The following is a 57,671-nucleotide window of genomic DNA, read 5'->3' as shown; positions in this document are numbered from 1 at the left end:
GATGTCAGTCGCCGCCCGAAGATCAATGATGTCGTCGTTTGCCGAGGTGACGATCGCCAACTCGCGCAGGTGCGGGCTTTTCGGATCGGTCGTGAAGTTGCCGACGATACGCAGGTACTGCGACATCGCCGCGGACGACAAACCTTCGCCGTCGACCCGGTCGGGGCCAAAACCGAATCCGAAGAGGACGGTGAATGGCTTGACGGCGAGGTCAGGCACCCGGGCGGGGTTGGGTTTGTAGAGGGGTGACAGGAGAAGAGCACGATGCACGACGTCGGGACGGTGGCCGACCAGCCAGGTGGCCAACACGCCTCCACCGGAGATGCCCACGACGCCGACCGTGTCGCCCAGGCCGGCCGCCACGTTCAACGCGTCGTTCGCCGAGCTGACCAACTCGTCAGCCTTGAGCTTCGCGTGGGCCGACCGGTCGGCGACACCGTGTCGTGGCGCGCGGGGCACCCACACGTTGTAGCCCCGGTCGAAGAACAGCTTCGCTAGGCCGCGGTACTGCTGGGGGCAGTCAGTGTCGCCGTGGAGCAGGAGAACGGCCTTCGCGCTCACACGCTGGTGGGAGAGGAATTGACTCCGGCACTCCGGAAGCACCTCGGTGTCGGCCGCCTCCGCGGTGACGGCCTGCGCGGCCCGCGCGCTCGCCGACTCGAAGCTCAGGGTCTCCGGCGTTGCGCGCTGAAGCGCGTCGCTGCGCAGGGGCCACACGTACACCGTGCCGGCGCCCACCGCGACGAGGGCGACGAGGGCCGTCAGCACGAGGGCCAGCCGGGTGAGGCGGCCGCGACCTGTACGGGCGAGACCGTTCCGGGGATCGTCGGGCAGGGTCTGGCCTACGCTCAGGGCGCCCAGCAGAACCCGGTTGTCCACCGCGTCCCTCCTTCCGAGTGCGTCGCGTCCCGGTGAATGCGGCCGCCATTCTGCCCACCTCCACTGGGCAAACTGTGAAGAAAGTGCGTACCGCCGATCTCATGAGGTCCGGCCGGGGTGCCTGAGCGGGCCTGACCGATGCCGAACTGATCCACGCCGCAGTCGGTCCAGTCGCTGTCAAGAGATCCTTCAGTGAGCGTGACTAAAGTCATCCGAGGCTTTGGATCGTGTCAGGGCTCTGGGGTGCGGTGACAGGGGGTTCCCGCGAACCAGAAACGCGACGCGGGGGGAAATTCATGCAGGAATCCGGGGGCGAGGGTCGTCTGACTCGCCAAGGCGCGGCTGGTGCGTCGGCGCTAGGGACGAGTGCATGACCCCAGCTGATCACCGTCCGTTCAAGAGCAGCACACGGGGGGTGAGCCCAGCGGTCGGTCACGCCTGCGACGGCGAAGCAGGCCCGCTCCGCCTGCAGATCATGGGCCCGTTACGGGTATGGCGGGGCGCCACCGAACTCGACGCCGGCCCACGGCAGCAACGCTGCCTGCTCGCGCTCCTGCTGGCTCGCGTGGGCCACCCGATCAGCACGACTGATCTGATCGCGCTGATCTGGGGGCCGGAGTCACCGGCCAGCGCGGTCAACGTGATCCACAAGTACATCGGTGTGTTGCGTCGTCTTCTCGAGCCCAACCTGCCGCCGAGAGCCTCCGGGTCGTACCTGTTGCGCAGCGGCAACGGGTACCGCTTCACCGCGGGCCCGGAGATGCTCGACCTGGTCGCGTTTCGCTGGCACGTCGCCTCCGCGAAGGCGAGCGTGGGCAAGGATCGTCTTGACGAGGCGCTGGACCACTACACCGAGGCATTGCAGCTCTGCCGTGGCTTCGCGGGAGACTCCCTGGCGGACAGCAATCGGGCCGCGGCGACCTTCGCGGGCATCATGGGCGAGTTTTTCGACGCGGTAGTCGACGCAGCCAGGGTCGCCGTCCAGGTGCGCCAGCCGTCGCGGGTTCTGGTACCACTGCGGCTCGCGGCCGAGATGGACGCGCTACACGAACTCGTTCACGCGAGCCTGGTGACGACACTCGCCGCAGCCGGCCAGCAGGCAGAGGCGTTGGCGGTGTATCGGAGGATTCGGGAGCGCCTCGTCGGGGACCTGGGCATAGACCCGGGACGCGCTCTCCAGGACGCTCACCGCCAGGTGTTGACCCAGACCGCCCTGCCACAGGCCGAGCCGGTGGACTCCGTCGAACCCGCTGCCTGGTCCGACGGCGTGCCCGTCGTGCCACTGGTCCGCCCGGCGCAGCTGCCTCCGGACCTCTCGCAGTTCGTCGGACGCTCGACCGAACTCGCACTCCTGGGCGACCTGGTGGCCGGCATGCGCGACGACGGGAGAACCACCCGGTTGGTGGTGGCGATCGACGGCATGGGCGGCGTGGGTAAGTCGACCCTGGCCGCTCACTTTGCACGTCTCGTCGCCGACGAGTTCACCGACGGTCAGCTCTACCTCGACCTCCAGGGCGAGCAGGACGACGACGAGGCTGTCCGCGCCGGCGACGCCCTGCACTCCGTCCTGTACGCGCTCGGTGTTCCCGCGTCACGGGTACCCGACACGTTCGACGCGCGCGTCGGAACCTACCGCAGTTTGACGGCGGGGAAACGCATTCTGCTGCTGGTGGACAACGTGCAGGATCCCGCGCAGGTTCGTCCGCTGCTGCCGAACTCCGCCGAGAGCCTGGTGCTGCTCACCAGCCGCCGTCCGCTGCTCGGACTCGCCGCCCTCGACGGTGCCTATCTGCTGCGCCTCGACGTACCGGACCTCGAGTCGGCTCGGGAACTGCTGGTGCACCGGCTTACTCGCTGGACGAAACGCAGGATCGGTCAGGCGGACGCCGTCGTCGTGGACGAGATCATCGAGCTGTGCGGACGGTTGCCGCTGGCGCTGGCGATCCTGGCCGCTCGCCTCACCGCGCGTCCCACACTGTCACTGGAATCCGTTCTCGCCGACCTCCGCAACGGCGCGCACCGCCTGGAGGCGTTCCCGCACGGCGCGGGCGCGCACGATCCACGTACGGCCTTCTCCTGGTCATACCGACAGCTCAGTCCCGGCGCGGCGCGACTCTTCCGACTGCTGGCCGTCGCACTGAGCCCTGGAATCACGGCCCAGGCATGCGTCAGCCTTTCAGGCCAGGATTCGGCCACGACGCACGCCGAACTCGAGGAGCTGACCGAGGCGGCGTTGGTGACCGAGCACGACGACGGACGCTTCACGTCGCACGTGCTGGTCAAGGCGTACGCGCAGGAGTGCCTGCACGATGTCGAGCCGCCGGAGGAACGCCGGGACGCTGTCAGCCGCCTGCTCCAGTACTACCTGCACAGCAGTTTCAACGCCCAGGTGCTGCTGGCGCCACACCGAGTTCCCATCGAGCCGTCGCCGGCGCTGCCCGGTGTCGTGCCCGAACAGCTGGCGACGTACGAGGAGGCCATCGCCTGGTTCGCCGCCCAGCGCGAGGTACTCAAGGAGGCTGTCCGGCTCGCGGAGACCCTCGGGTACGGCATCGTGCCGTGGCAACTCGCCATCACGATGCAGCAGTACCTGCAGTGGGCCGGGTACTTCCAGGACTGGGAGGACGTCATGCGCTCGGCCCTGCACGCCGCCCAGGAGAGCGGCGACGAGGTCGGCGAAGCGCACACCCTGCGCAGCCTGGCCGGCGCCCGGTGGTCGTTCGGGGCCAACCAGGACGCGCTCGACCTGCTGGCGGCAGCCCTGCGGATCTTCGAGCAGAGAGCCATGCCTCTGGAGCAGGCCATGGCACACGCCAACCTGCAGTGGGTGTACGAGGCGCTGGACCGGCACGAGCAGGCGCTCGTACACGGCGAGAGGGCAGTGGCCCGCTACCGCGAGATCGGCTATCGCCGTCCCGTGACCCTGAGCCTCTTGTCGATGGGTAGGTCTCTTGCCCGTCTCGGGCGGCTCGAAGAGTCGGGCCACATGCTCGAGCGGGCGCTCGAACTCCACGAGCAGCTCCGGAGCGAACTCAAGGCCGGCTTGGACGCAACGCTGACCGCGGTGGAGGGTGAGACGCGCATGGCCATCGCCTCCAACCTCGAGCAGACGGGCCGCGTCCGGGAGGCGGTGGAGCAGCTCGAACTGTCGGCCAACACCTCACGACTTGTGCGTCACCGGGCGAACGAGTTCGAGGCCCTGCACCAGCTCGCCGAACTGTTGATGTCCGTCGGTGACATCGCGGAGGCAGTTGAGGCGTTCACGCGAGCCGGACTCGTGCTCGACAGCTTCCCGGACGGCGGGCCGGAACGACTGCGGGATCGGTTTGCCCAGCTGGCACAGAAGATGCCGGCCGAACAGGAGGGGAACGGCGATGGGCAGCACCGCTGATCGGATGACGGCAGCTTATCTTGACGCCTTCGAGTCACTCGTGGATGTGACTCCGAAGGGCTGGTACGCCGAGGGAGGCACCGCCCGCGCGGCGGTGACCCGCAGTGATGTGCCGCTGTTGAATGTGGCCTACGACATGACGCCGGAACCCGATCTCGGTTCGCTCGACGAGATGGCGACCGAGGTCGGCAGTCAGGGCGTGCGATGGTCAATCATGGTCCGGCGTGCTGCGGGTGACGACATCGTCGATCTCGCGGCCCGGCACGGGCTGGTCGAGCGCAGCGATGTGCCGTTGCTGGCCTGTGCCGCGGGCGACCTCGTGTTCCGGTCGAGCGCGGCGCAGCGCCAACTGGTGCGCCAGGTCGGCGCGGTGAAGAGCGACATCTACACGGAGGTCCTCGCCCAGGGCTTCGAAGCTCCCGAGAGTATCTTCGGTCCACTCATGGGCGGAGGCGTCCTCGATGCGGCCTCCATGGCCGGCTACCTGGCCGAGGAGTCCGGACGGCCGGTCGGTACCGGCTTCGGCATCCGGACGCCCGACGCCATCGGCGTCTACAACATCGCCGTCGTACCGTCCTCGCGGGGTCGGGGCCTGGGCCGGGCGATCACCGAGGCTGTGCTGCACGACGGCGTCGCCGCCGGCGCCGAGTGGGCCTACCTGCTGCCCAGCGTGATGGGCCGGCCGCTCTACGAGTCGATGGGCTTTCGTCTGGTGACCAGCTGGACCATGTTCACGGCACGGTGACCGTCGATTCCGGCCGGTGACGCCGGAAGGCTACCGCTGGGTGTCCTGGGATCGCGGGTAGAACTCGGTGACATGTTGCAACCTGTCGCCCATGTCGCAGACCTTGTCCCGCATGGTCCGGGTTCCGCCGTTCTGCATCGAGTGCATGGCGTCGCAGGCGTTCCGCCATTCCTGGCAGGCGCCCGGCACGTCGTCGAGATCTAGCCTCGCTCCACAGAGCAGGATCGACGCCTGGAAGACGCCGATTCGGTTCTGCGCCTCGACGGCCGCCTCGACCGCCTGCGCAAGCTGCTCCGCGGCCTGGCGCGGACGGCCCATCTCACCAAGACACTCGGCGATGCAGATGCGGATGTCGGCCTCGTCTGTCTTCGACTCGGCGTTGGCGTTGCGAGCGAGCGCGTCTGCCAGGCAGGACATGCCCTCGTCGAGCGCGCCGAGCCGGACGAGCGAGCGTCCCCGGGCCGCCGAGGACCAGATCTCACCCTGCTCGACGCCGGCCGTCCGGTACAGAACCAGCGCCTTGTCGGTCTCCGCGAGCGCACGTTCGTGCCGGCCGAGCTCACTGTGGATCCGGTGCAAGCTCGTATGGACCATTGCCTGTTCCGCGAACATGCCGTGCTCCGCGAAGATCTCCTGAGCCCGCGAGAGCAGGTCGAGGGCCTCCTCGTTGGCGGCGAAGTAGTAGCAGGAGTCGGCCAGGCTCCGCATGGCCCGTGCCGCGCCGATCCGATCCCCCCGGTCGCGGGCGGACGTCAGTGCCAGCCGCATGACGTCCTGCCAGTCGTGGAATCGCCCGCTGCGCTGCAACCACGGCTGCATGGCGAGGGCCAGCTGCCACGGGACGACGCCGAAGGCGCCGTCGGTGGCGAGCCGTACCGCTTCGGATAACACGTCGCAGTGGTTCTCGAACCATCGCATCGCGTCGCCGTAGCTGGTGGGCCGCTCCACAACGACACCGGCCGGCGCCGGCGACGGGGCGACAATCGATCCCTGCGGCGCCAGCACGATCGCCGCGTGGTAACTGCTGTGCAAATAATGCTGCAGCAGCCGGCTGGTCGCCGCATCCCGGTCCGACGCGGACTCCTCCTGCAGGAACAGCTCCTGCGCGTACGCCTTGACCAGAACGTGCGACGTGAACCGGCCCTTGTCGTCCTCGTCCAGCAACGCCGCGTCGGCGAGTTCCCGCAATGCGGCGTGCGCGACCCGCGGCGGATTTTCCGACAGGCTGGCGAACGCCTCGGCCGAGATGCCCGGCGCCATGGCCGCGGAGGAGAGCCGGAAGAGACGGGCGGCCTCCGGGTTGAGCTGGCGGTACGACCAGGCGAACGCGGTTCGGGGGTCGCGCACGCCCTGGCTGCCGGAGAAGGCCGTCAGCCGCTGTGTGCCGTCGCGGAGCTCCGCAGCCACGGTCGCGAGGGAAAGCCGTGGCCGAGCGCTCAGTCGCCCAGCCAGGATCGCCAACGCCAGCGGCAGGCGACCGCACAACTCGATGATCTCGTCCAGGATGCCGGCCGGCGCGGCAGTTTCCGGAGCGGGACGGTTCGGCGCACGGTCGAGCCGGCGCCGGACCAGCCTGCGGGCGGTCTCCATGTCCGGAGGGTCGAGGTGCAGCAGGTGGGCTCCGTCGAGGGCGGCAAGCTCGACGAGCGGATTGCGGCTCGTCACGAGGACCAGGCTCTCCGTCGAGTTCGGCAGCAGCGGGCGTACCTGCGCCGAGTCCCGTGCGTTGTCAAGGAGCACCAGGACACGCTTGCCGGCGGTGAGGCTGCGGTAGATGCCGACGCGCGCGGCGAGCGTCTCCGGAACGCTGGACACGTGGACACCCTGAGAGGACAACAGCGACCCCAGGGCATCTGCGGCGGACGCGCTCCCGACCTCGGCCTGGTCACCGCGCAGGTCCAGGTACAGCTGGCCGTCGGTGAATTCGCCGGCAACCAGGTGGGCGAAGTGCGCGGCCAGCGTGGACTTGCCGACCCCGCCCATTCCGTCAAGAGCGACGATCAGCGGACCGGTCCGTCGGGTGTCGCCCAGGTCGTCGCGCAGACCGGCGAGAGCCGCGAGTTCGTCGGTGCGGCCGACAAAGGTGGGTAGGTCGGGTGGTAGTTGCGCCGGCCGCACCAGCGGCATCGGTGGGAACCGATCGAATGCCTGCGTCTCGTCGCCGCCGGCCCCGTTCACCACCGCCGACGTCGGCGTCTGGCTCAGCACCTGGCGGTGCGCGGCCCGAAGGGCCTCGCCGGGATCGATGCCCAGGTCCTCGACGAGGCGGAGGCGCACCGTCCGGAACACCTCCAGTGCCTCGGCCTGGTGGCCGGCCGCGCCCAGGGCGGAGATCAGGCTCGCCTGGATGGGTTCGTGCAGCGGCGCCATTGAGGCGGCCAGCCGCAGGGGTTGCAGCACCAACGCCGGACGGCCCAGCGATACCGCCAGCTCGGCGGCGGCCACGCACACGTCGAAGAACTCCCGGTCGAGCCCAGAGAAGATCGACGTCGCGGAGGTCCCGGAGGCGTACGTGTCGCCCGCCGGCCCGCGCCAGAGCCCCAGCGCCTCGACGTAACGGTCCAGCGCCTCGTCCCGGTGCCGCAGGGCGAGACCAGCCCTGGCGGCGCTGGCGAGCTCACGGAAACTGACCAGGTCCAGCATGCCCGGGGCGGGAGCGAACAGGTAACCGTCGCCGTGGCGCCGTAGGTACGAGCCGGTCGCCCGCAGCGGGAGCGCGGGTTCCATCAGTCGCCGCAGCGCGCCGACGTACTTGTGGATGACGTTGGGGGCGCTGGACGGAGCGTCCTCGCCCCAGACGAGTTCGATCAGCTCGCTCGTGCTGATCGGCCGCCCTGCCCGAGCCAGCAGCAGGGCCAGCAGGTAGCACTGCTGCCGCGGCCCGGCGTCAACCTCGACGCCGTCGCGCCAGAGCCGCAAGGGCCCCAGGATCTCCACGCGCAGCGTGCCGCCGGCGGGACCTGGTCCGTCGTTGGCGCGGACGGCTAGGGCACCCGCTGGGTTCGACAATTCAATCTCCTGCTGTTGTTCCGGGTGACCCGTAAGGGGGGGCGGACTGCGGTTAACGGATCACGAAAATCTCGTCGCCGGCGGTGCCGCCAAGTCTACGTCCGCCTCGCTGACCAGCCCTTTCGTCGCCGACGAAACAGACAGTCGTCGGCTTGGGGGCGGGCCGGGGCGGAAACCTCGCGAATGTGATGAGGCGACAACGACGAGGCCCATGTCGCCCGAGGCGCTTGGCCCACTGGACGCTCGGTGGACCGGAACCCAGAGGCCGTCAAGAGGCCGTCGCCAGTATTGCCCGGAAATGTAACTCCCAGTAAGGACGGGCACCATGACTGCGTCAGGTAGCAGAAGCCTGCTCGCCCCGGCTCAAGCCGGATTGCACAACAAGGCGTACGAATCCCAGTGCGCCGCCGAGGAGAGCCGGCACACCGTGGCGTCGGGTCGCGGCCGCGGACTGACCCTGTTCGCATTGACTCTGGGCACCTTCGCCATCGGCACCGGCGAGTTCGGCAGCAACGGAATTATCCAACTCTTCGCCTCCGACATGGGCGCGTCCATCCCGGTCGCGACGTACGCGATCAGCGCCTACGCGTTCGGCGTCATGATCGGCTCACCGGCGATCACCCTCCTCGCGGCCCGCGCCAACCGCCGCACCCTTCTGCTCGGCCTGATCGCGCTCTTCCTGGTCGGCAATGTGCTCTCGGCACTGGCCCCCACCATCGCGACCCTCGTCGTCGTCCGGTTCATCACGGGAAGCGTGCAGGGTGCGTTCTTCGGCGCCGGGGCGGTCGTGGCCGCCTACGTCTACGGTCCCGGAAAGGGCGGGAAGGCCTTCGCCACAGTGATGGGCGGTCTGACCGTGGCCACCATCATCGGGTCACCGCTCGGCACCTTCGTGGGCCAGCACTTCGGATGGCGCACGACCTACTGGACCGTGGTCGGCGTGGGTCTGCTGGCCGGCGCGGCGCTGCTGGCGTGGCTGCCCCGCACCGACGACCTGCGCGGCAGCTCCGTGGCCCGCGAACTCGGCGCCCTGCGGCGGCTCAACGTCTGGCTCATGGTCGCGGTCGCGGCGCTCGGAATCTCGAGCATCTTCGCCGTCTACACGTTCATCGGGCCGTTCGTCACCGACGCGGCGCGCGAGCGCCCGTCGCTCATCCCCGTCGCCCTCGCCGTTTTCGGCCTCGGCATGGCCGTCGGTAACTACTACGGGGGCCGGGCCGCCGACCGACACGGCAGCCGCCCGCTGATCTACGGCTTCAGCTACGTGCTGGTGGTGCTCGTGGCGATCGGACTCGCCGGCAGCAACATCCTGATCCTCCTGCCGGCACTGTTCGGCGTCGGAGCGACCATGATGTTCGCCATCCCCACGATCCAGGTGCGCCTGACCGGGTTCGCGCCCGACGCGCCCGCCCTCATGGGCGCCCTCAACCTGGCCGCCCTCAACCTCGCCAACTCGCTCGGCGCGATCGGTGGCGCCGTCACCATCGGCCTCGGGTGGGGGACCCTTTCCACCGTGTGGGCGGGATTCGCCCTCACCACCGCGGGCCTGATCCTCTACCTCACCACCGTGGGGCGGAGCAGGTCAGCTGTCACGTCCGCCTGACGGTCGTGCCCGGTGGGCGGCACCGAGGCCGACCGTCCACTGGCACCGTCCACGTGGCGATCACGGCTGTGGATCACCAGCAGAGAGGGCGCACCGGCATGATCCCCGGCTCACGGTGACCACGACGGCCTCGCGGTGTGGGTGCACCGGAAGGCGGAGTGGACCACGACGTCGACGCCCGGCGCGTGAACTCCCGCATGATGTGGGCGAACCGCTCCGCCTCTTCCAGGTGGGCGACGTGGCCGCTGTTCTCGAACACCGCGAGTGCGGCGTCGGGGATGCCCGATCGCAGGATCGAGGCGCACTCCGGTCCGGAGCTGACGTCGTGCGCCCCGGCGATGATCATGGGGGGCACCGCGATCAGGGACAGCCTGTCGCGCACGTCGAAGACCTCGTCGAATTCCACCGCCGGGCGCGGCCAGCATCGGAGCATGTCGCGCACCCTTTGGGCCAGCTGGGACGATCCGTCGATATCGCGACGAGGCCAAATTCCCGAGTCCTAGACTGCGAACAGACGTGGCGGCGCCGCTCGCCGCCGGCGGGGAGGGGATGGGTGCCATGCAGTCTCGGTCGACACCCTCCGGACCCCGGCCTGAGAACCGACGCGACACGACGACCGCCGGTGGGGCCAACCGCGAGATGCCGCCCGAATTGGGGTCGGACGCGGTCGGCGTATTCGAAGGCCGAACCTTTATGTTGTCCAATTCGGGCGGTGACGTACGGGCGGACTCCATCGGTGGTCTGGTGCACGACGACACCCGCTACCTCAGCCGGTGGGAGTTGACCATCGACGGGGCCGCTCCACTGGTGCTCAGCGCGAGCACCGTCGATGCGTACTCGGCGGCGTTCTTTCTCGCTAACGCGGAGATTCCGGGCCTGAAGGCGAACCGGGTCGGTGTGCGGCGGGAACGGTTCGTCGGAGACGGCATGTGCGAGCGAATCACGGTGCAGTACTTCGGCGTCGAACCGGTCTTCATATGCCTGCGGCTGGACGTCGGCGCCGACTTCGCCGATCTCTTCGAGATCAAGAGGTCGGGTCCGAGCAGGCTGCCCGACATCCGACGTACCCATCGGCCGGACGGCTCCGCCCTGCGCTTCTCGTACCAGAAAGCGCGGTGGTCGGCGGTCTCCAGCGTCGAGGCCGAGCCGCATGCAGACCGGGTCGAGGGGGACTCCCTGGTCTGGAACCTGGACCTGACGCGTGGCCAGACCTGGAGTTGCGAGCTGCGGGTGCTGCTGAACTGCCAGGGTTCGGACTACCGGCCGGTTAACCGCACCTTCGGCGAAGCCCACGATCCCGGCGCGGACGACCCGGCATGGCGATGGAGGGCGAACAAGCCGCACCTCAGTGCGGACTCGGAGTTGTTGAGCAACGTGTACCACAAGTCGGCCACCGACCTGGTGTCGATGCGAATAGCGAAGGACATCCGCGGTGAGCGGGTCGTCCTGCTCGCGGCCGGCATGCCCTGGTTCCTGACAATATTCGGGCGGGACACGCTGATCACCGCGTACCAGAGCATCACGTGCGGCCCGGATGTCGCCCGCGGCGCGCTCGTCACCCTGGCCGCGCATCAGGGCACCACCGTCGACAACTTCAGCGACGAGGAACCTGGAAAGATATTCCACGAGTTCCGGTCGGGCGAGCTGACCCAGCTCGGCATCAAGCCGTACGGCCCCTGTTTCGGGTCCGCCGACACCACCCAGCTGTGGCTTATCCTGCTCTCCGAGTACTGGCGGTGGACGGGCGACGACGCGTTGGTCCAGCGGTTGCGGCCCAACGCCGAGGCGGCTCTGCGGTGGATCGACGACTTCGGGGACCGCGACGGCGACGGTTACGTCGAGTACGGCACGAGCTCCCCCGAGGGCATGCGTAACCAGTGCTGGCGAGATTCGCCGGACGGCGTGCAGTTCGCCGACAGCACGCTGCCGACACTGCCGGTCGCGACCTGCGAGATCCAGGGCTACACCTACGACGCCAAAATTCGCACCGCGGAACTTGCCGATGGGCCATTGGCCGACCCCGCGTTGGCCCGACGGCTGCGTGCCGAAGCAGCCGATCTGCGAGAGCGGTTCAACCGTGACTACTGGCTGCCGACGCGGGGCGGTTACTACGCGATTGGCCTCGACGCCGAGAAGCGTCCGATCGACTCGATCACCTCGAATATGGGCCACCTGCTCTGGAGCGGAATCGTCCCGCCCGACCGCGCCGAGGCGGTGGCCCGGCAGTTGATGTCCGACGAGATGTTCTCCGGCTGGGGTGTCCGGACCCTGTCCACCGAGGACGTGGGGTACAACCCCATCGGTTACCACCTCGGGACCGTGTGGCCGCACGACAACTCGATCATCGCCGCTGGGCTCGCCCGCTACGGCTACCGCGATGAGGCGAACCGCATCGCGATGGCGATGCTGGAGGCGGCCGCCCACTTCGAATACCGCCTACCCGAGGCGTTCTCCGGCTACGACCGCTCGCTCGGCCGGCGACCCGTGCCGTACCCGACCGCCTGCAATCCCCAGGCCTGGGCCAGTGGGGCGCCCCTGCTGTTCCTGCGCACGATGCTCGGGCTCGACGTCAGCGACGGGACCGCCGCCACCGATCCGCGCATCCCCGAAGGGCTGGGGAGTATCCGGCTGACCGGTGTCACCGTGCACGACGCGCGACATACCGTCGAGGCCACCGGCTCGCGCTCCACCGGATGAACCACCGGGTGCGCCAGCGCCGCCGTACCCGGACGCTGCCGGTCATGATGTCGGGAGACTCGCCCGCAGGGTGGACAGTGCGTGGCGGTGCCAGGACTTGACCGTGCGGACCGGAACCCCGAGTACGCGGGCTGTCTAGTGTGTCGTCCGTCCCGCCAGGTAGGTGTGCAGGAGTACCGCGCGATGTTCCTCGGACAGTTGACGCAGCAACGCGACCGCCTCGGCCGTGGCGACGGCGGCGTCCACGTGATCCGGCTGGTGGACGTCGAACACCGGATCGATGCTCTCCCGCTGCACGGCGGCCTGCCGCTGCGATGTGACCGCCAGGTCATGGGCCATGGCTCTCGACCAGTCCCGAACCAGGCGCCCACCGTGGGTGTGCCGCCACGCGCAGCCCTGCTCGAACACGGCGGCGGCTTGCTCGACACAGGACCCGCTCGCGGAGACCGTGCCAGGCGGTGAGCCGACCGCCGGCGAGCATCGTCACGGCGAGCGCGGCGAGCGATCCCCGAAACCGGAGGCGGCCTGCGCACGATGCGTGGGACGGGTGGATCACGCGGAGTGTCCTCGATCGGGAACTGTCCTGCCTGATGGACCCTGCGGTCAGGGGTGCTCCTCGTCGAGCGCCGTACGCGCATCGAGGTGCGTACCCCGTGCGCGCTCTAGGGCGAATGCGTTCACGCCGAGCGCCTTCACGCCATCGGTACGCACGGCGGTGAGGTCGGCAGCGTCGTCGGGGTCCGGTGTCTGGCCGAGCGCCGCGAACGCGGCCTCCGCGGCACCGCTCAGGCGAGCCGCGCGGGTATGGTCGCCCTCGGCGGAGGCGAGCGCGGCACCCGCCACGCAGACGTACGGCACGAAGTCCGCCCAGCCGTTCCGAAAGACCCGCTCGCGGCTTTCGGCCATCAGCCTCTTCGCCACGTCGAGGTTGCCCAGCCCCAACTCGCAGAGGGCGAGATTGTGCGTTTCCGAGGTGACCATCCTGGGCTGGTTCAGAGCCTCGTTGAGGGCAATGCTGTCCTGGTAGAGCATCCGGGCACGGCTGAGGTCGCCGGACATGCGGGCCACGGCGGCCAACACGTGCCTCGGTCGTTCCTCGAGGCTTCGGTCGCCGGAGCGCAGCGCGACGTCCAGGGCCTCGCGGGCGCGGGCCTCTCCGCCGCGCAGGTCACCGCCGCGGAGGGCGACCCTGGCGAGGCTGTACCGGGCCTCCACCTCGCCGGCCGGGTCGCCAGCCGCCTGGGCGCGCTCGACCTCGGCCCCGCTCATGCGTACCACGGCATCGGTCTCACCGCGCCGGAAGGCCGAACGGACATTCTCACTGAAACTCACGGACGTTTCCTCATATTCGTCAATCGGCGTTCGGCAGGTTACCGCAGCCGTAAACGGCTCCTACCGATATGCGCGGTACCGACGTAGCATCGATTCCGGCGAGCGCTTCGGACCTGTCTGCGCTGAATGGTGCCCCACCGGCCCACGCACATCCCAAAAACGGTAGTCCGGCCGAGTTGACAGGCTCTTACTCGCACGCACCGGTGCTGCTCCGCGCACATTCGACCTCTTTCCGGAATCGGTGTGGCCGTCGTTTCCGGGTGCAGTAGGCCGTGCGGTGCCGGCCGCCCGGGGCAGGCGAAATACCAGCACGCCGCACCGGCCTCGGTCGCATGCCGGCAGCACACGTTCGAGCAATCAGGGATAGAGGCTCTGATGGACGCGATGCGTTCCCCTGCACGATCTGGAGCCGCAACTCGCGGCGAACCGCCGCTACTGGACAGGTTGGGCCGGCGCCGCCTCAGACACCGACCCCAGCGCCAACCTGACCGTCTTTCGCACCGATATCGAGCACGTCCTGCTCAACGGGATACTCCGGCTGCGTGACGTGGCGCTCGACGCGGCGATTGAGGAGGCGAAGCGGCAACTGGCGGGTACGCGCTGGGCCTGGCGGGTAGGTGCCGACAGCGACGAGGGCACGGCTCAGGGCCTGTTCGCACGCGGTGCCCAGCAGATCGGCGAGATGCCGGTCATGGCGATCGACGTCACGACCGTCGCCGACCTGGACACGCCCGCCGATTTAAAGATCAGCACGGTGGCCGAACCAGCGGAGATGCGGGAGTACGCCGAACCGTTGGGGTTCGAGGACGGCAGCGTCGACTCCGTGGTCGACCGGGAGCTGGGTTTGGCGTACCCCGACGTGGTCCGGCTTGCCGGCATCGTCGACGGCAGGACGGTCGCCACGCTTCAGGCCAGCAGCGACGGGGAGCCGGTGCACCGGCGCATGGGCTTCGAGGTCGTGTCCCGTTGCCTGTTCGCCCTTGCGCAGTAGCGGTCGGACGGTCAGCGAGCCGGTCCGCGCTGCTGGGTGACCTGGTCCAGCAGGCGGTGGTGCAGGGCCGCCGACGCCGTTCGACGCGCGCTGGGCGTCGGCACGGGTCATGCCGGTCAGCCCGACGGGCCGAGCCACGCGATGTATTCGGGACTCAGTCCGCAGCAGCCTGCGCTTCGCGCTCCTGCGCCGCGTCATGCGCCGCGTCATGTGTGGGCCCGGAGCGCTCGGATACCTGGCGCCGGGGCCTCGACGAGCGCGGTCAACCAGGGCCCTGGCGGCGGCTTCGGTAGAAATAAAGTTATTGTCCAGACGTTCAGCCTAGGATTTGTCCGAATCATGCCCGAGTATCATCGGAGGGATGCCCTGTGCGAATCGCGAGCAAATTCGGAATAGCGTTTTCAACGTTTGCGCTGACGCTTTCTGGTATGACGGTGGCGGCCACGAGTGCCCAGGCCGACCCGGGTCAGTGCGGATCGCGCCAGTTGTGCATCTTCGAGAATGCCAACTACTCAGGCGGTGTTTTTCACGTACAGGACCGGCTGTACGTCGGTAATAAATCCATTCTCTGCGACAAGCTCTTGAGCGACAACTTCTACAACAACGGGAAGTCGGTGAATGACAGCGGCTCGTCCGTGATCAACAACACCGGTAACCCCGCGTTTCTTTACACCGGATCTTGGAATTCCGGTGCCTACGTAGCCGTACCGGCGGGCCGAAGGCTCTCGAGTCTCCAAAGCGTCACGGCTTACGACGGCGGCGTAGAGAAGCAGAATTTCAACATGGATAACAAGGGATCAGCTTTCTGCTGATCGCAGGATCTGTGGTCGAGCCGACCACTTGTCGCCAGGGTCCGGCCGGCTCGGCCGCTTGCGGTGGCCGCGGCCACCGCAATATTCGACGGTGCGTCCACAACATACAGACGATCACGCGGTGGCCGCTCTGTGTCCACAGCAACGGCGAAACCAAGATTGCCCGCGCTACCAGACGCGCCAACCGCCGCCCCCGCCGATCTGATCGAAGCTCTGACCAGGAGCATCCCGATTAGGCAACAGCCCTGGGCGCTCGCTGGCGAGGCAGACGAAGCGGGCGCGTAGTCGGTCGGGGCCGCCGCCTGGGCAGCTGGCCAGCACCGCCGCTGCTCGCTCGAGCGCCTCGTATGCCCCAGCGGTAGCCGATCTCGCGGAAGAGGATCAGCGCCTTCTCGCCGTGCACGAGCACCTGGCCGTCCCGGCCGAGTGTGCAATAGGCCGGTCGACGACGATCGCTCTGTTCACCGATTGGCTCCAGCGGTGGGCGGAATCGAACGTATGCCAGCCTGCCAACCCGGACTTTCGTCCGGCTTGACAGACAGTGACCAGGGCGGACGCACACGGAATTGTCCGTCAACGGCGTGCAACCCACGGAGTTGCGGAACTGATCGGTGAGTCGGGGGCCATCTGCCCGCCCAGACGCCGCGCCAACGATCTGCCGCACTCAGCGACCACGCGGAACAGCCGGAACCGTCCGGGCCGCAGCCTGAACGATCTACCGGGCTTGACGCGCACACTTTCGTCACGACCAGGCCGGACGACAGAAGGCGGGAGTTATAGGAATGTGGATAGAGGCCGTGTGCGCGTCAAGTGGTGATCCATAGCCCCCCGATACCGTCGAGTCGAAAACCGAGAGCATCGGGAATGCCGGAGTCCTGCCGTCGTCGAATTGGAGTCGGGATGAGACCTTCGGATCCTGGCCAGTATCGAGGGGGAGTGCATGCAGGGGGATCTGGTAAGTCTTGCTCAGCTTTTGGGGCGGAACGCGAACGAGCATGGTGACCGGCCGGCCGTACGCGTCGGGGGGCACATGCTCACCTGGGCCGAGGTGGACCAGCGGGCGCGCGCCGTGGCCGGACTGCTCGGTAGATCCGTCGCCCCGGGGGATCGCGTCGTGCTGTCGTTCCCGACCGATGTGGATTTCCTGCCGGCTCTGTTCGGCTGCTGGTACGCCGGTGCGGTGGCGGTGCCGGTGCCTCCCGGCCGGGCGGGTGAACGCGCTGCGGCACATGCGCAGGCGGCGATGATCGTCACCGTCGAGGAACTCGCCGAAGCGTTCCCGGGCCGATGCGTCACGGTCGGCCAGGCGATGGAGGCCGGCCTCGCACCGGAACCGGCTGCCCACGAGGTGGCGGTGCTCCAGTACACGTCGGGTTCCACCGGTTCACCCAAGGGTGTGCTGGTGAGTCACCGCAACTACTTCGAAAATCTGCGCATGCTCGACGAGTTCACCCGGTCGATTGCGCCGCCGATCCGTGATCTGCAAATGGTCTGCTGGTTGCCGCACTTCCACGACATGGGCTTGGCGCTGCTGATGTTCACCGTGCTACGGGCCGGGACGGCAACCCTGATCCCGCCGATGAGCTTCGTGAAGGATCCCGGCGTGTGGCTGCGCACGATCGGTGAGGTCGGCGGCAACCTCACGGGTGCGCCCAACTTTGCCTTCGACCTTTGTGTGCAGCGGGTGCCCGCCAGCGAGACGGCCGGGCTCGACCTCAGCTCGATGCGAGTCGTGCTCAACGCTGCCGAGCCGGTGCGGCCGGACACCGTGGAACGGTTCGCCGAGCACTTCGGCCCGGCCGGTTTCCGCAGGGAGGCGATGGCGCCGTGTTTCGGACTGGCCGAGGGCACGGTGTTTGTCAGCGGGGTGCGGGACGGCGACACGCCGCGGACGGTCCGCTTCGACCGTGAGTCCCTGCAGAACGGGGTCGCCGTCGAGGAACCCGTGGCGGGCTGGCCGATGGTCGGCTGCGGTCAGCGGCCCGAGGGACTCACGGTGCGTATTGTCGACCCGGAGACACTTGTCGATTGCGGGCCGGGCGTGCTCGGGGAGATCTGGGTACACGGCCCCAGCGTCGCCTGCGGCTACTGGCAACGTGACGACAATTCCGCCGTTTTCGAGGCTCGGGTGGCTGGCTTCGACGAGCAGCCGTACCTGCGCACCGGCGATCGCGGCTTCCTCTGGAAGGGTGAACTGTTCGTCACCGGCCGGCTCGCCGACTTGATCAAGATCGACGGCTGGCTGCTGCACCCCGAGGACGTCGAGCACACCGTCGAACGCAGCACCCCGACGCTGCACGGGCGGCGGTGCGCCGTGTTGCCGTACGGGAAGAGCGGCGACCGCCTTGTCGTCGCCGCGGAGGTCCGGCTCCCGCTTCCGCTCGCCGTGCAGCGGCGGGTGGAGCTCGAGTCCGTAATCCGCGAAGCGGTGAAAGCCGAGCACGGCGTCGACGTCGCTGCGATCGTGCTGATGCGCACCGGTGGACTTCCGGTGACCACGAGCGGCAAGGTGCAGCGGGTGAAGGCCCGCGCCCTAATCGCCGAACAGATGCCCGAAACCGGCACCGAGGACGCCGCCGGCCAGGTAAAAGGGCCGATCAGTTGAACTCCGCCCTCGATCCGGCCGCCATGGAACAGGTCCCGCTCTCCTCGCGGGATCTGCCGACGAGTACGTACGCCGTGCTGGAGCAGGCCACCAAGGGCTACGGCGACCGTGACGCGCTGGTCATGCTCAGCGAGATCGGCACCGCGCCGGAAACGTTCACCTACCAGCAGCTGCTACGCCGGACAACCAGGGTAGCCAATGCGCTGTCCCGGCTCGGGATAGGTCGCGGTGGCGCGGTTGCCCTGCTGAGCCCGAACAACGGTGATCTGCTCACCGCGATCCTCGCCGCCGAGGCGGTGGGCATCGCGCTGCCGATCAACCCGCTCCTGACCCCGGACGCCGTTGCGGCAGCGCTCCAGCTCGCCCGGACCAGGGTGCTGGTCGCCGCCGGTCCGGAAATCAGCGCACCGCTGTGGGGGCTCGCCGTGCACCTCGGCGAGCGGCTCGGCCTGGACGCCGTGCTGGCGCTGCGCCCGGACGGCCCACGCGGTGATCGGCCCGAACTCGGTCAGGCCGCCGTACCGGTCGGCTACCTCGAGGACCGGGCCGCCGACGAGAGCGCCGATTCCCTCGCGGCGCTGCCGCCGGCACCCGAGGACATCGCGGCCTATTTCCTCACCGGCGGCACCACCGGAGCGCCGAAGCTGGCCGCGCACACCCACGCGGGTCAGGTATTCACCGCCTGGGCCGGCGCGGCGAGCATCGACGGCCTCGACGCGACCGTCCTCGGTGGTCTGCCGATGTTCCACGTGAACGCGATCATGGTAACGGTGCTGGCGCCCATGTTCACCGGAGCCCGGGTTGTCTGGCCCGGGCCGCTGGGCTACCGCAACGCGGCGCTCTTCCCGGCACTCTGGCAGCTCGTCGAGCAGTATCGGATCACCACGATGCCGGCCGTGCCGACCGTCTACGCACGGCTGGCCCAGGTACCGGTTGAGGGTGCGGACATATCGTCGCTGAGATTCGTGGTCAGCGGCGCCGCCGCGATGCCGCCGACGGTTCGGCACGCGTTCGAGGCACGCACCGGGGTGCCGATCTGTGACGGGTACGGGCTGACCGAGGCCACCTGCGCGTCGGCGCGCATATTGCCCGGGTACCCGCGGTCTGGGTCGGTCGGGCTGCGGATGCCGTACCAGCAGATCCGGGCGGTGAGTCCGGCCGACGGCAGACGACTGCCGCCCGGTGAGACGGGCGTCATCACGATCAGCGGTCCGGCCGTTTTCCCCGGCTACGTCACCGCCGGTACCGACGGCGGCATCGTGATCGATCCGCTGGGCAAGATCACGGACGGCTGGCTGAACACCGGAGACCTTGGTCATGTCGACGCCGACGGCTATGTGTTCGTCACCGGCCGGCTCAAGGACGTGATCATCCGGGGCGGGCACAACATCGACCCAGCCGTGGTCGAGGAGGCCATGCTGAGCCATCCGGCGGTCGCGAGCGCCTCGGCGGTGGGCCAACCGGACCACCACGCCGGTGAGGTGCCGGTCTGCTACGTCACGCTGCAGCCCGGTGCCGAGACGACCGGGGAGGAGTTGACGAAGTGGGCGATCGGACGCGTCACCGAACCCGCCATGGCGCCGAAAGCCGTCTATGTCGTCAACGAATTGCCGGTCACCGCGGTCGGTAAGGACTTCAAACCGGCATTGCGGGCCGACGCGGTCCGTCGGGTGCTCGTGGCCGAGATCCCCGGCATCGAGGTGGTGGTCAGGGTCGAGGACGGGACTCCCGTGGCGGAGGTCACGGCCGGGACCGAACAGGCAGACCAGATCCGGGAGTCGCTCGGGCGTTATTCGTTCCGCTGGACATTACGTATCGTCTGACAAAGTCACCTGGACTGGTGCGGGTGGCTTCCGCCTCCCCACAGCTGCGGACCGAACCGCTCATGAAGCAATCCAGATCTCCGCGGCCGGTGCCCGTGCTCTCGTTCCTGACTCGCTGGGTCTCTGGTTGTGGTACACCGCCGCCGGGAAGATTCCTGTCCTGTCCCGTTCCAGTCGAGCGACACCCGATGGGGCGCAACCTGGTCGTCAGTCATTCCCACCCCTTGGGCAAGCCCTGGGGAACGGATCCCAGCTGGGGTTTGGAGCGCCCGGTGCCGTGAGAGTGGCACGCTGGGTGCGGAAAGCGGCCCGAAAAAACGGACCGGTCGAAAGACCAGCACCGCGCTTCGGGCCGACTTTCACACCCACGTCAGTCGCCACACACACGCCTTGATCGCCGCTCGGACCCGGCTGACTGTGATCCAGCTACCCGCCTACGCCCCCGACCTCAATCCCGCCGAGGAGGGAACGTGCTTCCCCTAACGCGATCGACTGCCCGCCTCAACCGCTCGGTGCGATAGCGCGGCAACCGCTGCCGCCTTGATCGAATGCTCATCATCGCGAATCGCCAAGGAAAGGTAGCTGGGGCCCGTGATTAACAGCGAAGTTGACGCTCAGGGCCACGCCGGCGGATCCAGTGGCAAGGTCGGTTGACAAACGCAGCAGTCGCCGCCCAGGAAAGATCAGCTCGCCTCGATGGTACATAGCGTGCCGAGCGAGCTTGTTCAACTGCATGCGGACCGTGGAGGTGTCCGGTGCTGGATTGTCATGCGCCCTGACTCCGAGGTAGTAGATCATACTGGAGCGTCCTTCGAACAGACCCGGGGCATAGACGAAGTCGATCATACTGATCTTGTCGGCTGAATCCAAGATCCGCCGCAGGTCGGAATCTTCACGGTATTTCAAATATTGGCGGACCACCAAGGCGAGACCCACGGTGCCCTGCCCGAGGTATGGAAGGAGTCTTCCGTTACCGTCTGGGAGTTGAAGCAGGCCATCTTCTTCCTTCGCCATGTCGAGATCCTGGCGTAAGGCGATTCCTGCCACGTCGAGCCACTCTGGGTCAGCGGTAGCCTCGAACATGCGGACGAATAGGAGCGCCGCCCCGGCGGCCCCAGATGTAAGGCCCGGCATTTTCGGAAGGAAAATGCCCGTCTGGCTACCTTTCCCTCCGACTTTAAATGCATCCCGAAGGCGCAGCGATATTTGCTCTGCCCGCGCGAGGAGCTGAAGGTCTTCGTAGGCATTCCCAAGGAACAGCAGATTCAGCGCTATGCCACTCAGGCCGATTGAAAGATCGGCGGTAGCCACGTTGTTCTCAAGTCCTGAAGCTCTTTCCAGGACTGCCCGGGCGCGGTCTTGGTACCCCAAGGCATGCAGAGACCATGCGATCCCGTGGAGCCCATCGTAGAAACCGCACAACGGTGACCTGAACTCGGCCACACGGTCGACCAACCATTGGACATGACGTGGATCGACCTCCTGCCCAATGGCCGACATTGCAAATAGCGTGCCTGCGGCGCCGTGAGAGAGGTCCAGGCCTCCCATACCCTTGAACTGCGCCGCATCGCCCGGGAAGAGTCGATCTCGCCGCTCCGGTGTGGCCGCGGCGAGTACGCCCCTGGCAAGGGAATCCAGCACCTCGCGCCAGTTCGTTTCTGGGCGATCTCGTTCAGGCCAATGAACTGTCGACAGGCCGGATGGCTCGGCACCGCCAAGGGTGAGGCTTCCGCCCGAAGCGCGCTCAAGCAGCGCCAATGTTTCCTTGGTATAACTCGCCGGAGTTGGGAAAATTGAGTCGATGGACCTCGAAATGAGCTCTGCCTTGGTGTTGTCCATCGATATGAGGACTTGAAGGGGGAGGAATATATGAAGCCGGAGGCATGCCAAAGCGTATAGATCGACTGCGACGCCTTTACGGGCGGCAGGAGAGATGAAGCCCGCCGCACCTAATGGAGGCGGCGACTCATCATCCACGGAGAAGGACAATTCAAAGTCGACCAAAGTAATAACACCATCGGGTCGGACCATGATATTCGCGGGATGAAGGTCTGCAAAAACAATGCCGAGCAAATGCAGATGTTCAATGATCGCTGTAACCTGGGCGATGACATCCAGTGCCCAGGTTGTGTATTCCTCGATGTACGCATCGGATGGACCAACGCGGGCGAGAGGGTAACGCCGAGTGATCTCCCGATCCAGATTCTGGCCCTCGATGTACTCTTCGACCAAGAAGTGGTGCTCCCAGCCGAGTCGGTGCTCGTACAACTCCGGCGCCCAGTTCACGCCGGCGATCCGCTGTAAAGTGTCGCGTTCATGCAAAAGCCGCGTTACTGCATCTTGTCCACGCGCGTCCAACCCGGCGTATGGTCGAGCCTCTCGGAGCAGTACTCGCCGACCGTTTCGTTCATCCGTTGCCAGGTAAAGTCCGCCGGCATTGGAGATGTGCAGAGCATCCTCTATCTGAAATGGAAAGTCATCCTCGCTATTCGCTTCTCGGAGTTCTGCGTCGCTAATCTCCCGCAATACGATATCGGGGGGGTTGACCCAGGAGGGTGTCGTAAAAAGGAGATCCCTCCGGTCCGGTACGAGCACGCCATCCGGTCGACGCATCGCGGGCACCCGGGCTCCGTCTTCGTCATTACAATAAAGCTCGGTGAAGGCGCCATACCTGATGTAGAGCGGTCCGTTTCCCCAGCGTAGGTCATTTAGAACATAAGGCCCTGGAATCCCCTCCAGTTCTTTCCCAAGCGTTTCCAGTGCACGCTCCAGTACTGAAGCATCCTTGGGGTATATTGTTATGAACTTACCGCTCGAAGAGCGGGCCGCATATTTTGAGTTTATCAGTCTTGAGACTCTTGCAGATCTTAAGAACTTGAACGGGATAGATTCTTTTTCGCAGTAACTCCATACGACGTCAAGCGCTGCAATGGCTTGGGACTCCGCAGCGGAAACGTGAATCTTCCAACCCTGTTCAGGGAGGACCTCTCCCTTTGGGGTCAACACGATCCAGGGCCCGTTAGAAGCGCGCTCCCACCCATATGGGGTAGACCTTAGCGTGGCAGGAAACAGGTCATCTTCCTCTTGCTCAGAAAAAGGGTCGTCATAGAACAGCGTTCCCTTTCTCATGTATACCTCGTGTCGATTTTCCATTTCTTCCTGTTCCAGGCGTTGAGGTAACATCAAGGGCGTACTGCAAGAAAGGTCAGAGGGTGGTTTTGAGGGGGGTGCAAGGAAATGTCTTTGTGCGGAAAAGGCGTGGTGGTGATATCGACGATAATATCGATATCACCACCACTGCCCAGCTGCTAATCAGCCTTCGGGCGAATCCTGATTGAAATCAACCTCGCCGTCGAGGAATAGCGGCAATGGGATTTTGACGCGCCGCTCACGTCACCGCGGCGATATTGCAGCGTTACCTAGTGCAGGTGCGTGATGCTGCTGATCATGCTGCCAACTTCTGCGCGGATGATCGGCTTCTTGGCCTGCAGAGCGAGGATCTTGGACATCGGACTTCCTTCCGGTTTAGACTTTGGTCTTCTGCTGTGGGACAACGAGCTCCGCACTGTCCACACAGGAGGATGACCCTTGCCGACAAGATTAGATAGACGTACTTGATTTCTACTGAATAGACCTGAAGGACTACTGGATAAATGTGAGGGATTCAGGGCAAGGTCCTGGGCAGCCTATTGAGTTTCCGGGGCATCATGGTCGGGCAGATCGCCCGCCTGATCGAGTGGACCGAGCGTGAGCGCGGGCGTCATCCCAGGCGAGACCAGCATGCACGTCGGGCTGACCGGTGCGTTCATCCTCGCCCGGGTAGTGGGTCGATCCGATGCCGAGGTCGACGATGATTCTCGGTCTGCCTGAGCCTGCCACCCGGCCTGCCTAAGCTTCCAACTGTTCGGTCATGGCATCGCCGAGCCGCCATCCACGGCACCTACCAGCGCACCTGGCGAGAACGAAGGAGTGGATATGACGAAGGTGCTGATCGTCCTGACCTCGCACGACGAACTGGGTGACACCGGACGCAAGACGGGCTTCTGGCTCGAAGAACTGGCCGCGCCCTACTACCGGTTTCGGGACGCAGGCTGGGACGTGACGCTCGCCTCGCCGAAGGGCGGGCGGGCGCCCCTGGACCCGAAGAGCAACGAGCCGAACTTCCAGACCGACCAGACGCGACGGTTCGAGGCCGACGCGGAGGCGGAGGCCCAGCTCGACAAGACGCTGCGGCTGGACTCGGTGTTCGCCGAGGACTATGACACCCTCTTCTACCCGGGCGGCCACGGCCCGCTGTGGGATCTTTCCGAAGACGAGAACTCGATCAAGTTGATCGAGCAGATGACCGAGGCGCGCAAGCCGATCGCCCTGGTGTGCCATCCGCCGGGCGCGCCTATCGATGGGTTGCTCATCACCGGCCAGAATCCAGCCTCTTCGGGACCGGCCGCAGACGAGCTGATCGCGCTGGTCGGACGGACCACCGCATAGCCCTGGTTCCGGATGTGGTCTCGGCGGGTACCCACCGGAGACCACGTGTCGTCCGGGGCGGCGCGCGTCGCAACGCGTCGAACAATCGCCCAAGTCAGGCGCCCGCAGTGCTGTGGTTCGTCGCCCACTCCGACGATGTCGGCGTCGATCAAGAACTCGATTCAGTCTCGCTCTGAACCGGTATCCGCAGAGATCCGTGACATGGGCGGAAGATTTTCCCCACCGAAGGAAAGCGAGAAGAAGATGAGAATCCTTGTCGTGGGCGCTACCCAGGGCATCGGTCGCGAGTTGGCCGCCGAATACGCCAGGCGGGGCAACGAGGTGATCATCACCGGGCGGTCGGCGGAGCGGGCCGAGGCCGAGGCCGCGCGGTTTGCGGCCGAGACCGGAAGCCGTGTGTCTGGCTTGGGGCTTGACCTGTCCCAGCCGCATTCGGTGGCGGACGCGCTCGGCAAGGTGGAGCGGGTGGACCGACTTGCTGTTGCGGGGATGATTCGAGACAGCAATACCGTGGCGTCCTTCGCGGTGCCGGCGGCGGTGACACTGGCGACCACCAAGATCGTCGGTTACGCGGCGGTGGCGGCCGCCCTGCACGACCGATTCGCATCAGACGCCGCTGTGTTGCTGTTCGGTGGCATGGCGAAGGACCGCCCTTATCCGGGCTCCACCGTGCTGTCCACCGTCAACGCCGGCATCGTCGGCCTGGTGCGTACTCTGAGCGTGGAACTCGCTCCGGTGCGGGTCAACTCGGTCCACCCGGGTGCGGTCGTCGACAGCCCCGCATGGGTGGACAAGCGTGCCCTCCTTGAACCCTTGCGCAAGATCTCCCTGACCGGGGAGCTGCCGACCATGCGGCAGATCGTCGACGGGTGCCTGTTCCTGCTGGAGAACCCGGCTGCCAACGGCGTCAACCTCACCCTCGATGCCGGACGCGCATAGCGCTTCTGCGCGAACGAGAGGAGCCCTCCGTTGACGGCCACTTCACTGGCCGGACGGCGCGCGACACTGCGATATCGAAGGATGCCCCACCGCTGACGCGGACCTCGCCGGCCCGCTCATGCCCGCCCCGTGAGTGCATCTCGGGAGTTGCTGATCGCCGTCTGAGGAAGAAGCATGGCAGCGAACGCGCGCGCCGCGGCATTGGCCCGTTCCGCCACTTTGAGCAGTACCTCCCACTCAAATGGCGGCCCTGCGACCTGGAGCCGGCGAAGTCCTGCGGCTTCGGGTTTCTCGGCGACTGACTCCGGTACGGCAGCTATTCCGAAACCTCGCCCCACCAGATCGAGCAGCATGTACACGTCCCCGACCGACACGGCGCTGATGCGGTGGCAGCCGTGCCGGGCGGTGAAGGCCTCGTCGAGTACCTCTCGGGCAGCCCACGACGACGCCAGGTCCACGAACCGTTCGGACGCCAACACCTCCCAACTCACCTCGTTCTCGCGCCCCAGTGGGTGGTTGTCCGAGGTTAGGAAGACGAAAGGTTCGCAGCGCAGAACGACACCGCCGCCCGCACGAAGTGTGTCAGCGTTGTCGTCTGGCGGGCTCTGGGCAACCAACGCGACGTCGATCGCGTTGGTATGAATCCCCTCAAGCAGGCGGTTTGTCGGAGCCTGTTCGAAGGTCAACTCCGTGCCCGGGTTTCGCTCCGCGAAGATGCTCAACAGATCGGCGAGGTCGACAAGGTTTCCCAGGCACTGCTCCGCACCAATCCGGACGGCACGGGAAGCGCCGTTGCCCGGAAGCTGGGCCAACTCGGCCTGCGCGGCGTGGGCGTCCGCCAGCATCCGGCGCGCCCGTGTCAAGAACACGGTACCGGCCGGCGTGAGTGAGGCGCCGGCCGGTACGCGGTCGAACAGGCGAACGCGTAGCTCGCGTTCGAGGGCCCGAATTGACGAGGAGAGCCCGGGCTGCGAGACGTAGGAGCGCTTCGCGGCGCGGGTGAAGTTCCCCTCTTCAGCAACTGCGAGGAAAAACTCCAACTGTCGAACGTCCATCCACCCCTCCTTGCGCCGATCACTCGGAAATCTCAACCGCTTGCATGCGGGCGCATGGCTTTCTTGCCGTTGATGGAAGCCAGTAAAGGGTACGAATGCGGCGACGACCAAAACGCCGAGGAGGGGTTGAAAGCACCCAGGGCGCCTCCGATAGCACACACACGTGTGACCTGTAGGGAGTTTCTTCCCGTAAGCACTCTCCGCAAACACGGCGACCCGAACCTGGTTCTTTCCGCCGGCACGGAGGTTGGGCGCAGGTCAGGCCGTGCAGGTGTCCGGGCATTGCGCCGTACGACGAGTCCTCGGCGTGGCCCGCGCGAGCGCGTCGTACAGGGTAGGTTTCTGCGCCGCCAGGATTCGCCGGGCGTCGGGCCACGAACTGGCCTGAAAGGGACACCTCGGCTGTCCGCTCCGCCGCGACAACAATCTCCTATTGGGCGTGCTGTCGAACGCCTTCCTAACGTTGTCGACGAGGACAGGAGGGAGGGCGACCACCGTGATCGCGCCTCCGACGGGCGGCAGTGGGAAGTGACCAAAACTGGTGAATGATCTGCAATTTAGGGTCCTGGGTCCGTTGCGGCTGTGGCGCGATGGACGGGAGATCGACGCCGGCCCGCGCCAACAGCGCTTTCTGCTGTTGATGCTGCTGATCCAGGAGGGTAGGCCGGTCAGCACATCCGAGTTGGTGCAGCTGCTGTGGGGTGGCGAGCCGCCCGCCAGCGCTGTGAATGCGATCCACAAGTATGTCGCGGCGTTGCGACGGATCTTCGAACCGGACCTGCCCGCGCGGTCCTCGGGCACTTGTCTGCTACGCCATGGCGACGGATACCGCCTGATTTCGGGCCCTGACAGCCTGGACCTCAGCGCCTTCCGCAGAACCGCCGCCATGGCGCGGACGACGCTCGCGGCAGGACGCCTCGTCGAGGCCCACGACCTGTTCCTCGATGCGCTCCGTCATTGGCACGGGTCGCCCGGTGACCGGGTTGGCGACAACGCGACCGCTGCCAGCGCCTTGGCCGCACTGGAAAACGACCTGTTTACGGTCGTGGCGGACGCCACCAGGCTCGCACTTCGGCTGAACCGACCGAACAGCATGCTCACGTTCCTGTGGCGAGCGGTGGCGTGCGGCGCCCTCAACGAGCAGGTACACGCTCTGCTGATCCAGAGCCTCGCTGCTGCCGGGCAACAGGCCGAGGCACTGGCGGTGTTTCAGACGATCCGTGATCGCCTCGTGGGCGAGTTGGGTATCGACCCCGGCGCCGATCTGCAGGCGGCCCACCGGCAGGTGCTCCTGCAAAGCGTTACGGCAGCGGGCAGCGGCGGCGCGAGGGCTTGGCAGGCCGGCCACGACCTGGCCGTCGGGGTGAGCTGACATCCACCCGCCGCGGCCCTCTCGGTCCGGCCCACGGAGATCCTCGGACAGGTTTCCCGAGGATCTCCGTGGTGACTGACGTTCGATCCCGTCGGTCAGTGCGTGGACGGACCGTTGTACGTACCGCCCGCCCATTGTTGAACAGCCGGGCGATGCGCCTCCTCGCCGGTCGTGCCGAAGGGCGCCTCGTACGTCGTCACCGTGCCGAAGTTGTAGGCGCTCTCGGTGTGCAGGATCTGGTCGATACCGGTGACCTCGTCGGAACGACGCACCCGGAAGCCGATCGTCACATCGATGACCTTTACCAGCAGCCACGACAGTGCCAACGAGTACGCGGCGACGGCGAAGGCACCGATAGCCTGCTTCAACAACTGTCCACCGCCAGCACCGGCGACCAGACCGTCCGTCACGTCGAACACCCCGATGAGGAGCGTGCCGACGAGACCACCGACGGCGTGGACTCCCACGACATCCAGCGAGTCGTCGTAGCCGAACCGGTCCTTGAGGCTGACGGCCCAGGCACACACGACACCAGCGATGATGCCAATGGCTATCGCGCCCCACGTGTTCACGGCCGCGCAGGCCGGGGTGATGGCCACCAGGCCGGCGACCGCTCCCGAGGCAGCGCCCAGCGAGGTGAAGCCCTCCTTGCGGACCCGCTCCCAGACGAGCCAGCCGATCATGCCGGCACCGGCAGCCACCTGCGTGTTGAGGAAGGCGACGCTGGCGGTGCCGTTCGCGGCGAGGGCCGATCCGGCGTTGAACCCGAACCATCCGAACCAGAGCAGGCCCGAGCCGAGCATCACGAGGGGCAGGCTGTGTGCCCGCATCGACTCCCGCTTGAAGCCGACCCGGTTGCCGAGGACCAGTAGCGCACCGAGGGCGGCCATGCCCGCGTTGATGTGGACTGCCGTGCCGCCAGCGAAGTCCTTGACACCGAGCTTGAAGATCCAGCCGTCGGCCTGCCATACCCAGTGGGCCACCGGGAAGTAGACCACGGTCACCCAGAGGGCGACGAACAGCATCCACGCGCCGAACTTGGCGCGGTCAGCGATCGCTCCGCTGATCAGCGCGGGCGTGATGACGGCGAACATCATCTGGAAGACAGCGAAGGCAAGCACCGGAACGCTGCCGGTCAGGGTGGTGTCCGAGATCCCGCTCATACCGATGTTGGACAGGTCACCGATGAGCCCACGCCCACCGACGTCCTCGCCAAAAGCGAGCGAGTATCCGTAGGTCACCCAGAGCACGCTGACGATGCCCAGGCTGATGAAGCTCATCAGCAACATATTGAGGACGCTCTTCACGCGGACCATGCCGCCGTAGAAGAACGCCAGTCCCGGGGTCATCAGCATGACCAGCGCAGCGCTGATCAGTACGAATGCGGTGTCCCCCGCGTCGAAGGCTTCTGGCATCGAGGTGTACTCCATGTCTTGGTTACTGCCGCACCACAGCGGCGTCTTTTTGATTTCGTACGTGACAGTGGAGGCGCGCCTCAGACGAGGTCGGCGGCACCCAGGGCGGTGCAGCAGGTGTCGACGATGAGCCGGGTGACGGTGTATGGGTCGACGTTGGCGTTGGGTCGGCGGTCCTCGATGTAACCCTTCTTGTCGATTTCCACCTGCCAGGGGATGCGGACGGAGGCGCCACGGTCGGAGACGCCGTAGCTGTACGCACTCCAGGGCGCCGTCTCGTGGGCACCGGTCAGGCGGGCCTCGACGCCGGCGCCGTAGTTGCGGATGTGCTCCAGGGGCTTGTCGCCCCGGCCGAGGGCCTCGCAGGCCTCGATGATCGCCGCGTAGTTCTCTCGCATGGCGCTGGTGGAGAAGTTGGTGTGGGCGCCGGCGCCGTTCCAGTCACCCCGGGCGGGCTTGGGCTCCAGGGTGGCGGAAATGCCGAAGTCCTCCGCCGTGCGGTGCAGGAGCCAGCGGGCGATCCAGAGCTGGTCGGAGACCTCCAGCGGCGACAGCGGGCCGACCTGGAACTCCCACTGGCCGGGCATGACCTCGGCGTTGATGCCGGAGATGGTCAGGCCCGCGGCCAGGCAGTTGTCCAGGTGCTTCTCGACCACGGCGCGGCCATAGATCTCGTCCGCGCCGACGCCGCAGTAGTAGCCACCCTGCGGGGCCGGGTAGCCGCCGTCGGGGAAGCCCAGCGGGCGGGAGCCCTTGAAGAACGTGTACTCCTGCTCGATGCCGAACAGCGGCTGCTGGGCCGCGAACCGCTCGGCCACCGGTCGCAGCCGGGCCCGTGTGTTCGACTCGTGCGGGGTGCCGTCGATGTTGAACACCTCGCACAGCACCAGCAGGTGCGCGCCGCCACGGATCGGGTCGGCGTAGGTGGCGACCGGCTCGAGGACCCGGTCGGAGCTGCGGCCCTCGGCCTGGTTGGTGCTGGAGCCGTCGAAGCCCCACGTGCCCGGCTCGGCGCCGTCGGCGATGATCTTCGTCTTCGACCGCAGCTTCGCGGTCGGCTCGGTGCCGTCGATCCAGATGTATTCAGCCTTGTACGCCATGTGTCTCTTTCTCCTGTGAGCGGGCCGGATGGCCCTCGAAATCGTGATCGGACGAACGGACGGCTCAGACCGCCGCGAGCGGCGCGCCCGTTCGCACGAGGTGGGTGTCTGTTGCCGGACTCTCGACGCTCAGCGCCGACGTGAGCAGAGTGACAACCCGGTCGTGTGCTCCTCGCTCGGCGTCGGAGAGCGGGGTGCCTCCCCAGCGGTCCTGCAGAGTTGGATCCGCCCCGCGGTCCAGGAGGTACCGGACCACGTCGAGGTTTCCCTCGGAAGCGGCCAGGTGCAGCGCGGTTCGGCGGTCGTAGTCGGCGGAGTTGGGATTCTTTCCCGCCGCCAGTGCGAGCCGGACGTACTCCAGATCACCGTGGCTTGCGGCCCACAGCAACCGCGTGGTCGACGCCACCTCCTCCTCGTTCCTCCCGCGCCGCGGGTCGCGTTTGCCGGAGTCCTCGCCGGTGGCCAACGAGTCGTAGACGTGGAAGTTGAACCGGTTGACGAGTTCCTTGCAGAAGGTGACCCCCCGGACGGAGTTGCCCATCGCGTCGAGGCGGGGCGACCAGACGCAGATGCCCATCACGCCGGGGACCACGATCATGAGTCCGCCGGAGACGCCGCTCTTCGCCGGCAGACCGATCGTGAAGGCGAACTCCCCGGAGTAGTCGTACATCCCGCACGACGACATCAGGGACAGGCACTTGCGTACGGTGTCGGCGGAGAAGATCCGCTCCCGGGTGAGGGGATTGACGCCACCGTTGGCCAGCGAGGCGGCCACGACCGACAGCGACCGTGCGTCGACCTCGATGGAGCAGCACTGGAAGTAGAACTCCAGCGTCTCGGTGAGGTCAGTCCCGTCCGGAAAGGCATTGTGCTCGCGCATGAAGTAGCCGAGGGCGAAGTTTCGGTCCGCAGTGCGGCGTTCCGACAGGTAGACGGCATTGTTGAAACCAACCGCCTCGCCACCGGCCAGCTTTCGCCACGTCTCGGCGACGTGGTCGAAACGGTCGGCCATCTCCCAGCTGGGACGCAGCAGCGAGCAGCACATGATCGCCCCGGAATTGATCATCGGGTTGTGCGGGAGTCCCTCGTTGTTCAGCGTCAGCTCGTTGAACCCGCGCCCGCTGGGCTCGCGCCCCACGTGCTGGTGGACCTGTTCGGCACCGTGCTGTTCCAGCGCGAGGCAGTAGTTGATGGGCTTGCAGACCGACTGGACGCAGAACATGCTCTCCGCGTCCCCCACCGCGAAGCGCTGCCCGTCGACGGTGCACAGCGCGATGCCGAACTTTTCAGGATCGACCCGGCCAAGCTGCGGAATGTAGTCGGCAACCCGGCCCTCGTCGACGCCCCTGAGGCCCTCGTAGATCGCGAGGATCTCCATCTGCAGTGCGGCGAAGTCTGGAATGATGAAGTCTCCTCGCAGCGACTTCTCGATGACACCGCCACCGGTCCTGCACAACGCGGTAAAGCGGGCCAGATCGATCCGTGCCTGCGCCTCGACGCCTGGGGTGGAGCGCAGGGCCCACACCTCGGCCGCACGCGGATCCGTCTCCAGGATTCCCGATGCGCGCAGCCGGTCGGAGAGCTCCGCCACCGCGATCGTGCCCTCGGGGTCGACGGTGAAGGACGCGAGGAGCTTCCCGTACTCGCTGGCGTCAAAATTGTCGATACCCGGGGTCTCGACGAGGCTGGGGGACCACGACTGCTCGGTTCGACGCGGTGCAGTTCTGGTCTTTCTGATCGGGGGCATGACGTAGCTCGACTACTCCGTAGAAGGTGATTTGAAAACGGTCAGCGGTGCGGTTTCCCGGCGAAATCTTCCCGCTACTGACCAGCGCGACCGGACGGGGTGTCGGCGAATGAGCGGCGGGCGTCACGTTTGGGTGCGTTCTGCGGCGAAATTCGGTCGGCAACTTCCCACACTTCGAAAAGACTACGTAGGGCCAGTGCACAACCGCTTGATTCCAACTGACCAGAGGCTGGTCGCCGGGCCTGCGTCGAAATCGGTTCCGGGGTGCGCATGGTGGTGGTGACGTCAGAGCTATGAGCGTCTCCGCGAACGCCACCATCCCGTCGTCGATCGGCGGCACGCTGCCGAACCGGTCGCTGACGCCGACGATCCAGGTGTCGTTCTCCCGGGCGAGAACGAAGCCGCCGTGCAGATTGCCGGGGTAGGCGGTGAGCTGGGGCGCCAGTGATTGCTGAGCCTGAGCCACTCCTGAGCCGCAGCCGCCCTCGCGGCACTTCCCGTCGCCACCTCGGCGCAATTGACCAACGAGACGAGCGCGGCCCCTGTGTAATCCTTCGACGCCAGAGCCGGAAAGATCACACAGGGGCCACGCTCGTTCAACAGCTCCGATCGCAGGGCGCCTACCTAGATGCAAAATAGGCGGACGACGCCCTATTGTCGAAGGTGCCATCCTCAAAAACCCAGTAGTTCATATTAACGCTTCGGCCGGGAAGAACCACGATGGCACGGCCTCTAAAATCGGCGTGCTCGTAGACCCGCAGCTCGCGATTAGTGAAATTCCTGATCGACGACACCTGGTCGTTGATCGGAGTGCCGTCACGGAAGTAGTGGTTGCGGAAGTCGCCAACGGCTCCCGAGCCACCTGGCAGGAGCTCAGGAAGTCTTGCAACACTCCCAGTCCAATTGAGGTTCTGGTAGGCGCAGACCTCGCCACTGCTGCAGGGTTAGGGAGCCGCCTGCGCGACACCAGGCACAAGAACCAGAGTGCCGACGACGGCCGAGACGGCTCCCGCCGCGACCGTGCGGAACCTTCGATTGATCATAGATCGCACTTCCCTTGCTGTTCGCTCGCTCCCCGTACTGGTCAGCCGGATGCCCCGGACTTGCGAGTCCCGGATCCATCGAGCGTTCCCTGTACTCTGATAAAAACGATACAGATAGCTCCTGTATGGACGGTTTCCAACGACTGGATCAATTGTTTACAGCAATGGATGAAGGGGGCGCGGTGCAGGGCTGTTGCATAGCCGTTTGATGGGCGGCTCGGCTGGGAAGTCCTCGCCAAGCACCTGAAACCGATCCTCCAAGTTTGACACCGCTACTGCCATCAGCGCGTGAATGTTCATAGGTGGGCGTGTGCCGGGATCCACCTCGAACATCAACTGGCGTCGGTTGCTACGGCCGCACGGCGAGTCAGCTTGGGTCCGCCGCGTCGCCCACTCGAACAGCCCGACGTTGGTTCGGGCCTCGCCGTCGCGCGCTACTTGCGGTCGCTCCTTACTCAGACGTCGAAACGCCCCCGACCGCTGCTCGGCCTATGACCGGGCCGCCCCAGGGCCACGCACTTCCCAGCACCTCCGCGAGTGCCCGCAAGATCCCTGCCCGCTCGCGCGGCGACGTGCCGCGAAGACAGATCAGTGTGAGCCTGGTCCCGGCGAACTGTGCGGCCCGAGCGTCCGGCGCCTTGCGTGGACTTGAATCATTGCCGCTGCCCGGCGCCCTTCATCGGGGCGCCGGGCAGCGGTGTTTGAGGGGGGCTACGTCGCGCTGTACGCCCCCGGCCCGTGTAGATAGTGATCAAAGAGTGGTTCATCCCTCTTCGCCTTTTTGGGTGTTGTATGTGAAGATTGCTCAGGTGCCGTCGATGTTCACCGCGTCAATGACGGCTACCAGGGGAGCTTGGGTTGCACAGGTTTCGGTTATTAACACGACGGCTTCTGGCCGGGGCGGTGGTCGTGGGTCTCGGGTGTGGGTTCGCCGGACCCGCTAGCGCGGCGTCCGCGGCGGTTCCGGTTGCGGGTGGGAAGGACGGGTTCGCGGTCACCCTGTTGAGTGGGGACAGGGTCACGCTCAGGTCCGCCGACGGCGCTGGCGTTTCGGTGCGGCCGGGTGCGGGGCGTCGGGGTATGCGGTTCTTCATCACTCGTGAGGGTGAGGCGCTGTATGTCGTTCCGCAGGACGCGCAGTCGCTGGTGCGGTCCGGAAAGGTGGATCGGCGGCTCTTCGATGTCACTGGGTTGGTCGACGCCGGCTACCACGACCGCGCACGGGACAGTGTGCCGGTCATCGTGACCGCGCCCGCCGGCGCTCGGCGGGCCAGCGCATCGCTGCTGGGATCGGGCGCGCGGGCCAACCGGGAATTGCCGGTGGTCAACGGCGCGGCGGTTTCGGTGCGGAAGGACCGGGCGGCCGACGTCTGGGGTGCGGTACGGCAGCAGGCCGGTATTGGCCAGATCTGGCTGGACGGGGTACGCCAGGTGCTGCTGGATCACAGTGTGCCGCAGATCGGTGCGCCGGCGGCGTGGCAGGCCGGCTACACCGGCAAGGGGGTGACGGTGGCCGTTCTCGATACCGGTATCGACACCGCCCACCCCGACCTGGTCGGCAAGGTGACCGAGACCAACGACCTCATCGGCACGGGCGACGGTGACCCGGTGGGGCATGGCACTCACGTGGCCTCGACCATCGCGGGTAGCGGGGCGGCCTCCGGCGGGCTGAACCGGGGCGTGGCGCCCGACGCCACCCTCCTGTCCGGAAAGGTCTGCGCCGACTTCGGCTGCCCGGAGTCGACGATCATCGCCGGGATGGAATGGGCGGCGGCCGAGAAGCACGCCGACGTGGTCAACATGAGCCTCGGCGGAAGCGACTCGCCGGGGATCGACCCGATGGAAGCGGCGGTCAACACCCTCACCGCCAGCTACGGGACGCTGTTCGTCATCGCCGCCGGCAACTCGGGCCCCGGTGCCACCTCCGTGGGTTCTCCGGGCAGCGCCGACGCCGCCCTGACGGTGGGGGCGGTCGACGACTCGGATAACCTGGCTGGCTTCTCCAGCCGCGGCCCCCGTGTCGGTGACGACGGGCTCAAGCCGGACATCACCGCGCCCGGCGTCAACATCGTCGCCGCACGCGCCGGTGGGACCGTGGCAGCGGGCAACGCATATGTGTCCATGAACGGAACGTCGATGGCCACCCCGCACGTCGCCGGAGCCGCAGCGTTGATCGCCCAGCAGCACCCCGACTGGGCCGCGGGCCAGCTCAAGGGAACGCTGATGGGATCGGCGAAGCCGAACCCCGAGCTGACGGCCTACGAGCAGGGAGCGGGTCGCGTCGACCTGTCCCGGGCGATCGTCTCGTCGGTCACCGCGGAGCCGGCCAGCCTCTCCTACGGGCAGACGCTCTGGCCCCACGGCGATGACCAGCCGATCCAGCGGACCGTCACCTACCGCAACAGCGGAACCACGAACATCATCCTGTCCGTGGCCGTGAACGTGCTCGGCCCCGACAAGACCCCGGCGCCGGCGCGCATGTTCCGCCCCGCTACGGATCGAGTGACGGTGCCGGCCGGCGGCCAGGCGCAGCTGATCGTGACGAGCGACACCAGCATCTCGGCCGCGGACGGTCTCTACTCCGGCCAACTGATCGCCACCGCTGGAAACACCCAGATTGTCACTCCAGTCGCTGTTAATCGGGAGGCGGAGAGCTACAACCTCTCGGCCTCCGTCATCGACAGCGACGGCTCCCTCACCGGGAACTACTCTTCCTCCGCCTTCAGCATGAACTCCCGCGAGGATTATGCCTTCTGGTCGGAAGACGGTCGTCCGGCCGTACGGTTGCCGCGGGGCGTCTACCACCTCATGATGGCGATCTTCACTCCGCGTGATGGCGTCGAGTTTCCGGATGTCGCGGCGATCGTCCATCCCAGGCTGGATCTCACCAAGGACACCGTCCTGACGCTGGACGCCCGGGACGCCAAACCGGTGACGGCGACTGTCCCGGAACCCAATGCCGCTACGACGTTCGCCGAGGTGGCCTACCAACACAATCGGGCGTCGGGGCCGCCAGTCGTGCTAGGTGTCTTCGCCGACAGCTTTGTCGGGTTGCGGACGTTGTTCGTCGGGGACCCGCTGCCGGCGAGTGAGTTCAGCAGCTACGTGCAGAGCCAGTGGGCAGAGCCGGGACCGGACGGGGACCTCAGCCGCAGCCCCTACCTGTACGCGGTGGCGGAGACCGTCTCCGGACGGCTGCCGTCCGGATACGAGCGGCACTACCGTAACGAGGAGTTGGCCAAGGTCGAGCAGGAGTTCGGTGCCGTTCCCGCCGGAATGGTCGCCGAGCGATCGGTCACCGCGAACAATCTGGTGCCCGGGATCGGCTCCTACATGTCCATTCGACTCCCGTCGCCAGGGACGCGAACCGAGTACTACAGCGCCGGGGTCGAGTGGAACCCCTACATTTCCTGGGGACCGCCCAGCGAGTCCGGGGGCGCGAGCCTGGCGGGTTCGCTACGCACCTACCAGACGGGCCAGACCTACCGTGAGCGGTGGAACGTCGGCCCGTTCGGCCCCACCCTCGCGGCGGACCAGCCGGAAGGGGCGGTCAGCCGCAGCGGCGACAAGATATTGGTGGTCATTCCTACCTACAGCGACCAGGCGGGACACTACGGCGGTACTTCCGTCGACTCCGCGAGCACCAAGCTCTACCGCAACGGCCAACTGGTCGGCCAAACCGAAGAATCCGGCTGGGGCGAGTTCACCGTGCCACCGGAGCCCGCCGACTACCGCCTCGAACTGGCCGAAGAGCGCAGCATCAGCGACCTCTCCACCCGAGTCAACGCCGTCTGGACCTTCCGCTCCGGACACGTCGCCGAGGGCCGCGCACAACTACCCCTGTCCGTGGTCCGGTACGCGCCAGACCTGAGCCTCGACCAGACGGCACCTGCCGGCGTCACGTACCGGATTCCCTTCACGGTGCAACGCCAACCCGGCGCACCGGCGGCAATCGGCAACCGACTGACCGTCGACATCTCCTACAACGACGGAAAGACCTGGCAACCCGCCACGGTACGAACCGCCGGTAACGCCTGGACCGCCGAGGTCCAACACCCCAACCAGGCCGGCTACGCATCCCTGCGCGCAACCGTCACCGCCCTGGACGGCACCACCGTCACCCAGACCATCGTCCGGGCCTACAAGCTGGCGACAGCCGACAGCTAGCCGACGAGCGGGCCGACCAACAGCGGTTGGACGGCCCGGCCATCAAGGGGTGGCCCGGCTTGCCGGGCCACCCCTTCCCCGTACGCGAGTCAGGCCGAGATCGGACCGGCACGCAAGATGCGCGGTTCTCTTCGCGACGCGGAATTTTTGTGCGAATCGTGCGACCCATGCAACCCACGCGAGCCGTCCCACCGTCTTGAACCTGTCGAAAGGAGTCGAGACGGGTGAAACAGATCGACGAGACCGAGTTCGCGGAGTTTGTCGTCGCCCGCATGGATTCGTTGCGTGGCCTGGCGTATCTAACCTGCGGAAATTGGCAGACAGCGGAAGATGCGGTGTCGACGGCCCTGTCCAAGCTGTACGTTCGCTGGACAAAGACCACAAATCCGTACGCCTATGCCAGTCGCATCGTCATCCACGCCGTGATCGACGAGACCCGACGCCCGTGGCGGCGTGAGCGGGTTGCCAGTCATGTCCTCCCGGATCTTCCCGTACCCGATCGTGCTGACTCTGTCGACGAAAAGTTACGGGTTCGGGCGGCGCTGATGCAGGTGCCCCGCGGGCAGCGTGCCGTGCTGGTCCTCCGCTACTACGAGGAACTCAGCGTCCAGGAAACCGCCGAGATCCTTGGCCGCAGTACCGGCACCGTCAAGAGCCAGACCGCGCGCGGTCTGTCGGCCCTACGCGCCGCGCTGGCAGCGCAGGACAAGCACGGCGCAAAACAAAAAGTCAGTGTTCGATAGTGGCTTCAGAGGAGAAGAACATGAATGAAGTACGTCAGGTGCTGGAAGTCGCGAAGGCCGGATCACCGCCATCGCGGCTGACCGTCGACGACATCGTGGCATCCGGACGTCGCCGGGCGCGCTGGCGTCGGACCGCCCAGAGCCTCGGCTCGGCTGCGGGGCTGGCGGTGGTCGCCGGAGCGGCGGTCTTCGCGACCACCGCGCCGACGCCCATGGATGCCCCCGCCACGTACGGGTCGGCCGGCCTGGCCAGCACTGCGGAGCACCGGCCGGCAACGGCGAGCTTCGCGCTCACCTTCGCCGGCTATCAAATCGGTGACTACCGGGTGGGAGACCCGACCGAGGTAACTCCCGGGTACCAGCGGGCGCCAATCCAGCGAACCGCACTCGACGTCGGCGGTGGCCAGCCGACCAACGCGGTCGCCGGTACGCTGACGGTCTATCGGCCCGGCGTGTTTCGGCCGGACCGCTTCCGTTCCGGCACCCCGATCAGCGTGGGGGGACGGGAAGGGCTCGAGACGACCCTGGAGCGGGTCTTGATGGTGGAGGCTATCGACCGCGACAAGCAGAAGGTCAGCAGCAGGCCGGAGCAGATGCCCGCCCTCGCCTGGCAGTACGCCCCCGGTGCCTGGGCGACGATCGAGTCGGAGGGCCTCGGTGAGCGGGGAGTGTCCGCGCAACTTCAACGACAGTTCGCCGAGAAGTTCACGACCACCGCCGGCGAGACCGTGGCCAAGCTGCCCTACCAGGTGACCAAACTGCGGGCGGGCTGGCGGCTGGGCAGCGTCACGACCGGCAGTTCGATCCCGGGTGACAGTTCGGTCTCCACCGCACAGTACGTCCCCGTGGAGACCAGCTTCGACTCGTTGACGTCGCCGATCGACTTCGAAAAGGTGCCCTCCATCCGCGTCTCGGTCGCGCCAAACGAGACGTCGGGACCGCTGCGGCACCCCACCGCGACGCCGTGCCCCGTCGGCTATCACTCCTGTGACCTGAGAATCGACGACAGCTACTACGTCGAGGTGCTGGACCGGTCCGAGACACTGTCCAGTGCCGAGATCCTCGCGATCGCCGAGGGGCTCAGGTTCGCGACCGTTGCGGACCCGACCACCTGGTACCCGGTCACGGGCCAGTAGCGCCACACCCAGCGGTCCTGTCCCGCGAAGAAGGAAGTAGTTCGAACGTCGGGGCCCGGGCGGGTGGCGTCCGGGCCCCGAACCATCTGCTTGGCGCCTTCGGCCCACCACCGGTAGCGGTTCAAGACCTGATCCTGGCCCACGTAGACAGGCAGGCCCGGTGGGTACGCATCCGATATTCGTCGCCTCCGGTGCTGCGCGGCCCCGGTCCGTGAAGGACCGGAGCCGCGCTGCGTCGTCACGGTATGAAGCTCCACAGTTGGTCGCGCTGGCCGGGGATGATGTCCCACTGCTCGACCCACTTGCCGTTCCAGGTGCCGTCCGAGACCGGCCCCAAATCGTCACCGAGAATGTCCAGCGTCTTGCCGGTCGCGTGATTGCGGACGTACCACTTGCCCCCGCCGGCGGCCTGCAGATACCACTGCTGCGACGGGTCCGATGGGTTCAGCTTCACCTGGTGGATCTTCGCGCCGTTCCACGTTCCGCCGGATTCGAGGCCCAGCGCGTGACCGCTGAAGGCGTTCACGAAGACGATGTAGCCGGCGGCCGGGGCGACCGTCACCGTCCAGTACTGGTCGGCCTGGTCCCTCTTCAGCCACAGCTGGACATGGGCGCCAACGCTCTTGTTGGCATCCCACTCCGGCAGCTCCGCCACCGAGTTGGTTCGGTCGTTGAGCAGCTTGTACTTCTGACCCACCCGGAGCCCGGAGATGGTCGCCGGTGGGGCGACGGCCGGGCTCGGCGAGGTGGTGGACGGACCCTGGCCCTGGGATCCGCCGCCGGCCGGGGGAACGGCGGCGGGACTGCCACCCGTCGGCGTCGGCGTCGGGCTCGGGCTCGCGGGCGTCGGCGAACTGCCGGGCGTGGCCGGGCCGCCGGTCAGCCGGGTGTCCTTTTCGTACGCGGAGACGTAGCGCGGCGTCGTGTCGGCGAGCTGGGGAACGTTTGCCCTGGGCACCCCACCGGCCGCGCGGACCGTCATGTCGCCCCACTGGAAGGCGGCGAGAGCGAGCCGGAACGGTTCGTCGCCGTTCAGGTCGGTCAGCTGTGCGTCCAGGTCGCACATGGCCATGCCGAGCGCCGGGATGGCGTCGTCGGGGTTCCACACCGAGGCGGACGCCGTCGCACGGTACTGGTTCCACAGCTCCGGGCTGAACTGGGCGATGCCCTGGTTACCCTCCGGCGACCGCAGGTTGGCGTCGAACTTCGACGCCGCCATCAGCTGCGCCGCCACGAGTGGCGGGGTGACGGCCGGGCAGATCGAGCCGGCCTTGCGGATCGCGGCGACGTAGGCGCCCGGCACGGGGATCGGAGCCGACGGCGAGGACTGCGCGCCCTTGGCGTCGATGCGGAACGGCTGCTGGTTGGCGTACCAACGCGCGTACGCCTCAAGGCGGTTGACGTGGACCCGGGCGGCGTCCGGAATGCCCTTGGCCTTGGTGACGGCCGTAAATCCGCTCTTGTCGGCCGCCATGGCCAGCGGCCACAGGTCGCCGGTGAGCCCGGCGGCCCGCAAGCGGCCCACCGTGTCGCAGGTGTGATGGGCCAGGGCGTAGATGTTGGCCTCGCTGTCCGCCCGGTTCGCGTTCATGGCCGGACGCCAGAGCTTCCAGTCGTCGTCGTTGAGGCCGGCGACGCCCCGACTGTCACCTCTGTTGAAGCCCGACGCCATCATGATCTGGGCGGCCAGACGGGATGGGTTCAACGTCGGGCACGACAGCGACGCCGCGACGATCGTCTCGGACAGCGCGGGCGGCACCGGCTTGCCGGCCACCGCCTCCGCGGCCACCGCTGCGGGACCATCACCCGCCATCGGCAGAACACCAGCCATGAGGGTAAGGACACTCAACCCGGCGATCGCCGCGGGTCGGCGGCCCAGTCGGGACAACTGCCATCGGTTGGGTCGAGGACTTCGGCTGAACGGAGTCACTGCTACACACCTTCACGCCACGGTGGTATGGGTCGACGAGGAAACGGCCCGACACGGACGCCGGTTCACGCTTCCGCGACGTCGTCGAGAAAATCCGCCGGGATCGTGAACCGGCGGATAGCCCGCCCCGTCTGGCTGGCGTGGCCGACCGGCGTGCCGGCCGGACGGCCGCGCGGAGATGCCGGCGGCGACGACGAAGGTGATTCCATGTCCTGCAACACCCGCTCGGTCGGACGCGTCGGCTTGGTCGTCGCGACGGTTCTGGCGCTGCTCGGGCTCACCGCTCAGGCGGCGTCGGCCGCCGACGAGAACGTGAAATACTACACGGTGACCACGTCGTACGCCGGGAAACCGGAGAACCTCACCGAGATCGCCGACCGGTTCCTGGGCAGCGGCTCCCGATCGTCGGAGATCTTCAATCTGAACACCGGCCGGAAGCAGCCCGACGGCCAGGCCCTCACGGATCCGGCGAAGCTGAACCCGGGTTGGATGCTGATCCTGCCGTGGGACGCGGTCGGTGCCGGTGTGCAGCATGGTGTGCTCGGGGACAAGTCACCCACGACGGTGCCGTCGCCCGCGCCGAGGCCGTCGTCGTCGCCGTCCCCCGGCACGACGAAGCCCGGCAAGGGCACGACATCGCCCGGTTCGACCACGAAGCCCGGCCAGACCCCCACGCCGGGTACGAAACCGAAGCCGGGCCAGTGCGCGACCGCCTCGACGTCCTCCTCCAAGTCGAACTGGGCCACCCTTCGACTCGCACCGGACCAGGCGTGGCCCACGAGCAAGGGCAACGGTCAACTGGTCGCCGTGGTCGACTCCGGCGTCGACGGCAGTCTGCCGCAGTTGGCCGGCCACGTCTCGGAGGGGATGGACATCATCGCCGGATCGGGCCGGGGCGACACCGACTGCCTGGGGACCGGTACGGGGATGGCCGGACTCATCGTGAGCCAGGACCAGGGGTCGAGCGGTATCGCTCCCGAGGCCACGGTCATGCCGGTCCGGATCACCGACGCCGCCGGCAAGGCCCGCGCCGAGGACAGCGCGTCGGCGATCACCGCGGCGGCCGAGGCAGGCGCGACGGTGATCGCGCTCGGGTCACACGTGGACACCAACGACTCCGGCGTCATCGCGGCGATCAACGGCGCGGTGGGCAAGGACGTCGTCGTGGTGGCGTGCTCCTCGCTGGCCTCGGTGGCGGTGGCGCAGAACGCCAAGACGGCCCCGGGTCTGCTGCGGGTCGGCGGCATCGGCATGGACGGGCAGTGGGCGGCGGATTACCACCTCGGCGGTATCGACGTCGTGGCGCCCGGTGTCAACATCACCGAACTCGGCATCACCGGCACCGGCTCGTCGGCGCGTTCGGGCACCCAGTACGCGGTGGCGTTCGTGGCCGGCGCCGCGGCGCTGGTGCGCGCCGCGTACCCGGATCTGACGGCGCAGCAGGTGGCCCACCGAATCGAGGCGACCGCGCAGAAAATGGGCAATGGCAAGGTGCCCGACGCCCGGTACGGCTACGGCCTGATCGACCTGGCGGCGTCGGTGACCACACGGCTGCCAGAGGAGGTCACCAAGGCCAACGTCGGCGGCACACCGGCGAGCGGCGGTGGGATGACCGACGGTCGTACGGCTCTGCTGGTGGTCGTGATCCTTCTGGCGCTGGCCGCGGCCGTGATGCTGGTCCTGCGTGTGCGGCGGCTGCTGCGTGAAGACCGCGCCCAGGATGAGGACTCCTTCACCGAACCCAGTCCGGCCCGGGGCTGATCCAGGGATCGGACGTCCCCGTCGGGACCCTTCGGACGTCCCCTTTCAGGGACGTCCGAACGTGTGCAACAACGTCATGACACTTGTGGTGGCCACTGGCATGGTGGCCGGGTGCCACATATGTCCTCAGGTCTTCGTGGCCCGGACGAACCCGAGGCCGCTCAGATCGTCCCGTACCAGGCGACGGCCGCAACCGATGAGAGCGACGAGGAAGCACTGCGACACCTGGAGCAGGTCCACGGACCGGTGTTGCTCAGCTTCCTGACCCGGCTGACGCGCGGCGACGTCCACCGCGCCCAGGACATCGTCCAAGAGGTGCTGCTGAGAGCGTGGCGGCACCCAGGTGCCCGCAACGCGGACGGGCGCTGGAGTCGGGGTTGGCTCCTCACCGTGGCCAAGCGCATCCTCATCGACCAGCTTCGCGCCGCGAACGTTCGCCCCGACGAGCGTTCCGACGAGTTCATCGACACGTACGCGGGCGCGGGTGACGCTTTCGAGCAGATGATCGACGCGCAGGAGGTGCGGGCGGCCCTCAACTCTCTTCCGGAGCGGCTGCGGGTCACCCTCGTCGAGGTGTACTTCCAGGAACGGTCCGTGGCCGAGGTCGCCGAACTGCTGGCCGTCCCGCCGGGCACCGTGAAGTCGCGGAGCTTCTACGGGCTCAAGGCGCTCCGTGAGGCGCTTATCGCCCGAGGATTCGTGTTTCGGCCTCCAACGAAAGGATTAATGTCCGACGAACCGTGAACCGGCACCGTCGCCGCGCCGTCTGGTGAGCGCAGACTCCTCCCGGACGTTCTAGCCGCATAGAGTGGATCATGAAGAAGCGTGCGAAGCTGCGGCGCGTGTGGCACCGCCTCCTGGCGACCAGACGCGGACATGCCGAGATGGGTGCCTTGGGGCTCTCCGTGAGTTCCAAGGACAAGTTGTGGAAGAGCGCATCGTCCCCGCGGCCCGGCTACGTCACGAACGCGTACGACGGGCTGAAGTTCTCGCGCGCCGAGGCCGCCCCGCTACGACTGTTCGCTGCGCGTCCGGGTCGGCAGTGGAAGCTCAGGGACGTCGGTGGCGGCACGGTATGGATCGCCAACCGGAGCTCTGGCAAGGTCGTGGGGATCGATGGGGCGGATCAGGCCCCGTCCGGCAGGAACTCCACCTGGAACGGAGTGCCGGTCAACCGGTCGGGCAAGCTGACGGCACCGCAGGACCAGAGGCGGCGGCTGCTCGGTTCCTGAGACGGGAAGCTGGGCGGAGAAGAGGGGCGGACAGCGTGTGGGGCGCCCACATCGAGGAGGAGCAAATCGTCCTCCACTACCTGGGTGCGCTCGACCCTGGTCAGAGTGAGCTGATCCACCGCCACCTTCAGGTGTGCGCGGGCTGCCGGGCCCTCGCCGACGAGATCGTCGAGACGGTCGCGGCGTTGGCCATGCTCGGCTTGCCAGGCGAAGCAGCCTCCAGCGGCGAGGATGGCGACCCGTCTACCCGGCCCGGTGGCCGATGAGCGGCGGAGCCGGCGACCCGCACGTCACCGAACTGCTCACCCTGTACTACCTCGACGCGCTCGACCGGGTGGAGGGGCGGCTGGTGGCGGCGCACCTCGGCGACTGCACCGACTGCCGGGGCGCGGCCGAGGCCGTGATCGAGACGATCGCGGTGCTGGCACTGCTGCCCGAGAAGGATCGGGAGGAGTTGCTCGACAACTTCGGCGCACTGAACCGCGCCGGCCCACCCCCGGCGCGGTTCGTCGAGTTCCTCGCCCACCAACCGGAGCCGGAGCCCACTCCGGGTCTGCGGCGTCAACGTCGGGATCGGGGCGGACCCGTGGCGTCCAGGGCCGCCAAGCCCGAAGTCGCCAAGCCCGAAGTCGCCAGGTCCGAAGCTCTCAGTTCCGACACCCGTGCGCCGGGGGCGCCGCAGCCGCTCGAACCGGCGACCCCGCCACCGGTCACCCGGCCGCTGGTCGCACGCCCGCTCACCACGTCACCGCCCGCGCCGGCACGCACCACCTCGCCGTCGCCACTCGTCCCACCGGTGGCCTCCCCGGCTGCTCGGCCGCCGTCCCCGCTGCCGGTCGCGCCGCCGTCCGGGCTGCCGTCGTCCGGGCCGCCCGCCTCGGCTGTGCCGTCGTCCGCTCCCGACGTGGCGAAGCCCGTTGGACAGCAGGCCGTTACGCCTCCGCCAGCGGTTCCACCCCCGGCGGCCACCCCAGCCCAGTCCTCGCCGGCCCCGGCCGCGGCCGCACCGGCACCGGTGCCTCGCGTCGTGCCACGGCCGGCCGCGAACGTGTCGGTCGTGGCCGGTCCGCCCCGACGGTCGTCCGAGGCGCTGGCCTCCGAGCCGATCGTTCCGACCGATGAGCACCCGCGCCGGACCCGGCCAGCCAATCGGGAGGAGCCGGGTCGCAGACCAGCCGGACCGCTTCGGACCCAAGGGCTTCCGGTTGCGGCCGTCTCCACCGCCCCGGCGGTGGTACGGAATGACCACCGCCGCCCCGGCGGGGAGGCCCAGGCCGAGCGCCGCACCGTACCGACTCGGCGTCGACGTGGTGCGATGGTCCGCGCCGGGCTGATGCTCACGACCGCGCTGGCGGTGGCCGGTCTGGCCATCGGGGCACTGGTACAGCACGTCGATCGGGTCGCACCGCCGCTCGCGGTGACCGTGACCGCCGTAGCGGCCGACTCGGCCACTGGTGCCTCGCTGTCCGTGGTGGCCACCGCGCAGGGTGACGGGGTGGGCGTCAAGGCCGCCGTCGACGGACTGAAGAAGGGCATCGGCTATCGCCTGATGGCGGCCTCGTCCGACGGCCGCGTGTGGCGGGTACTGAGCTGGGAGGCCGACGATAAGACGCAGAACGTCAGCGGTCACCTGGCGGTGCCGCTCGACTCGGTGGCGTCGTTCACCGTGGCCCGTGCCGGTGGCGGCGCGGTCGTCACCGCGAATGTCCCCCCGCGAGAGTGATCACGTCCGCGTGAGCGCGGGTGCCTCACGTCGCAGGACGGGTAGCACCTCCTCGCCGAGGATGTCGAGCTGCTCGCGGACGACCCGCAGCGGCAGCCCGGCGTGGTCGATGACGAACAGTTGGCGCTGGTAGTCGCCGGCGTACTCGCGGAAGCCGAGCACCCGGTCGATGATCTGCTGCGGGCTGCCAACCGTGAGCGGGGTCGTCGCGGTGTACTCCTCCAGCGACGGGCCCCCGCCGTAGACGGGCGACCGGTCGAAGTAGGGGCGGAACTCGTTGACCGCGTCCTGTGAGCGGGGGCGGACGAAGACCTGGCCACCGAGTCCGACCACCGCGGGGCCCCGGCCGTGTACGGCGCTCCGCTCCCGGTAGTACGCGATGAGCCGACGGGTGTGCTCGGTCGGCCAGAAGATGTGGTTGGCGAAGAAGCCGTCGCCGTACCGGGCCGCCTCCTCGGCGGTCTCCTCGCTGGTGACGGCCGCGTGCCACACGTACGGCGGGGTGCCGTCGAGCGGGCGTGGCAGCGTGGTGTGCCCGTGCAGCGGGGTCCGGAAGGCGCCGGACCAGTGCACGTTTTCGGTACGCCAGAGCTTGCGCAGCAGGGCGTAGTTCTCGGCCGCGAGGGCGTGCGAGTCGGCGGTCTCCTTGCCGAACAGGGGGTAGGCCGAGCGGGAGGAGCCCCGGCCGAGCATCACGTCGAGCCGCCCGCCGGACAGGTGCTGCACCGTCGCGTAGTCCTCCGCCAGCCGGACGGGGTCGTTCGTGGTGATCAGGGTGGTGGCCGTGGACAGCAGCAGCCGCGACGTCCGGGCCGCCACGTATCCGAGCAGCGCCACAGGTGACGAGGTCACGTACGCCCCGGTGTGGTGCTCGCCGACGGCGAACACGTCGAAGCCGGCCGACTCGGCATGCTCGGCGATGACGGCTACGGCTCGCAGCCGTTCGTGCTCACTCACCGTCCGCCCCTGCTCCGGGTCCGGGGTGAGGTCACCCACGCTGTACACACCGAACTGCATCCGACCTCCCGGTATTCGCGCCGACGACCTCAACAGAACGAACTCCTGGGCCACCCGGTTCACCGGCCGGGCTCGGTCACGCGCAATTTCACCGCGAACTCGTGAACCGGGGCGGTCGCCCACCCGTCTGGTGAACGGGAATCTTGGAGGTGACCGTGGCTGAGCCGTCCCGCGCCCCCACCGTGGTGATGCCCGAACCGCAGGGTTCGGGGCCGGCAGCCGCGATCAGTTGGCGCCAGGAGTTCGTCCGCGCCTACGTGGAGCACGCCGGTGACCGCCCGGCCAGCGAGCGGCTCACCGTGCGCTGGCCCACGCTGGTCACCGTGTCCGCCCTGGTGTGCGTGGGCGCTTTGGTGGTCGGCATCTTCTGGAGCCTGGTCAAGCCGCTACCCGACAAGCCTCCGGCCCAGGCCGCCCCGCCCAACGGAGTGCTCGCCTCGGGTGCACCCACCACCTGGAGCATGGTGGCCGGCTGGGACTGCGTCGCGGCGCCGGATCACGGATTCGAGGCGGCCGGACGCACCGCCGAGTGGCGGACCGTCGGCACCGGCGGGTGGAACGGCGACAACTGCCACGGCACGTACGCGACGGTGCCGCCGCCGGCGACGAAGCAGACGAAGACCGGCGCCGAGTCGGTGACCTGGTGGTTCGCGCCGCCGAAGGGTATGAACACCTGCGCCGTGTCGGTCTACGTACCCGAAGGCGACTACCACCTGGCCAACCGGGTCCGGTACGCGATGACGCCCGGGCGAGGCGGAACTCCGTACGCCAACTTCACCTTCGACCAGAAGGCGCACGCCGGCACCTGGGCGCCGGCCGGCACGTTCCCGGTGCACCAGAACCAGATCGCGATCGCTCTCGACCTGTCCGGAAGCGCCGGGGTCAAGGGCAGCCGGATCGCGCTCGCCCAGATGAAGGTGGCCTGTGAGACCTGATTCCGAAACCCTCGCCCCGATCCCGGCGACGGGCCGGGTGGAGCGCGTGTCCACCCGGGGTTGGGGCCGGCACCGCACCATCGGGGCGGCGGTTCGTGCCGCCCGGGAGGACACCGTCATCGTGGTGGCCCCGGGCGTCTACCGCGAACAGGTCGTCCTGGACCGCCCCGTCACCCTTCTCGTCGAGGAGGAGGGCACCGCCGAGCTGACCGGCACCGAAGGTCCCGCGCTCGTCGTCCGTGGGGGTGCGGCGACCGTACGCGGGCTGACCGTCTCCGGTTCCCGGCCCGGCCAGGTCGCGATCAGCGTGACCGGCGGCTCGCTGACCCTGGAGGCGGCCATCGTCAGCGGCGGGACCGTCGAGGTGTCCGGCGGCGCTACGGCGATGCTGCGACAGTGCACGGTGCAGGACGTCGCCGGTGCGGGTGTGACGGCGGTGGACGGGGCGCGGCTGAACGCCGTCGACGTGCGGGTGGACCGGGTCGACGGCAACGGCGTCGTGCTGACCGGGTCGGCGCGCGGCGAGCTGGTGGGCGTTCATCTCGACTCGATCACCGGCACCGGACTGGTCGCCGAGGGCACCGCAACGGCCGTACTCGACCGGTGTGAGCTGGGCCGGATCGGCGCGGTCGGCGTCGCGATCACCGACGGGGCCACGGCCCGACTGACCGACTGCGTGTTGCAGGACATCGCGGCCGACGGTGTGCGGGTGACCGGAAGCGCACCCTTCGACGCGGCCTGGTGGCCGGCGGTCAAGCCCGGCATGCTGGCCGGCGCCCAGGTCGGTGATCCCGGAAACGGTGGAGTCACCCTCCAGCGCTGCCGGATCAGCCGCACCGAGGCGGCGGGACTGCTCCTGGAGGGTTCTCCCGAGGTCCGCGTCGACGACACCGACGTGGAGCGGGCCGGGTCGGCGGGGATCCTCGCGACCGGGCAGAGCCGGGTCGCCCTGCACGACGTCCGCGTGGCCCACACCGGGCAGACCGCGCTCGCGGTCCGCGACGAGGCCGAGGTACGCGGCTTCTCCGGCGCTCTCACCGACTCGGCCGCGAACGGTGTCTACGCGGCGGGCGGTCGAGTCCTGCTGCGCGACTGTGAGATCCGCGGCAGCGCTCTCACCGCGGTTCACCTGGTTGGCGCGACCGAGGCCACGCTCGTCGACTGCGTGGTGGCGGGTACGCCGGAGATCGGTGTCCGGGCCGGTGAGCGGGTTCTGTTGCACATGCGCGGCGGGGTCGTCGAGGGTGCCGCGCACCATGGGGTGCACGTCGACGGCGCGGCTGACGCCGTGCTGCGCGACGTGACCGTCACCGGCGGCACGATCGGCGTACACCTCGACACCCCCCACCGTCCGTTGGTGGAGGACTGTCGGATCAGCGCGGCCGTGCAGACCGGCATCGAGGTCGCGGCGGGCTGTGCGCCGACGCTGATCCGGACCAGGGTGGACGGTTGCGGCGCGGCCGGCGTGTTCCTCGGTGAGGAGTCCCGCGCGGTGCTGGAGGGCTGCGAGATCACCGAGGTCGGCGGCAGTGGGCTGGCCGTCTGGGCCGCAGCGGCACCCGTTGTCCGTGACCTGCGGATGAGTCACTGCAAGAAGAATGGTCTCTACTTCGGGCCGGACGCGCACGGTCTCGTCATCGACGCCGAGGTGTCGCACACCGCCTACCCGTCCGTCTATGTGGGCAGCGGCGCCGACCCGACACTGCTGCGCTGCCACGTGCACGACGCCGACGAGGACGTCAGCCAGGCCGACGGCGGCAAAGCGACCTTCCAGGACTGCTGGAGCACCGATGTCGGCAGCGCCACCTGGGGATCCACCTCGGCCGAGCGTGCCACCGTGTCCGTGTCGGTGCTGCCCGCGGGTGGTCCCCGGACGTCCGGCGCGAAGGCCACCCCGGTCGCCTCGGAGGCCGACCTCGACGGCCTGCTCGCCCAACTCGCCGCCCTGGTCGGTCTCACCGGCGTCAAGAAGGACGTCAAGACCATGGTCAAGTTGATGCAGATGGTCCAGCGGCGGCGCGAGGCCGGGCTGTCGCCGCCGCCGATGTCCCGCCATCTGATCTTCGCCGGCAACCCGGGCACCGGAAAGACCACAGTCGCCCGCCTCTACGGCCAACTGCTGGCGGCCATGGGCATGCTCACCAGCGGCCACCTCGTTGAGGTCGACCGCGGCCAACTGGTCGGCGAGTACGTCGGGCACACGGCACCCAAGACGGAGGCCGCATTCCGGCGTGCCTTCGGCGGCGTGCTCTTCATCGACGAGGCGTACGCGTTGGTGCCGGAGGGACAGGGTTCCGACTTCGGTCAGGAGGCGATATCCACGCTGGTCAAGCTCATGGAGGACCACCGCGCCGAGGTGGTGGTCATCGTGGCCGGCTACCCCGACCAGATGCGGCACTTCATCGCCGCCAACCCGGGCCTGTCGTCGCGGTTCTCGCGGACGTTGACGTTTGACGACTACACCTCCGACGAGCTGGTCGAGATCGTCGAGGCCCAGGCCGGGGAGCACGACTATCGACTGTCGCCGGCCGCCCAGTCGGCGTTGCGGTCCTTCTTCGAGGCCACCGGGCGGGGTGAGGGGTTCGGCAACGGGCGGTTCGCCCGCAAGGTGTTCCAGCAGATGACCGAGCAGCACGCGGCCCGGGTGTTCGAGTTGATCAACCCGACCGACGAACACCTCAGCACGCTGGAGGCGGACGATCTTGCCGGCATCGACGACGACTTCCGGGAGTGACCTCGAGTGACCAAACTCGCCTTCCACCGCCCGGCGCGGGTCCTGCAACCCGAACTGCCGAACGACACCGTCGTCCTGCCCACCCCGCCCGAGCCGCCCACCGAGAACCCGTCGAACACGGCATGGAGCCTCGTCCTGCCGCTGCTGTCCAGCGTCGGCATGGCCGCCTACATGGTCACGTTCGGGCGACCCGCGCTGATCATCATCGGCGTGCTCTTCTTCGTGACGTCCGTCGGCGCGGTCATCGCCATGCGGATGCAGCAGCGCAGCGTGGCCGGAAAGACCACGCGCCGACAGCGGCTGCGCTACCGGGGCCACCTCAAACTGTCGCGGGACCGCGCCCGGCAGGTGGCCGCCGCGCAACGGACGGTGGCGGCATTCGGCAATCCCGAGCCGGCCCGGCTCTGGTCGATCGCCACCACCCGGCAGCGGATCTGGGAGCGCCGCCAGCACGATGACGACTTCCTGTATACGCGGCTCGGCTGCGGTTCGGTGCGGCTCGCCACGCCGCTGCAGATGGACGCCAAGATGGACCCGCTGGCCGACTATGACTGGGAGTCGGCGCAGGCGGCGCGGACTCTCATCGACCAGATGGGCCGGGTGGAACGTCAGCCGATGGTCGTCGACGTCGGTAACGCCGGGGTGATCAGCCTCGTCGGTGGCGCCGCCCGCACCGAACCGCTGCTGCGCGCTCTGCTCTGCCAGGTGGCAGTGCTGCACGCCCCCGACGACGTCACCATCGCCATCGAGACGTCCGGCAGCCCCCGCTGGGACTGGGCCAAGTGGCTGCCGCACACGTTCGAGCCCAAGGCCCGCGGTGAGGCGGGCACCGTGTCGCTGATCGCGCCCGACCCGGAGCTGCTGGGTCCGTACCTGACTCAGGAGCTGGCCCAGCGGATCGAGGCCCAGACCGCGCGCCGGTCCCAACTGTCCGTCGAGCGTGGCAACGCGCCTCGGCAGCGCCGGCTCATCGTCGCGTTCACCGGATTCGCACCCGTCTCCGAGTGGGGACGCTCGGAGCTGATGAACGCGCTGCTGCTGGCGGCCGGGCCGGAAACCGGGCTCACGCTGATCTTCCTGGCGGACCGGGACGCCGACGAGCCCGGCCGGGTCGACCTGCGGGTACGCGTCGACGACAACGGTCACCTGGCCGTCGAGGGTCGCACCGAGCTGGTCACCACACCCGCGGTCGACTGCGTGCCGGACGCGGTGACCCCCGAGTTCGCCGAACTGATCGCCCGAGCGCTCGCACCGCTGCGGCTCTCCGACGAGCGCGAGCAGGTGCTGACCCGGACCAGGTCGCTGACCGAGATGGTGCTCGGCGCCGATCCGGTGAGCGCGGACCTGACCGGCCGCTGGGTCGCCCCGGGAGACCCCCGGATGCTGCGGGCGCCGATCGGCACCGATGGCGACGGTCGGACCGTCGTGCTCGACGTTAAGGAATCGGCGCAGGGCGGATCCGGACCGCACGGCCTCATCGTGGGCGCGACCGGCTCCGGCAAGAGCGAGCTGCTGCGCACCCTGACCATGGGCCTTGCGCTGACCCACTCGCCGGAGTTGCTGAGCTTCGTGCTCGTCGACTTCAAGGGCGGCGCCGCGTTCGCCCCGCTGGTCGGACTGCCACACGTCGCCGGGCTGATCACCAACCTGGCCGACGACGCCGCGATGATCGACCGGGTGCTCGCCGCGCTCATGGGCGAGCAGCAGCGACGCCAGCGCATGCTGCGCGACGCGGGCAACGTGGACACCATCCGCGAGTACCAGATGCGCCGCGCCAGCGGTGTCACCGACCCGCAGGGTCGACCCCTGGAGCCGCTGCCCTACCTGCTTATCGTCGTGGACGAGTTCGGTGAACTGCTCGCCGGGCGACCCGACTTCACCGAACTTTTCGTCCAGATCGGGCGGGTCGGCCGGTCGCTCGGGATGCATCTGCTGCTGGCCACCCAGCGACTGGAGGAGGGACGCCTGCGCGGGCTCGACTCGCACCTGTCGTACCGGATCTGCCTGCGCACCTTCAGCGCGGCCGAGTCGCGGACGGTGATCGGGACGCCGGACGCGTACAAGCTGCCGCCGATCCCGGGCTCCGCATACCTCAAGGTCGACGAGTCGATCTACCAGCGGCTGCGGGTGGCCCACGTCTCCTCACCGTTCGTCAGCCCCGAGGAGCGGGACGCGGCCGCCGGCCGCCACGGCCCGATGTTGGCGCCGTTCGGGATCCGCACGCCGTCCGAGGTCGTCGAGCGGGAACCCGACGAGGACCAGGTCACCACCCGCAACGGCCCCACCGAGTTGCAGATCATCGTCGAGCGGCTCAGTTCGCTGACCGCGCCCGCCCACCAGGTGTGGCTGCCGCCGCTGCCGCCCGCGCTGGCGCTCGACCACCTCATCGGCCGCCCCAGCGACCAGCCGGACCGGGGGTACAGCGCCCGCATGTGGCCGCTGACCGGTCAACTGTCGGTCGCGCTGGGTCTGCTCGACCTGCCGCTCCGCCAGGAACACGAAACCCTGCTGATGGACTTCGGCGGGGCACACGGTCACCTCGCCGTCGTCGGCGCTCCTCGTACCGGCCGGAGCACCCTGCTGCGCACGATCATGATGTCGACGATGCTCACCCACACCCCCGACGAGGCGCAGTTCTACTGCATCGACTTCGGCGGCGGCACGCTGCATCCGTTCGCGGCGGCGCCGCACGTCGGTTCGGTCGCCGGACGCACCGACCTCGAACTGGTGAGCCGCACGCTCGCCGAGATGCGGTCACTGATCGTCGAACGGGAACGCCTGCTGCGCGAGTTGGGCGTCGACTCGATCGGGGACTTCCGGGAACGCCGCACCGCCGGTGAACTGCCCGCCGGAGTACGCGGGGCCGACATCTTCCTGCTCATCGATAACTGGGGCGCCCTGCGCGCCGAGTTCGAGGGGGCCGAGCAGATCGTCACCGAGATCGCCGCCCGCGGCCTCGGCGCCGGCGTGCACGTCGTGCTCACCACCGGCCGATGGAACGACATCCGGCCGGCCCTGCGCGACAGCATCGGCACCCGCACCGAGCTGCGACTCAACGACCCCACCGAATCCGAGGTCAACCGGCGGATGGCCGCCCGCGTGCCGTCCGGGACGGCCGGTCGCGGCCTCAGCGCTCCCGGCGCCTACTTCCAGATCGTGCTGCCCCGCCTCGACGGGCAGGACACCGCCGAGGGCCTGCGTGAGGCCCAGGAGGAGACGATCGGAAAGATCACCGCAGGGTGGACCGGCCGGGTGGCGCCCCCGGTCAAGCTGCTCCCCCACCGCGTCGAGGTGCGTGAGCTGGCCGTCGACCCCGCGAGCGACGCCGTTCCCATCGGTCTGGCGGAGGACGGTCTGGGAACGGTCACCCTCGACCTGCTGGGGGACAACCCCCACTTCCTGGTGTACGGCGACGCCGGGTCAGGCAAGACCACCCTGCTCAGGACGTGGCTCACCGGGCTCACCGAGCGCTCCTCCCCGTACGACATGCGGGTCGTCCTCTTCGACTACCGGCACACCCTGCTCGACGTCGTCCCGGAGGACTACCTGGGCGCGTACGCGGGCGACGCCACCACCGCGCAGGTGTACGTGCAGCAGGTCGTCGAGAAGCTCAAGGAACGCGTACCCCCGCCGGGCATCAACCAGGCCCAGTTGAAGGCCCGCGACTGGTGGGAGGGCACCGAGCTGTACGTCGTCGCCGACGACTACGACCTCCTCACCGGCGCGTCCGGCCCGCTCAACCCGCTGGCCGCGTTCATACCGCAGGCCCGCGAGGTCGGTCTGCACGTCGTCCTGGCCCGGCGCGTCGCCGGCATCTCCCGCACCATGGGTGATCCGCTCGCCGCCCGCATCCGCGACATGGGCACCGGCGGGCTGATCCTCTCCGGCGACCACCGCGAAGGGGTGGTGCTCGGCGAAGAACGTGCAGCCCAGCGTCCACCCGGCCGAGGCGTCCTGGTCGAGCGGGGCCGTCCCCGCCGGCTCATCCAGGTCGCCACGAGCGCCTGACAACCCGTACCCGAAAGGCGTCTTCAATGGCGAACGAGCAGAGCCGCATCACCGTCGTGGGACAACTGCGCCGGGTCGACATCGCCGTGCCGTCCACCGCTCCCATCGGGGAGTACGCGCCGCAGCTGGCGGAGCTGTGCGGGCAGGCGGAGCCGGACGTGATGCCGGCCGCCTGGTCGCTGGCCGGCGTGGACGGACAGGCGTACCCGCTCGACGCCAGCCTCCAGGACCTCGGCGTGGTCGACGGTCAGGTGCTCTACCTACGCGACGTCACCCGGGAACCCGGCGAGGCGCCCGTGGTCAAGGACATCGACGAGGTCGTCGCCGACGAGTCGGCCGCGCAGCGCCGCGCTCGGCCGGGCGGAGGCCCGGTCGTGCTCTCCTTCGGCCTCGCCTGGCTCGCCGCCGCCGCCGTCCTTATCGGCAGGGCAAGCGGACTGAGCGCCCCGTCCGTCACGGTCGTCGTCCTGGTCCTGGTCGCGCTGGCGCTGTTCGGAGTCGGGTGGGGTCTGCAACAGAAGCCCAGCACCATGCCCGAGACGTTCGTTCACCTCGTGGTGCTTGGCGCCCTGCCGTGCCTGACCGTGGCAGGCCTGCTCGCCGGCGGCGGCCTGGGCGGCCCGGACTACCGCTGGATCGGCGCCATCGCCGGCGCGAACCTGGCCGCCCTGATGGGACTCGCGCTCGTACCCGGCGTCGTCCTCGCCGCCGTCGAGGTCCAGTTGTTCGTGGCGGCCGTCGTAGCGCTGCTCCTACTCGGCCTAGAGGCGGACCGGAACCAGGCCATGGCTCTCGTCGCCGCCGTGGCCGTCGCCATGCTCGCGGGTGCCCGTCGTACGTCGGCGATGCTGACGTCCTGGGGAGTCCGCCGACCCCGTGGGCGTAGTGCGGCTGCCGAAGCCACCAACGAGCTCGTACGGGACTCGAACCGCTTCCTGGCCGTCGTCGTGGCCGGGCCGACCGCGGCCCTCGCTCTCGCCCTGCCCCCGCTCGCGGTCTCCGGCGAAGCCTTCTCCGTCGCCACGGCGATCGTTGTCAGCGCGGCCCTGCTCGCCCGCGCTCGGCAGGCTGCCGTCACCGGTGAACTGCTCGCCACCGCCGGCGCTGGTCTCGTCGGGCTGTTCGCGCTGATCGTCGGCGTGACCCAGGCCGGCGCTGCCGACGTACTCGTCGCGGCACTGCTGCTCGTCGCCGGTCTGCTCGTCGTCGGCGTCGGGGTGGCCATGGCCTACCTGATTCCTTCGAAGGATGATCAGATCGACGCGGCGACGGTGGCGCAGGCCCCGCGCAAACGCAGCCGGGCCGAGGTCGTCGGCGTCGTCACCGGGCTCGCCATCGCGCCGCTGACGCTGGGCGTGCTGGGCGTGTTCGAGCACCTGATCGCGGTCGGCCGCTCACTGTTCTGAGGTCAGGCGGCGGGGTTGCGGCGGGTGCGGGACAGATGGCCCATCTCGATGGCCATCCGGGTCAGCTCGGCCTTGTTGCTCACGTTCAATTTGGCGCGGATACGCTTCGCGTAGGTGTTGACCGTGGCCTGCGACAGGCCCATCCGGGTGGCGATCTGCGCGTGGGTGAAGCCCGACGCGATCCAGCGCAGCGTCTCCACCTCCCGTGGCGCCAGCCCACTGCGGTCCTCGTCGCTGCGGCTGTTCAGCTCCATCTGGAACTGGCTGATCATCCGCGGGCACAGGTAGAAGCCCTGCTGAGCGGTCACTCGAATAGCCTCGCGCACGTCCCGCTGCTCCGCCTGCCGGCTGATGCAACCGCGCGCCCCAGCGCGGATAGTCGCCAGCAGCGACGGGGAACCCTCCCACACCGAGCTCACCAGCGGCGCACCGATCGACGTCAGCTTGGCCACGTCGTCCAGCGTGGACGCGGTGACCTGCGGCAGGTCGAGCGCGACGACGTCGTACGACCCGCCGCGGTTGTACAGGTCCCGCAGAGAGCCAACTGCCGCCGCCACCCGCAGCCCCGGGTCGTCCGAGGCCAGCTTCTCGATGCCGGCGCGTGCGATGGGCTGTGCAGCGACGATCGCGACTGAATACACGAGTACCTCCAGGCCCTCAACCCGGGCAGACCGGGGTGAACGGCTCCTAGAACGTGTCGCCCGCGCCACCGGTTCACGGACGGTCGGATTTCCCGAGAGATCTCCCGCACGTCCCTGAACGGAGGATTTCGACCGCTCCCATGCCCGCTCCTAGCCTCGGTGGGGGACCACCATCCGACGCCCCGACCAGGAGGCCGAGTGCTGACCGACAAGCTCTCTGACGGGTCGGTTGTCACGTACGACGATGACGGTCACGTCACGTCACAGGAGTTGCCGGACGGCACGGTGTTCAGTGCTTTCACCGATGATGGTCCGACGCATGTGGCGTTGCCTAATGGTGGTGTCGCGTCGATCTCGTATGCCGGTGGTGGTAGTACGTGGTCGTTCGACGATGGCTCGAAGGTGTCGTACGACAGCTCAAGTCGTGTCACGTCGCAGGTATCGTCCGACGGCACGGTGTTCAGTGCTTTCACTGATGATGGTCCGACGCATGTGGTGTTGCCTAATGGTGGTGTCGCGTCGATCTCGTATGCCGGTGGTGGTAGTACGTGGTCGTTCGACGAGGGTTCGACGGTGTCGTACGACGGTTCGGGTCATGTGACATCGCAGGTGTCGTCCGACGGCACCGTGTTCAGTGCCTTTGATAGTGAGAGTCGTCCGACGCAGGCGAGTGTGCCGGGTTCGGGTGAGGTGACGATCAGTTACGCCGCCAATGGTGGTAGTACGTGGTCGTTCGATGACGGTTCGAAGGTGTCGTACGACGGTTCGGGTCGTGTGATGTCGCAGGTGTCTGATGAGGGCACCGTGTTTAGTGCTTTCACTGATGATGGTCCGACGCATGCGGTGTTGCCTAATGGTGGTGGTGTCGCCTCGATCTCGTATGTCAGTGGTGGTAGTACGTGGTCGTTCGATGACGGTTCGAAGGTGTCGTACGACAGCTCAAGTCGTGTGACGTCGCAGGTGTCTGATGACGGCACCGTGTTCAGCGGGTTCGACAGCGAGAGTCGGCCGACGCATGCGAGTGTGCCGGGTTCGGGTGAGGTGACGATCAGTTACGCCGCCAATGGTGGTAGTACGTGGTCGTTCGATGATGGCTCGAAGGTGTCGTACGACAGCTCAAGTCGTGTGACGTCGCAGGTGTCTGATGACGGCACCGTGTTCAGCGGGTTCGACAGCGAGAGTCGGCCGACGC

General features: G+C 67.9%; 37 protein-coding genes and 1 pseudogene (1 of these 38 only partly in view). 24 read left to right on the top strand and 14 right to left on the bottom strand.

What is annotated here, in order from left to right:
• Positions 1-879 carry the 5' portion of an alpha/beta fold hydrolase gene (locus ACFYL6_RS20460; RefSeq protein WP_387173229.1) on the bottom strand. Its footprint begins 165 nt before the window's first position, so only the first 879 of its 1,044 coding nucleotides appear in the window; the start codon lies at positions 877-879; its stop codon lies beyond the left edge, outside the window.
• A 415-nt stretch (positions 880-1,294) separates the two neighbouring features.
• Between ACFYL6_RS20460 and ACFYL6_RS20455 the strand changes: the two genes are divergently transcribed.
• A complete protein-coding gene (locus tag ACFYL6_RS20455; protein WP_387173227.1) occupies positions 1,295-4,270 on the top strand; it encodes a BTAD domain-containing putative transcriptional regulator in 2,976 nt (991 codons plus the stop codon).
• On the top strand, positions 4,254-5,015 hold the full coding sequence (locus tag ACFYL6_RS20450) for a GNAT family N-acetyltransferase (protein ID WP_387173225.1): 762 nt from the start codon (positions 4,254-4,256) through the stop codon (positions 5,013-5,015). Before ACFYL6_RS20455 ends, ACFYL6_RS20450 begins: the two co-directional genes overlap by 17 nt.
• Positions 5,016-5,045: 30 nt before the next feature.
• On the opposite strand, the gene ACFYL6_RS20445 is transcribed toward ACFYL6_RS20450, so the two are convergent.
• Entirely contained in the window at positions 5,046-8,024 is a 2,979-nt protein-coding gene (locus tag ACFYL6_RS20445) for a BTAD domain-containing putative transcriptional regulator (RefSeq protein WP_387173223.1), read from the bottom strand.
• A 325-nt stretch (positions 8,025-8,349) separates the two neighbouring features.
• On the opposite strand from ACFYL6_RS20445, the gene ACFYL6_RS20440 reads away from it, so the two are divergent.
• Positions 8,350-9,627 (top strand): MFS transporter, encoded by a 1,278-nt coding sequence (locus tag ACFYL6_RS20440; protein WP_387173221.1) that lies wholly within the window; start codon positions 8,350-8,352, stop codon positions 9,625-9,627.
• Between the two features lie 73 nt (positions 9,628-9,700).
• Here the strand turns inward: ACFYL6_RS20440 and ACFYL6_RS20435 are convergent, their stop codons facing one another.
• Complete coding sequence (locus tag ACFYL6_RS20435) at positions 9,701-10,060, bottom strand: alpha/beta fold hydrolase (RefSeq protein ID WP_387173219.1); 360 nt, start codon at positions 10,058-10,060, stop codon at positions 9,701-9,703.
• A gap of 116 nt (positions 10,061-10,176) precedes the next feature.
• On the opposite strand from ACFYL6_RS20435, the gene ACFYL6_RS20430 reads away from it, so the two are divergent.
• Entirely contained in the window at positions 10,177-12,324 is a 2,148-nt protein-coding gene (locus ACFYL6_RS20430) for a glycogen debranching N-terminal domain-containing protein (protein ID WP_387173480.1), read from the top strand.
• 135 nt (positions 12,325-12,459) lie between these two features.
• On the opposite strand, the gene ACFYL6_RS20425 is transcribed toward ACFYL6_RS20430, so the two are convergent.
• Both ACFYL6_RS20425 and ACFYL6_RS20420 read right to left on the bottom strand, forming a co-directional pair.
• Positions 12,460-12,663 carry a hypothetical protein gene (locus ACFYL6_RS20425; RefSeq protein WP_387173217.1) on the bottom strand — a complete coding sequence of 68 codons (204 nt, stop codon included), beginning with the start codon at positions 12,661-12,663 and terminating at the stop codon, positions 12,460-12,462.
• Between the two features lie 264 nt (positions 12,664-12,927).
• Entirely contained in the window at positions 12,928-13,593 is a 666-nt protein-coding gene (locus ACFYL6_RS20420; RefSeq protein ID WP_387173215.1) for a tetratricopeptide repeat protein, read from the bottom strand.
• 610 nt (positions 13,594-14,203) lie between these two features.
• Here ACFYL6_RS20420 and ACFYL6_RS20415 point away from each other — a divergent pair.
• From ACFYL6_RS20415 to ACFYL6_RS20400, 4 genes are all read left to right on the top strand, one after another.
• Positions 14,204-14,647, top strand: coding sequence for a hypothetical protein (locus ACFYL6_RS20415; RefSeq protein WP_387173213.1), 444 nt, complete (start codon positions 14,204-14,206; stop codon positions 14,645-14,647).
• Positions 14,648-15,015: 368 nt separating this feature from the next.
• The gene (locus tag ACFYL6_RS20410) at positions 15,016-15,459 is read left to right on the top strand and encodes a peptidase inhibitor family I36 protein (protein ID WP_387173211.1); all 444 of its coding nucleotides are present in this window, start codon (positions 15,016-15,018) and stop codon (positions 15,457-15,459) included.
• A 940-nt stretch (positions 15,460-16,399) separates the two neighbouring features.
• Positions 16,400-18,064: a fatty acyl-AMP ligase gene (locus ACFYL6_RS20405; RefSeq protein WP_387173209.1), complete on the top strand. Its 1,665-nt coding sequence runs from the start codon at positions 16,400-16,402 to the stop codon at positions 18,062-18,064.
• 23 nt (positions 18,065-18,087) lie between these two features.
• A complete protein-coding gene (locus ACFYL6_RS20400; protein WP_387173207.1) occupies positions 18,088-19,887 on the top strand; it encodes an acyl-CoA synthetase in 1,800 nt (599 codons plus the stop codon).
• A gap of 555 nt (positions 19,888-20,442) precedes the next feature.
• On the opposite strand, the gene lanKC is transcribed toward ACFYL6_RS20400, so the two are convergent.
• Complete coding sequence (gene lanKC / locus ACFYL6_RS20395) at positions 20,443-23,016, bottom strand: class III lanthionine synthetase LanKC (RefSeq protein WP_387173205.1); 2,574 nt, start codon at positions 23,014-23,016, stop codon at positions 20,443-20,445.
• A gap of 846 nt (positions 23,017-23,862) precedes the next feature.
• On the opposite strand from lanKC, the gene ACFYL6_RS20390 reads away from it, so the two are divergent.
• Together ACFYL6_RS20390 and ACFYL6_RS20385 are read left to right on the top strand one after the other, a co-directional pair.
• A complete protein-coding gene (locus ACFYL6_RS20390) occupies positions 23,863-24,375 on the top strand; it encodes a type 1 glutamine amidotransferase domain-containing protein (RefSeq protein ID WP_387173203.1) in 513 nt (170 codons plus the stop codon).
• A 135-nt stretch (positions 24,376-24,510) separates the two neighbouring features.
• The gene (locus ACFYL6_RS20385) at positions 24,511-25,314 is read left to right on the top strand and encodes an SDR family oxidoreductase (RefSeq protein ID WP_387173201.1); all 804 of its coding nucleotides are present in this window, start codon (positions 24,511-24,513) and stop codon (positions 25,312-25,314) included.
• 116 nt (positions 25,315-25,430) lie between these two features.
• Here ACFYL6_RS20385 and ACFYL6_RS20380 read toward each other — a convergent pair whose 3' ends face one another.
• Positions 25,431-26,369 carry a LysR family transcriptional regulator gene (locus tag ACFYL6_RS20380; RefSeq protein ID WP_387173199.1) on the bottom strand — a complete coding sequence of 313 codons (939 nt, stop codon included), beginning with the start codon at positions 26,367-26,369 and terminating at the stop codon, positions 25,431-25,433.
• Positions 26,370-26,910: 541 nt separating this feature from the next.
• On the opposite strand from ACFYL6_RS20380, the gene ACFYL6_RS20375 reads away from it, so the two are divergent.
• Entirely contained in the window at positions 26,911-27,741 is an 831-nt protein-coding gene (locus ACFYL6_RS20375) for a BTAD domain-containing putative transcriptional regulator (protein ID WP_387173197.1), read from the top strand.
• A 95-nt stretch (positions 27,742-27,836) separates the two neighbouring features.
• On the opposite strand, the gene ACFYL6_RS20370 is transcribed toward ACFYL6_RS20375, so the two are convergent.
• The 4 genes and pseudogenes from ACFYL6_RS20370 to ACFYL6_RS20355 all read right to left on the bottom strand — a co-directional run.
• A complete protein-coding gene (locus ACFYL6_RS20370) occupies positions 27,837-29,156 on the bottom strand; it encodes an ammonium transporter (protein ID WP_387173478.1) in 1,320 nt (439 codons plus the stop codon).
• Between the two features lie 80 nt (positions 29,157-29,236).
• A complete protein-coding gene (gene glnII / locus ACFYL6_RS20365) occupies positions 29,237-30,256 on the bottom strand; it encodes a glutamine synthetase (protein ID WP_387173195.1) in 1,020 nt (339 codons plus the stop codon).
• 64 nt (positions 30,257-30,320) lie between these two features.
• The gene (gene glsA / locus ACFYL6_RS20360) at positions 30,321-32,003 is read right to left on the bottom strand and encodes a glutaminase A (RefSeq protein WP_387173193.1); all 1,683 of its coding nucleotides are present in this window, start codon (positions 32,001-32,003) and stop codon (positions 30,321-30,323) included.
• Positions 32,004-32,623: 620 nt separating this feature from the next.
• A pseudogene (locus ACFYL6_RS20355) lies at positions 32,624-32,935 on the bottom strand (peptidase inhibitor family I36 protein); the annotation flags it as partial.
• A 1,191-nt stretch (positions 32,936-34,126) separates the two neighbouring features.
• Between ACFYL6_RS20355 and ACFYL6_RS20350 the strand changes: the two are divergent.
• The 3 genes from ACFYL6_RS20350 to ACFYL6_RS20340 all read left to right on the top strand — a co-directional run bounded on the left by ACFYL6_RS20350 (position 34,127) and on the right by ACFYL6_RS20340 (position 39,092).
• Positions 34,127-37,213: a S8 family serine peptidase gene (locus ACFYL6_RS20350; RefSeq protein WP_387173192.1), complete on the top strand. Its 3,087-nt coding sequence runs from the start codon at positions 34,127-34,129 to the stop codon at positions 37,211-37,213.
• Between the two features lie 224 nt (positions 37,214-37,437).
• Positions 37,438-37,956: a SigE family RNA polymerase sigma factor gene (locus ACFYL6_RS20345; protein ID WP_387173190.1), complete on the top strand. Its 519-nt coding sequence runs from the start codon at positions 37,438-37,440 to the stop codon at positions 37,954-37,956.
• A 20-nt stretch (positions 37,957-37,976) separates the two neighbouring features.
• Positions 37,977-39,092, top strand: coding sequence for a hypothetical protein (locus ACFYL6_RS20340; protein WP_387173188.1), 1,116 nt, complete (start codon positions 37,977-37,979; stop codon positions 39,090-39,092).
• A 238-nt stretch (positions 39,093-39,330) separates the two neighbouring features.
• Here ACFYL6_RS20340 and ACFYL6_RS20335 read toward each other — a convergent pair whose 3' ends face one another.
• Positions 39,331-40,923: an RICIN domain-containing protein gene (locus ACFYL6_RS20335; RefSeq protein WP_387173186.1), complete on the bottom strand. Its 1,593-nt coding sequence runs from the start codon at positions 40,921-40,923 to the stop codon at positions 39,331-39,333.
• Positions 40,924-41,229: 306 nt separating this feature from the next.
• Here ACFYL6_RS20335 and ACFYL6_RS20330 point away from each other — a divergent pair, with 306 nt between their 5' ends.
• The 5 genes from ACFYL6_RS20330 (at position 41,230) to ACFYL6_RS20310 (ending at position 45,738) form a co-directional block, all read left to right on the top strand.
• Positions 41,230-42,783 carry a S8 family serine peptidase gene (locus ACFYL6_RS20330; protein ID WP_387173184.1) on the top strand — a complete coding sequence of 518 codons (1,554 nt, stop codon included), beginning with the start codon at positions 41,230-41,232 and terminating at the stop codon, positions 42,781-42,783.
• A gap of 120 nt (positions 42,784-42,903) precedes the next feature.
• Entirely contained in the window at positions 42,904-43,527 is a 624-nt protein-coding gene (locus ACFYL6_RS20325) for a sigma-70 family RNA polymerase sigma factor (protein WP_387173182.1), read from the top strand.
• A gap of 71 nt (positions 43,528-43,598) precedes the next feature.
• Complete coding sequence (locus tag ACFYL6_RS20320; protein WP_387173180.1) at positions 43,599-44,015, top strand: RICIN domain-containing protein; 417 nt, start codon at positions 43,599-43,601, stop codon at positions 44,013-44,015.
• A gap of 35 nt (positions 44,016-44,050) precedes the next feature.
• Positions 44,051-44,281 carry a hypothetical protein gene (locus tag ACFYL6_RS20315; RefSeq protein ID WP_387173178.1) on the top strand — a complete coding sequence of 77 codons (231 nt, stop codon included), beginning with the start codon at positions 44,051-44,053 and terminating at the stop codon, positions 44,279-44,281.
• Complete coding sequence (locus ACFYL6_RS20310) at positions 44,278-45,738, top strand: hypothetical protein (RefSeq protein WP_387173176.1); 1,461 nt, start codon at positions 44,278-44,280, stop codon at positions 45,736-45,738. Before ACFYL6_RS20315 ends, ACFYL6_RS20310 begins: the two co-directional genes overlap by 4 nt.
• On the opposite strand, the gene ACFYL6_RS20305 is transcribed toward ACFYL6_RS20310, so the two are convergent.
• The gene (locus ACFYL6_RS20305) at positions 45,739-46,755 is read right to left on the bottom strand and encodes a CE1758 family FMN-dependent luciferase-like monooxygenase (protein WP_387173174.1); all 1,017 of its coding nucleotides are present in this window, start codon (positions 46,753-46,755) and stop codon (positions 45,739-45,741) included.
• A gap of 155 nt (positions 46,756-46,910) precedes the next feature.
• On the opposite strand from ACFYL6_RS20305, the gene ACFYL6_RS20300 reads away from it, so the two are divergent.
• Genes ACFYL6_RS20300 through ACFYL6_RS20285 form a run of 4 tightly spaced genes read left to right on the top strand, consistent with a single transcriptional unit; the run spans position 46,911 to position 55,838 of the window.
• Positions 46,911-47,690 (top strand): hypothetical protein, encoded by a 780-nt coding sequence (locus tag ACFYL6_RS20300; RefSeq protein ID WP_387173172.1) that lies wholly within the window; start codon positions 46,911-46,913, stop codon positions 47,688-47,690.
• Entirely contained in the window at positions 47,680-50,424 is a 2,745-nt protein-coding gene (locus tag ACFYL6_RS20295; RefSeq protein WP_387173170.1) for a right-handed parallel beta-helix repeat-containing protein, read from the top strand. Before ACFYL6_RS20300 ends, ACFYL6_RS20295 begins: the two co-directional genes overlap by 11 nt.
• A 6-nt stretch (positions 50,425-50,430) precedes the next feature.
• Positions 50,431-54,432: a type VII secretion protein EccCb gene (eccCb, locus tag ACFYL6_RS20290; protein ID WP_387173168.1), complete on the top strand. Its 4,002-nt coding sequence runs from the start codon at positions 50,431-50,433 to the stop codon at positions 54,430-54,432.
• A 26-nt stretch (positions 54,433-54,458) separates the two neighbouring features.
• Positions 54,459-55,838, top strand: coding sequence for an EsaB/YukD family protein (locus ACFYL6_RS20285; protein ID WP_387173166.1), 1,380 nt, complete (start codon positions 54,459-54,461; stop codon positions 55,836-55,838).
• A 2-nt stretch (positions 55,839-55,840) separates the two neighbouring features.
• Here the strand turns inward: ACFYL6_RS20285 and ACFYL6_RS20280 are convergent, their stop codons facing one another.
• Positions 55,841-56,479, bottom strand: coding sequence for a LuxR C-terminal-related transcriptional regulator (locus tag ACFYL6_RS20280; RefSeq protein WP_387173164.1), 639 nt, complete (start codon positions 56,477-56,479; stop codon positions 55,841-55,843).
• Positions 56,480-56,677: 198 nt separating this feature from the next.
• On the opposite strand from ACFYL6_RS20280, the gene ACFYL6_RS20275 reads away from it, so the two are divergent.
• On the top strand, positions 56,678-57,671 hold a 994-nt coding region (locus ACFYL6_RS20275; RefSeq protein WP_387173162.1), incomplete at its 3' end, for a hypothetical protein.

It is taken from the genome of Micromonospora sp. NPDC007208, assembly GCF_042869175.1.
Taxonomy (GTDB): Bacteria; Actinomycetota; Actinomycetes; order Mycobacteriales; family Micromonosporaceae; genus Micromonospora; species Micromonospora foliorum.
The sequence above is the reverse complement of the archived record's forward strand: the minus strand, read 5'-3'. Positions and strand labels throughout refer to the sequence as shown.

Bases quoted from the DNA above. Each gene is read 5' to 3' on its own strand.
- ACFYL6_RS20450 (WP_387173225.1), top strand. From the start codon at position 4,254: ATGGGCAGCACCGCTGATCGGATGACGGCAGCTTATCTTGACGCCTTC.
- ACFYL6_RS20440 (WP_387173221.1), top strand. From the start codon at position 8,350: ATGACTGCGTCAGGTAGCAGAAGCCTGCTCGCCCCGGCTCAAGCCGGA.
- ACFYL6_RS20435 (WP_387173219.1), bottom strand. From the start codon at position 10,060: ATGCTCCGATGCTGGCCGCGCCCGGCGGTGGAATTCGACGAGGTCTTC.
- ACFYL6_RS20430 (WP_387173480.1), top strand. From the start codon at position 10,177: ATGGGTGCCATGCAGTCTCGGTCGACACCCTCCGGACCCCGGCCTGAG.
- ACFYL6_RS20425 (WP_387173217.1), bottom strand. From the start codon at position 12,663: ATGGCCCATGACCTGGCGGTCACATCGCAGCGGCAGGCCGCCGTGCAG.
- ACFYL6_RS20420 (WP_387173215.1), bottom strand. From the start codon at position 13,593: ATGAGCGGGGCCGAGGTCGAGCGCGCCCAGGCGGCTGGCGACCCGGCC.
- ACFYL6_RS20405 (WP_387173209.1), top strand. From the start codon at position 16,400: ATGCAGGGGGATCTGGTAAGTCTTGCTCAGCTTTTGGGGCGGAACGCG.
- ACFYL6_RS20400 (WP_387173207.1), top strand. From the start codon at position 18,088: ATGGAACAGGTCCCGCTCTCCTCGCGGGATCTGCCGACGAGTACGTAC.
- lanKC (WP_387173205.1), bottom strand. From the start codon at position 23,016: ATGAGAAAGGGAACGCTGTTCTATGACGACCCTTTTTCTGAGCAAGAG.
- ACFYL6_RS20390 (WP_387173203.1), top strand. From the start codon at position 23,863: ATGACGAAGGTGCTGATCGTCCTGACCTCGCACGACGAACTGGGTGAC.
- ACFYL6_RS20385 (WP_387173201.1), top strand. From the start codon at position 24,511: ATGTCGGCGTCGATCAAGAACTCGATTCAGTCTCGCTCTGAACCGGTA.
- ACFYL6_RS20380 (WP_387173199.1), bottom strand. From the start codon at position 26,369: ATGGACGTTCGACAGTTGGAGTTTTTCCTCGCAGTTGCTGAAGAGGGG.
- ACFYL6_RS20370 (WP_387173478.1), bottom strand. From the start codon at position 29,156: ATGCCAGAAGCCTTCGACGCGGGGGACACCGCATTCGTACTGATCAGC.
- glnII (WP_387173195.1), bottom strand. From the start codon at position 30,256: ATGGCGTACAAGGCTGAATACATCTGGATCGACGGCACCGAGCCGACC.
- glsA (WP_387173193.1), bottom strand. From the start codon at position 32,003: ATGCCCCCGATCAGAAAGACCAGAACTGCACCGCGTCGAACCGAGCAG.
- ACFYL6_RS20350 (WP_387173192.1), top strand. From the start codon at position 34,127: ATGCGGTTCTTCATCACTCGTGAGGGTGAGGCGCTGTATGTCGTTCCG.
- ACFYL6_RS20340 (WP_387173188.1), top strand. From the start codon at position 37,977: ATGAATGAAGTACGTCAGGTGCTGGAAGTCGCGAAGGCCGGATCACCG.
- ACFYL6_RS20335 (WP_387173186.1), bottom strand. From the start codon at position 40,923: ATGGCTGGTGTTCTGCCGATGGCGGGTGATGGTCCCGCAGCGGTGGCC.
- ACFYL6_RS20330 (WP_387173184.1), top strand. From the start codon at position 41,230: ATGTCCTGCAACACCCGCTCGGTCGGACGCGTCGGCTTGGTCGTCGCG.
- ACFYL6_RS20325 (WP_387173182.1), top strand. From the start codon at position 42,904: ATGTCCTCAGGTCTTCGTGGCCCGGACGAACCCGAGGCCGCTCAGATC.
- ACFYL6_RS20320 (WP_387173180.1), top strand. From the start codon at position 43,599: ATGAAGAAGCGTGCGAAGCTGCGGCGCGTGTGGCACCGCCTCCTGGCG.
- ACFYL6_RS20310 (WP_387173176.1), top strand. From the start codon at position 44,278: ATGAGCGGCGGAGCCGGCGACCCGCACGTCACCGAACTGCTCACCCTG.
- ACFYL6_RS20305 (WP_387173174.1), bottom strand. From the start codon at position 46,755: ATGCAGTTCGGTGTGTACAGCGTGGGTGACCTCACCCCGGACCCGGAG.
- ACFYL6_RS20285 (WP_387173166.1), top strand. From the start codon at position 54,459: ATGGCGAACGAGCAGAGCCGCATCACCGTCGTGGGACAACTGCGCCGG.